This window comes from Proteiniphilum sp. (assembly GCF_040307845.1).
GTDB lineage: Bacteria > Bacteroidota > Bacteroidia > Bacteroidales > Dysgonomonadaceae > Proteiniphilum.
In genome coordinates this window covers 57,672-114,153 of record NZ_JAWRIS010000004.1, presented here as the reverse complement: position 1 = coordinate 114,153, position 56,482 = coordinate 57,672, and the positions used below count along the sequence as shown (strand labels likewise).

At 46.8% G+C, this 56,482-nt stretch carries 59 protein-coding genes, 1 tRNA gene and 3 pseudogenes (2 of these 63 only partly in view); 30 read left to right on the top strand and 33 right to left on the bottom strand.

Going from position 1 to position 56,482, the window contains the following annotated elements; all coding sequences use genetic code 11:
• The 8 genes from trpB to ABV001_RS00705 form a co-directional block, all read left to right on the top strand.
• A protein-coding gene (gene trpB / locus ABV001_RS00740; RefSeq protein WP_352421036.1) for a tryptophan synthase subunit beta crosses the window boundary here: on the top strand, positions 1-573 show its 3' end. The gene continues 624 nt to the left of window position 1, outside the view; only the last 573 of its 1,197 coding nucleotides appear in the window; the start codon falls outside the window, past its left edge; it ends in the stop codon at positions 571-573.
• 171 nt (positions 574-744) lie between these two features.
• Positions 745-2,151 carry an anthranilate synthase component I family protein gene (locus tag ABV001_RS00735; protein WP_352421035.1) on the top strand — a complete coding sequence of 469 codons (1,407 nt, stop codon included), beginning with the start codon at positions 745-747 and terminating at the stop codon, positions 2,149-2,151.
• A gap of 10 nt (positions 2,152-2,161) precedes the next feature.
• Positions 2,162-2,731 (top strand): anthranilate synthase component II, encoded by a 570-nt coding sequence (locus tag ABV001_RS00730; protein WP_352421034.1) that lies wholly within the window; start codon positions 2,162-2,164, stop codon positions 2,729-2,731.
• A gap of 333 nt (positions 2,732-3,064) precedes the next feature.
• Positions 3,065-4,060, top strand: coding sequence for an anthranilate phosphoribosyltransferase (gene trpD, locus ABV001_RS00725; RefSeq protein WP_352421033.1), 996 nt, complete (start codon positions 3,065-3,067; stop codon positions 4,058-4,060).
• Positions 4,061-4,156: 96 nt separating this feature from the next.
• Complete coding sequence (gene trpC / locus ABV001_RS00720) at positions 4,157-4,975, top strand: indole-3-glycerol phosphate synthase TrpC (protein ID WP_352421032.1); 819 nt, start codon at positions 4,157-4,159, stop codon at positions 4,973-4,975.
• 239 nt (positions 4,976-5,214) lie between these two features.
• Positions 5,215-5,826: a phosphoribosylanthranilate isomerase gene (locus tag ABV001_RS00715; protein WP_352421031.1), complete on the top strand. Its 612-nt coding sequence runs from the start codon at positions 5,215-5,217 to the stop codon at positions 5,824-5,826.
• A gap of 62 nt (positions 5,827-5,888) precedes the next feature.
• A complete protein-coding gene (gene trpA, locus ABV001_RS00710; protein WP_352421030.1) occupies positions 5,889-6,659 on the top strand; it encodes a tryptophan synthase subunit alpha in 771 nt (256 codons plus the stop codon).
• A 77-nt stretch (positions 6,660-6,736) separates the two neighbouring features.
• Positions 6,737-7,621, top strand: coding sequence for a DMT family transporter (locus ABV001_RS00705; protein WP_352421029.1), 885 nt, complete (start codon positions 6,737-6,739; stop codon positions 7,619-7,621).
• Positions 7,622-7,675: 54 nt separating this feature from the next.
• Here ABV001_RS00705 and ABV001_RS00700 read toward each other — a convergent pair whose 3' ends face one another.
• From ABV001_RS00700 to cysS, 11 genes and pseudogenes are all read right to left on the bottom strand, one after another.
• The gene (locus ABV001_RS00700; protein WP_352421065.1) at positions 7,676-7,846 is read right to left on the bottom strand and encodes a putative toxin-antitoxin system toxin component, PIN family; all 171 of its coding nucleotides are present in this window, start codon (positions 7,844-7,846) and stop codon (positions 7,676-7,678) included.
• 39 nt (positions 7,847-7,885) lie between these two features.
• Positions 7,886-8,098 (bottom strand): annotated as a pseudogene (gene vap15 / locus ABV001_RS00695) (type II toxin-antitoxin system VapB15 family antitoxin); the annotation flags it as partial.
• 318 nt (positions 8,099-8,416) lie between these two features.
• A complete protein-coding gene (locus tag ABV001_RS00690) occupies positions 8,417-9,478 on the bottom strand; it encodes an oxidoreductase (protein WP_352421027.1) in 1,062 nt (353 codons plus the stop codon).
• A gap of 39 nt (positions 9,479-9,517) precedes the next feature.
• Positions 9,518-10,099 (bottom strand): non-canonical purine NTP diphosphatase, encoded by a 582-nt coding sequence (locus tag ABV001_RS00685; RefSeq protein WP_352421026.1) that lies wholly within the window; start codon positions 10,097-10,099, stop codon positions 9,518-9,520.
• Complete coding sequence (locus ABV001_RS00680; RefSeq protein WP_352421025.1) at positions 10,096-12,195, bottom strand: tetratricopeptide repeat protein; 2,100 nt, start codon at positions 12,193-12,195, stop codon at positions 10,096-10,098. Before ABV001_RS00680 ends, ABV001_RS00685 begins: the two co-directional genes overlap by 4 nt.
• Before the next feature lie 231 nt (positions 12,196-12,426).
• Positions 12,427-12,606 (bottom strand): annotated as a pseudogene (locus ABV001_RS17265) (ATP-binding protein); the annotation flags it as partial.
• Between the two features lie 58 nt (positions 12,607-12,664).
• Positions 12,665-13,486: a metal ABC transporter permease gene (locus ABV001_RS00675; RefSeq protein ID WP_323425387.1), complete on the bottom strand. Its 822-nt coding sequence runs from the start codon at positions 13,484-13,486 to the stop codon at positions 12,665-12,667.
• A 13-nt stretch (positions 13,487-13,499) separates the two neighbouring features.
• The gene (locus ABV001_RS00670) at positions 13,500-13,934 is read right to left on the bottom strand and encodes a phospholipase (protein ID WP_352421024.1); all 435 of its coding nucleotides are present in this window, start codon (positions 13,932-13,934) and stop codon (positions 13,500-13,502) included.
• A gap of 5 nt (positions 13,935-13,939) precedes the next feature.
• Entirely contained in the window at positions 13,940-15,169 is a 1,230-nt protein-coding gene (gene aroA / locus ABV001_RS00665) for a 3-phosphoshikimate 1-carboxyvinyltransferase (RefSeq protein WP_352421023.1), read from the bottom strand.
• Between the two features lie 224 nt (positions 15,170-15,393).
• Complete coding sequence (locus ABV001_RS00660; RefSeq protein ID WP_352421022.1) at positions 15,394-16,728, bottom strand: sodium-dependent transporter; 1,335 nt, start codon at positions 16,726-16,728, stop codon at positions 15,394-15,396.
• Between the two features lies 1 nt (position 16,729).
• Positions 16,730-18,208 (bottom strand): cysteine--tRNA ligase, encoded by a 1,479-nt coding sequence (cysS, locus tag ABV001_RS00655; RefSeq protein WP_352421021.1) that lies wholly within the window; start codon positions 18,206-18,208, stop codon positions 16,730-16,732.
• A gap of 515 nt (positions 18,209-18,723) precedes the next feature.
• Here cysS and ABV001_RS00650 point away from each other — a divergent pair.
• From ABV001_RS00650 to ABV001_RS00615, 8 genes are all read left to right on the top strand, one after another.
• On the top strand, positions 18,724-19,449 hold the full coding sequence (locus ABV001_RS00650; RefSeq protein ID WP_352421020.1) for a DUF5020 family protein: 726 nt from the start codon (positions 18,724-18,726) through the stop codon (positions 19,447-19,449).
• An 18-nt stretch (positions 19,450-19,467) separates the two neighbouring features.
• Positions 19,468-20,778 carry an NCS2 family permease gene (locus ABV001_RS00645; RefSeq protein ID WP_352421019.1) on the top strand — a complete coding sequence of 437 codons (1,311 nt, stop codon included), beginning with the start codon at positions 19,468-19,470 and terminating at the stop codon, positions 20,776-20,778.
• An 89-nt stretch (positions 20,779-20,867) separates the two neighbouring features.
• Entirely contained in the window at positions 20,868-21,434 is a 567-nt protein-coding gene (gene efp / locus ABV001_RS00640) for an elongation factor P (protein ID WP_352421018.1), read from the top strand.
• A gap of 20 nt (positions 21,435-21,454) precedes the next feature.
• Positions 21,455-22,117 carry a DUF2461 domain-containing protein gene (locus ABV001_RS00635; RefSeq protein ID WP_352421017.1) on the top strand — a complete coding sequence of 221 codons (663 nt, stop codon included), beginning with the start codon at positions 21,455-21,457 and terminating at the stop codon, positions 22,115-22,117.
• Positions 22,118-22,257: 140 nt separating this feature from the next.
• Positions 22,258-23,019: a YaaA family protein gene (locus ABV001_RS00630; RefSeq protein WP_352421016.1), complete on the top strand. Its 762-nt coding sequence runs from the start codon at positions 22,258-22,260 to the stop codon at positions 23,017-23,019.
• Positions 23,020-23,081: 62 nt separating this feature from the next.
• Entirely contained in the window at positions 23,082-23,771 is a 690-nt protein-coding gene (radC, locus tag ABV001_RS00625) for a RadC family protein (RefSeq protein ID WP_352421015.1), read from the top strand.
• A gap of 49 nt (positions 23,772-23,820) precedes the next feature.
• Positions 23,821-24,138: a metal-sulfur cluster assembly factor gene (locus ABV001_RS00620; protein ID WP_352421014.1), complete on the top strand. Its 318-nt coding sequence runs from the start codon at positions 23,821-23,823 to the stop codon at positions 24,136-24,138.
• A 28-nt stretch (positions 24,139-24,166) separates the two neighbouring features.
• The gene (locus tag ABV001_RS00615; protein ID WP_352421013.1) at positions 24,167-24,949 is read left to right on the top strand and encodes a UDP-2,3-diacylglucosamine diphosphatase; all 783 of its coding nucleotides are present in this window, start codon (positions 24,167-24,169) and stop codon (positions 24,947-24,949) included.
• Here ABV001_RS00615 and ABV001_RS00610 read toward each other — a convergent pair.
• The 4 genes from ABV001_RS00610 to ABV001_RS00595 form a co-directional block, all read right to left on the bottom strand.
• Positions 24,852-25,424 carry an RNA methyltransferase gene (locus ABV001_RS00610; RefSeq protein ID WP_352421012.1) on the bottom strand — a complete coding sequence of 191 codons (573 nt, stop codon included), beginning with the start codon at positions 25,422-25,424 and terminating at the stop codon, positions 24,852-24,854. The genes ABV001_RS00615 and ABV001_RS00610 overlap by 98 nt on opposite strands.
• A 12-nt stretch (positions 25,425-25,436) precedes the next feature.
• A complete protein-coding gene (locus tag ABV001_RS00605; RefSeq protein WP_352421064.1) occupies positions 25,437-26,327 on the bottom strand; it encodes a glycosyltransferase family 2 protein in 891 nt (296 codons plus the stop codon).
• Positions 26,324-27,046: a class I SAM-dependent methyltransferase gene (locus tag ABV001_RS00600; RefSeq protein WP_352421011.1), complete on the bottom strand. Its 723-nt coding sequence runs from the start codon at positions 27,044-27,046 to the stop codon at positions 26,324-26,326. Before ABV001_RS00600 ends, ABV001_RS00605 begins: the two co-directional genes overlap by 4 nt.
• A 350-nt stretch (positions 27,047-27,396) precedes the next feature.
• Entirely contained in the window at positions 27,397-28,644 is a 1,248-nt protein-coding gene (locus ABV001_RS00595) for a glycosyltransferase family 4 protein (RefSeq protein ID WP_352421010.1), read from the bottom strand.
• Between the two features lie 357 nt (positions 28,645-29,001).
• Here ABV001_RS00595 and ABV001_RS00590 point away from each other — a divergent pair, with 357 nt between their 5' ends.
• Positions 29,002-29,919 (top strand): Rpn family recombination-promoting nuclease/putative transposase, encoded by a 918-nt coding sequence (locus tag ABV001_RS00590; protein ID WP_352421009.1) that lies wholly within the window; start codon positions 29,002-29,004, stop codon positions 29,917-29,919.
• Between the two features lie 171 nt (positions 29,920-30,090).
• Here the strand turns inward: ABV001_RS00590 and ABV001_RS00585 are convergent, their stop codons facing one another.
• Together ABV001_RS00585 and ABV001_RS00580 are read right to left on the bottom strand one after the other, a co-directional pair.
• Entirely contained in the window at positions 30,091-30,165 is a 75-nt protein-coding gene (locus ABV001_RS00585) for a hypothetical protein (protein WP_352421063.1), read from the bottom strand.
• A 402-nt stretch (positions 30,166-30,567) separates the two neighbouring features.
• Positions 30,568-30,900 (bottom strand): helix-turn-helix domain-containing protein, encoded by a 333-nt coding sequence (locus ABV001_RS00580; RefSeq protein WP_352421008.1) that lies wholly within the window; start codon positions 30,898-30,900, stop codon positions 30,568-30,570.
• A gap of 169 nt (positions 30,901-31,069) precedes the next feature.
• Here ABV001_RS00580 and ABV001_RS00575 point away from each other — a divergent pair, with 169 nt between their 5' ends.
• Positions 31,070-31,246: a hypothetical protein gene (locus tag ABV001_RS00575; RefSeq protein WP_352421007.1), complete on the top strand. Its 177-nt coding sequence runs from the start codon at positions 31,070-31,072 to the stop codon at positions 31,244-31,246.
• 178 nt (positions 31,247-31,424) lie between these two features.
• Positions 31,425-31,853 carry a hypothetical protein gene (locus ABV001_RS00570; RefSeq protein WP_352421006.1) on the top strand — a complete coding sequence of 143 codons (429 nt, stop codon included), beginning with the start codon at positions 31,425-31,427 and terminating at the stop codon, positions 31,851-31,853.
• On the opposite strand, the pseudogene ABV001_RS17260 reads toward ABV001_RS00570, so the two are convergent.
• Positions 31,850-32,048 (bottom strand): annotated as a pseudogene (locus tag ABV001_RS17260) (hypothetical protein); the annotation flags it as partial. The gene ABV001_RS00570 and the pseudogene ABV001_RS17260 overlap by 4 nt on opposite strands.
• Before the next feature lie 299 nt (positions 32,049-32,347).
• On the opposite strand from ABV001_RS17260, the gene ABV001_RS00565 reads away from it, so the two are divergent.
• On the top strand, positions 32,348-32,554 hold the full coding sequence (locus ABV001_RS00565) for a hypothetical protein (protein ID WP_352421005.1): 207 nt from the start codon (positions 32,348-32,350) through the stop codon (positions 32,552-32,554).
• 104 nt (positions 32,555-32,658) lie between these two features.
• Here the strand turns inward: ABV001_RS00565 and ABV001_RS00560 are convergent, their stop codons facing one another.
• On the bottom strand, positions 32,659-33,051 hold the full coding sequence (locus tag ABV001_RS00560; RefSeq protein ID WP_352421004.1) for a hypothetical protein: 393 nt from the start codon (positions 33,049-33,051) through the stop codon (positions 32,659-32,661).
• Between the two features lie 97 nt (positions 33,052-33,148).
• The gene (locus ABV001_RS00555) at positions 33,149-33,463 is read right to left on the bottom strand and encodes a hypothetical protein (RefSeq protein WP_352421003.1); all 315 of its coding nucleotides are present in this window, start codon (positions 33,461-33,463) and stop codon (positions 33,149-33,151) included.
• Here ABV001_RS00555 and ABV001_RS00550 point away from each other — a divergent pair.
• A complete protein-coding gene (locus tag ABV001_RS00550) occupies positions 33,462-33,779 on the top strand; it encodes a hypothetical protein (protein ID WP_352421002.1) in 318 nt (105 codons plus the stop codon). The two genes, ABV001_RS00555 and ABV001_RS00550, sit on opposite strands and share 2 nt — an antisense overlap.
• Before the next feature lie 186 nt (positions 33,780-33,965).
• On the opposite strand, the gene ABV001_RS00545 is transcribed toward ABV001_RS00550, so the two are convergent.
• The 9 genes from ABV001_RS00545 to ABV001_RS00505 all read right to left on the bottom strand — a co-directional run bounded on the left by ABV001_RS00545 (position 33,966) and on the right by ABV001_RS00505 (position 44,518).
• The gene (locus ABV001_RS00545) at positions 33,966-34,700 is read right to left on the bottom strand and encodes a DUF4469 domain-containing protein (protein ID WP_352421001.1); all 735 of its coding nucleotides are present in this window, start codon (positions 34,698-34,700) and stop codon (positions 33,966-33,968) included.
• Between the two features lie 411 nt (positions 34,701-35,111).
• Positions 35,112-35,627: an META domain-containing protein gene (locus ABV001_RS00540; RefSeq protein ID WP_352421000.1), complete on the bottom strand. Its 516-nt coding sequence runs from the start codon at positions 35,625-35,627 to the stop codon at positions 35,112-35,114.
• A gap of 189 nt (positions 35,628-35,816) precedes the next feature.
• Positions 35,817-37,025 (bottom strand): glycosyltransferase family 4 protein, encoded by a 1,209-nt coding sequence (locus ABV001_RS00535; protein ID WP_352420999.1) that lies wholly within the window; start codon positions 37,023-37,025, stop codon positions 35,817-35,819.
• 18 nt (positions 37,026-37,043) lie between these two features.
• Positions 37,044-37,709, bottom strand: coding sequence for a class I SAM-dependent methyltransferase (locus ABV001_RS00530; RefSeq protein ID WP_352420998.1), 666 nt, complete (start codon positions 37,707-37,709; stop codon positions 37,044-37,046).
• 38 nt (positions 37,710-37,747) lie between these two features.
• Positions 37,748-39,202: a lipopolysaccharide biosynthesis protein gene (locus ABV001_RS00525; protein ID WP_352420997.1), complete on the bottom strand. Its 1,455-nt coding sequence runs from the start codon at positions 39,200-39,202 to the stop codon at positions 37,748-37,750.
• Between the two features lie 29 nt (positions 39,203-39,231).
• Positions 39,232-40,437, bottom strand: a complete 1,206-nt coding sequence (locus ABV001_RS00520; RefSeq protein WP_352420996.1) for a glycosyltransferase family 4 protein — start codon at positions 40,435-40,437, stop codon at positions 39,232-39,234.
• A 13-nt stretch (positions 40,438-40,450) separates the two neighbouring features.
• On the bottom strand, positions 40,451-41,275 hold the full coding sequence (locus ABV001_RS00515) for an MBL fold metallo-hydrolase (protein WP_352420995.1): 825 nt from the start codon (positions 41,273-41,275) through the stop codon (positions 40,451-40,453).
• Between the two features lie 2 nt (positions 41,276-41,277).
• On the bottom strand, positions 41,278-43,494 hold the full coding sequence (locus ABV001_RS00510; RefSeq protein ID WP_352420994.1) for a S9 family peptidase: 2,217 nt from the start codon (positions 43,492-43,494) through the stop codon (positions 41,278-41,280).
• A 73-nt stretch (positions 43,495-43,567) separates the two neighbouring features.
• A complete protein-coding gene (locus ABV001_RS00505) occupies positions 43,568-44,518 on the bottom strand; it encodes an NAD(P)H-dependent flavin oxidoreductase (protein WP_352420993.1) in 951 nt (316 codons plus the stop codon).
• 328 nt (positions 44,519-44,846) lie between these two features.
• Between ABV001_RS00505 and purD the strand changes: the two genes are divergently transcribed.
• From purD to ABV001_RS00490, 3 genes are all read left to right on the top strand, one after another.
• The gene (gene purD, locus ABV001_RS00500) at positions 44,847-46,121 is read left to right on the top strand and encodes a phosphoribosylamine--glycine ligase (RefSeq protein ID WP_352420992.1); all 1,275 of its coding nucleotides are present in this window, start codon (positions 44,847-44,849) and stop codon (positions 46,119-46,121) included.
• Positions 46,122-46,154: 33 nt separating this feature from the next.
• On the top strand, positions 46,155-47,174 hold the full coding sequence (locus ABV001_RS00495) for a hypothetical protein (RefSeq protein ID WP_352420991.1): 1,020 nt from the start codon (positions 46,155-46,157) through the stop codon (positions 47,172-47,174).
• Positions 47,175-47,368: 194 nt separating this feature from the next.
• Positions 47,369-47,872 carry a DUF4251 domain-containing protein gene (locus ABV001_RS00490; protein ID WP_352420990.1) on the top strand — a complete coding sequence of 168 codons (504 nt, stop codon included), beginning with the start codon at positions 47,369-47,371 and terminating at the stop codon, positions 47,870-47,872.
• Between the two features lie 75 nt (positions 47,873-47,947).
• Here ABV001_RS00490 and ABV001_RS00485 read toward each other — a convergent pair whose 3' ends face one another.
• On the bottom strand, positions 47,948-49,576 hold the full coding sequence (locus tag ABV001_RS00485; RefSeq protein ID WP_352420989.1) for an alkaline phosphatase: 1,629 nt from the start codon (positions 49,574-49,576) through the stop codon (positions 47,948-47,950).
• 85 nt (positions 49,577-49,661) lie between these two features.
• Here ABV001_RS00485 and surE point away from each other — a divergent pair, with 85 nt between their 5' ends.
• The 3 genes from surE (at position 49,662) to ABV001_RS00470 (ending at position 52,926) form a co-directional block, all read left to right on the top strand.
• Positions 49,662-50,432 (top strand): 5'/3'-nucleotidase SurE, encoded by a 771-nt coding sequence (gene surE, locus ABV001_RS00480; RefSeq protein ID WP_352420988.1) that lies wholly within the window; start codon positions 49,662-49,664, stop codon positions 50,430-50,432.
• A 10-nt stretch (positions 50,433-50,442) separates the two neighbouring features.
• Entirely contained in the window at positions 50,443-51,579 is a 1,137-nt protein-coding gene (gene lpxB / locus ABV001_RS00475) for a lipid-A-disaccharide synthase (protein WP_352420987.1), read from the top strand.
• Between the two features lie 333 nt (positions 51,580-51,912).
• Positions 51,913-52,926, top strand: a complete 1,014-nt coding sequence (locus ABV001_RS00470; protein WP_352420986.1) for an ATP-dependent 6-phosphofructokinase — start codon at positions 51,913-51,915, stop codon at positions 52,924-52,926.
• 11 nt (positions 52,927-52,937) lie between these two features.
• Here ABV001_RS00470 and rnc read toward each other — a convergent pair whose 3' ends face one another.
• From rnc to ABV001_RS00455, 3 genes are read right to left on the bottom strand one after another with little or no spacing between them, the layout of a single operon-like run.
• On the bottom strand, positions 52,938-53,738 hold the full coding sequence (gene rnc, locus ABV001_RS00465; protein WP_352420985.1) for a ribonuclease III: 801 nt from the start codon (positions 53,736-53,738) through the stop codon (positions 52,938-52,940).
• 1 nt (position 53,739) lies between these two features.
• The gene (gene fabF, locus ABV001_RS00460; RefSeq protein WP_352420984.1) at positions 53,740-55,002 is read right to left on the bottom strand and encodes a beta-ketoacyl-ACP synthase II; all 1,263 of its coding nucleotides are present in this window, start codon (positions 55,000-55,002) and stop codon (positions 53,740-53,742) included.
• Between the two features lie 9 nt (positions 55,003-55,011).
• On the bottom strand, positions 55,012-55,248 hold the full coding sequence (locus ABV001_RS00455) for an acyl carrier protein (RefSeq protein WP_019539373.1): 237 nt from the start codon (positions 55,246-55,248) through the stop codon (positions 55,012-55,014).
• A gap of 100 nt (positions 55,249-55,348) precedes the next feature.
• On the opposite strand from ABV001_RS00455, the gene purN reads away from it, so the two are divergent.
• The 3 genes from purN to proA form a co-directional block, all read left to right on the top strand.
• On the top strand, positions 55,349-56,002 hold the full coding sequence (gene purN / locus ABV001_RS00450) for a phosphoribosylglycinamide formyltransferase (protein ID WP_352420983.1): 654 nt from the start codon (positions 55,349-55,351) through the stop codon (positions 56,000-56,002).
• 87 nt (positions 56,003-56,089) lie between these two features.
• Positions 56,090-56,171: transfer RNA gene (locus ABV001_RS00445), tRNA-Leu, on the top strand.
• Positions 56,172-56,323: 152 nt separating this feature from the next.
• Positions 56,324-56,482: the 5' portion of an anti-phage protein ProA gene (gene proA, locus ABV001_RS00440; RefSeq protein WP_352420982.1), read on the top strand. It continues 5,742 nt past the right edge of the window; 159 of the gene's 5,901 nt are visible here — the first part of the coding sequence; its start codon is at positions 56,324-56,326; its stop codon lies off the right edge, out of view.

The window sequence follows — 56,482 nt, the reverse complement described above, 5'->3', positions numbered from 1 at the left end:
TCCGTCATCAGCCGTGAGATAAAGGAACAACTCCTCCGGGAAGAAGGGCGCGACTATCCCGATTATCTCTTTGCTTGTGTAGGTGGAGGAAGCAACGCGGCAGGGACGATCTATCATTATCTGAATGATGAGCGGGTACGTATCGTATTGGCGGAAGCAGGCGGAAAAGGAATCGATAGTGGCGAATCGGCTGCTACCATCCATTTGGGTAGTGCGGGTATCATCCATGGATGCCGTACCCTCCTGATGCAGACCGAAGACGGGCAGATCACCGAACCTTATTCCATCTCGGCCGGATTGGATTATCCCGGGATTGGGCCGATCCACGCCTATCTGGCATCGGCCGGACGCGCGCAGGTATTGGCCGTCAATGATGATGAGGCCCTCAAGGCTGCTTTCGAACTTACCCGGAATGAAGGAATCATTCCCGCCCTGGAGTCTGCCCACGCTTTGGCGGCACTTGATAAAGTTACATTCTCTCCGAATGATATTGTGGTATTGACGCTTTCAGGAAGAGGTGATAAGGATCTGGAAACGTACTTTGCATATCAATTACCAATTACTGATTATTAATTACTAATTACCAATTACCAATTACCAATTACCAATTACTAATTATTAATTATTAATTACCAATTATTAATTGCCAATGGATCAATGGATAGATGGTTGAGTTTTTCACTCTACAATCTTCACTTTCAAAGGCCTTGTATCTTGATTCTTGGCTCTTGTGTCTATAAAATTATGAAACTACAATTCGAAACAAATAGTAAAAAGATAATGGGCGACCTGCATACGCCGGTCAGTATTTATCTGAAAGTAAGGGATGCCTATCCTCAATCGGCGCTTTTGGAGAGTTCCGATTTTCATGCCAACGAGAACAGTGTCTCTTATATCGCGCTGAAACCTATCGCAAGGGTGGAGGTGAACAGGGGGATATGTACATTCCTTTTACCGGGTGATAAAGAAGAACAAAAATCATTGTCGGATGATTTTACTATCTCTGACGCACTGGGTAGCTTTATTGACCGGTTTGAAGTGACAGGGGAAGATAAGGAACAATGCGGACTGTTCGGTTATACCACGTTCAACTGTGTGAAGTATACCGAGAATATCCCTATCCGTGAAAGTAAAGAGGTCAGGAATGATGCACCCGATATGCTGTATATTCTCTACAAATATTTGTTGGTGTTCAACCATTTTACCGACGAGATCACCCTGATAGAGTTACTGGAAGAAGGTGAGATCAGCAACCTCTTCAAGGTGGAGTCGCTGATCAATCAACGGAACTTCGCAACTTACAACTTCTTCACTGAAGGAGCGGAGCGGAGCACCATCACCGATGAGGAATACAAGCAGTATGTACGTAGTGGGGTGGAACATTGCCTACGGGGCGATATCTTCCAGATCGTGCTGTCGAGGAGATTTATACAGCCTTTTTCTGGCGACGATTTCAAAGTCTATCGGGCGCTCCGTTCCATCAATCCTTCTCCTTATCTTTTCTACTTCGATTTCGGGGGATTTCGTATTTTCGGATCATCACCCGAGACCCACTGCAAGATCAAGGGCCCGCATATCAGTATCGACCCGATTGCGGGAACTACAAAAAGAACCGGCAATTATCAGGAGGATATGAAATCGGTGGATTTCCTGTTGAACGACCCGAAAGAGAATGCCGAACATGTGATGCTGGTCGATCTGGCCCGTAATGATCTGAGCAGGAATGCCCGAGATGTAAAGGTTGATTTCTACAAGGAACCACAATTTTATTCACATGTGATTCATTTGGTATCCCGGGTGAGCGGCCAACTGAGTGAGGATGCCAACCCCATCAAGGCTTTTTTTGATACTTTCCCTGCCGGCACATTGTCTGGAGCACCTAAAGTACGGGCCATGCAACTCATCTCCGAAATTGAGTCGCATAACCGTGGCGCATACGGCGGATGTATCGGTTTTGTTGGGTTGAACGGTGATTTGAACCAGGCCATCACCATCCGTACTTTTGTCAGCAGAAATAACGAGCTGTGGTATCAGGCCGGTGCGGGAGTCGTTTCTCAGAGCAGTGATGAGTATGAGTTACGCGAAGTGAACAGTAAACTGGGAGCGCTCAAGAAAGCCATCGATATGGCCGTTACATTATATAACGCCTAAATTTTTTGCAATGAGTAAGATACTTATTCTCGATAATTACGATTCGTTCACCTACAACCTGCTTCATGCTGTAAAATCGTTGGGTTGTGACGAAGTGGATGTGATCCGCAATGATAAAATAGATCTCGCATCAGTAGCAGAGTATGATAAGATCATCCTCTCGCCCGGTCCCGGTATTCCCGAAGAGGCAGGCCTGATGCTGCCTTTGATCGAACAATATGCCGCTACGAAGAGCATTCTGGGTGTATGCCTCGGACATCAGGCCCTCGGAGTGGTTTTTGGTGCTACGCTCGAAAATATCCCGTTTGTCTTTCATGGTGTGCAGACAATAGCAAAGATTACAGGGAGCGATTACCTCTTTAACGGGTTGCCAAAAGAAATCCTGGTGGGACGATATCATTCCTGGATTGTGTCAGGAGAGAATTTTCCTTCGGAATTGGAGATTACCGCATTGGACGAGGTTGGCAGTATCATGGCGATGAAGCATAAAAGGTTTGACCTTCATGGCGTGCAATTCCATCCCGAATCAATACTCACCCCGGAAGGGATAGGGATAGTCAGGAATTTTGTTAAAGGTTGAGAAGTTGTAATGTAGTTCGGTGGTTATTCGGTGGTTATTCGGTAGTTATTCGGTTGTTATTCAGTGGTTATTCGATTGTTATTCAATTGTTATTCAGTGGTTATTCAGTAGTTATTCGATTGTTATTCAGTAGTAGTTCAGTTGTAGTTCAGTTGTAGTTCAGTTATAGTTTGGTAGGTATTCGATTGCAATTGAGTTATCCCGTAAAGCGGGAAATAACAGCGAAGCGAATAACGGCGAAGCCGAATAACTACAGAATTGGCGAAGCCGGATAACAATCAGTCTTGGTTCTAAAATCTTTATTCTTTACTCTTTGCTCTTTACTCTATAGATATGAAAGAAATACTGTATAAATTGTTCGATTACCAGTACCTCTCCCGCAATGAGGCTAAGGAGGTGTTGTTCTCTATTGTGAAAGGGGATGTGCCTGACACGCAAATCGCGGCGCTGATCACTTCTTTCCTGATGCGGAATATCTCGGTGGATGAAATTCTGGGGTTCCGTGATGCGCTGCTCGATATGCGGGTGGGCGTAGATCTATCTGATTATGATGCGCTTGATATCGTCGGTACCGGCGGGGATGGTAAGAATACATTCAATATCTCTACCGCGGCTTGTTTTGTGGTCGCCGGCGCGGGTTACAATGTAGTGAAGCATGGTAATTATGGTGCGACCGCTATCAGTGGAGCCAGTAATGTGATAGAACAACAGGGAGTTCAATTCTCCACAGATAGTGACAAGCTACGGAAAAGCCTTGACCACAGTGGAATTGCTTACCTGCATGCCCCGCTGTTCAGTCCGGCGCTGAAAGCGGTCGCCCCGGTGCGTAAGAGCCTGGGGGTGCGTACTTTCTTCAATGTATTGGGACCGTTGGTCAACCCCGTACAGCCGGAATTCCAGATGTTGGGGGTCTATAACCTCGCTATGTCGAGGTTATATGGTTACATCTATCAGGAGGAGAAGAAAAAATTCTGTATCGTACACAGTATGGATGGTTATGACGAGATTTCGCTAACCAGTCAATTCAAGGTAGTGACCAACAATGGTGAACAGCTTTATATCCCTGAAGAACTCGGTTATCAGCGGGTTGCACAGGAGGAACTCTATGGCGGTAATACATTGGAAGAAGCTTCGGATATTTTTAGGAATGTGCTGCATGTCCGTGCAACCGAGGCGCAGATGAATGCGGTGCTGGTCAACGCTGCCTTCGGTATCCAGACGATTGAGCAGGATAAACCGATCGGGGAATGCCTTGAGATGGCTAAAGGCTCATTGTATGGGAAAAAGGCGTTAAGGGCGCTGGAGAAGTTTGTGGAAATTAATAGTTGATCTGAATTACTAATTATCGATTACTAATTACTAATTACCGATGGAATTAGATTTCAGGTCTTGGCTCTTGGTTCTAAAAATCTTGGTTCTAAAGAAATGATAGATATATTAAGCGAGATTATTGCTCACAAAAGAAAAGAGGTTGCAACACAGAAAGGGCGGTTATCTTTATCTGAGTTGGAAAAGCGTTTGGCGACGGTAATGGAAACAGTTCCCTTTTACTCGATGAAAGCGGCTTTGGAAAGTTCACAGTCGGGTATTATAGCCGAATTCAAACGGCGTTCGCCGAGTAAAGGGTGGTTGTCCCACCCTGCTGATCCCGGGAAACCGGGACAAGATGTGCGCGAAGTAACCACAGCATATGCGTCGGCAGGAGCTTCGGTATTGTCGGTATTGACCGATGAGGAATATTTTGGAGGCACCATGGCCGACTTGCGGCAGGCGACCTCCGGAGTACAGATACCGGTGATGCGGAAAGAGTTTATCGTGGATGAATACCAGTTGTTCGAAGCCAAACTCGCCGGAGCGAGCGCGGTGCTACTGATTGCCGCGGCTATTACTCCGGAGGAATGTAAACGGTTTACGGAACAGGCGAACCAACTGGGACTGGAAGTGCTTTTGGAACTGCATGATGAGCGTGAAGTCGACTATATTGGTCCGCGCAATAAGCTTGTCGGAATCAACAACCGCAATTTGGGTAGTTTTGTGACCGACCTGCAAAAGTCGTTCCGGATGGCCGGACTTTTGCCCAAAGAGGCGGTATGGATTTCGGAGAGCGGCATATCAGATCCCGGAATCGTAAAAGAACTGCGGCAAGCCGGCTACCGGGGATTCCTGATCGGGGAACATTTTATGAAAAGTACCCATCCCGGACAAAGTCTGAAGGTATTTATTGATTCAATTGTTATTCAATAGTTATTCGGTTGTAATTCAGTTGTAATTCGGTTGTAATTCAGTTGTTATTCAATAGTTATTCAATAGTTATTCAGTGGTGGTTCAGTGGTAGTTTGGTAGGTATTCGATTGCAATTGAGTTATCCCGTAAAGCGGGAAATAACAGCGAAGCGAATAACGGCGAAGCCGAATAACAATAGAATCGGTGAAACCGGATAACAATAGAATCGGCGAAGCCGAATAACACGAAGTGAATGGAGTATGATTATCAAAGTATGCGGCATGCGTGAGGAAACGAACGTACGCGAGGTGGAGCAGTCAGGGACGGATTGGATGGGATTTATCTTCTATCCCAAGTCGCCGCGTTATGTGGGGGAAATGTTGCCTTATATCCCCGAAAACGTGAAGAGGGTAGGGGTGTTTGTCAATGAAGATACCGGCCGGTTGCTTGCACTGGCCGAAAAAAATAGGCTGGATATCCTTCAATTGCACGGCGATGAATCCCCCGACGATTGCAAGAGGTTACAAGAAAAAGGTTTATTTGTTATCAAGGCATTCGGGATTGCCACCGATAAACCATTCCCGGTTGAACTGGTAGAACAGTATGAAGACTGTTGTGATTATTTCCTTTTTGATACACGGACAGATCTCTATGGAGGCTCGGGTGAAAAATTTGGGTGGGGGATTCTTTCGAATTATCGGGGAGAAACTCCCTTTCTTTTAAGTGGCGGCATTTCGCCAAAAGATATGGAGGCCGTAAAAGGGTTTTCACATCCGAAATGTATTGGGATCGACTTAAACAGTGGTTTTGAGATCTCTCCTGCCGTGAAGGACGTACAATTATTACAAACATTTATCGGCGCATTCCGTTAGTATTTTGCATTCCGGAGAAGTATAAATAAAAGAGATAAATAAAAGAAAAAATCAGATAGATAATGAACAGAATAGATCGATTGTTTGAGGAAAAAAAAGACGGCATCCTGTCGGTATATTTTACGGCCGGATATCCCCGGCTTGATGATACCGTAAAGGTAATCAAGTCGCTTGAGAACAGGGGTGTAAGTCTGATAGAGATTGGTGTGCCGTTCAGCGACCCGATGGCTGACGGGCCGGTGATCCAGGCATCCGGTACCCGGGCGCTGCATAACGGCATGAGCGTGAGACACCTTTTCGGGCAACTGGACGGCATTCGTGAAGAGGTCTCCATCCCGCTTGTGCTGATGGGTTACCTCAACCCGATCATGCAGTTCGGATTCGAAAACTATTGTGCGGAAGCGGCGAAGTGCGGCATCGACGGGCTGATCATTCCCGACCTGCCGTTTACCGAATATATGGATGCTTTTAAACCTATTGCCGAAAAGCATGGTTTGCATATCATCATGCTGATCACTCCCGAGACATCGGAAGAGCGGATCAGGCTGATCGATGAACATACTTCGGGTTTTATCTATATGGTGTCGACTGCCTCGGTGACGGGTGCCAGAAATAGTTTCGACGACGAGAGCCTGGCCTATTTCCGCCGGGTGAACGCGATGCACCTGAAAAATCCCCGCCTTATCGGCTTTGGGATCTCCAATAAAGAGACGTTTGATGCTGCCTGCAGGGAAGCGTCGGGAGCCATTATCGGAAGTAAATTCATTTCGCTGCTCGGTAGTGAAGGGTCCATCGACAAAGCAGTGGAAAAATTAGTAGAAGCGATCCGTTAAGAAATTTTGCAATTATATCCGTTTGATTTACTTTTGTAGGCTGTTTGTCCCAATAAGGGGAACCGGCCTATTTCTCTATGCTTTTCCAATCGCATATTGGCGAACTGGCTTCATTGCTGACTGCCGTCTGCTGGACGTTGAGCGCCATCTTTTTCGAGAAAGCCGGCCGTCGTGTAGGCTCATTGTCGGTGAATATTCTTCGTCTTTTCCTGGGGATACTCTTTCTGGGAACTACCACTCTATTCACCCGCGGCATGTTTTTCCCGATGGATGCCACTCTTTACAACTGGGTATGGCTCGGTATTTCGGGGATCATCGGTTTTTTTCTGGGCGACCTCTTTCTCTTTAAATCCTATACCATCATCGGCTCCCGTACTTCCCAGCTTGTGATGAGCCTTGCCCCTATGATTACGGCAACGATTGGGTGGTTTTTCCTGGATGAGATCCTTGCGCCAAAAAGTATTCTGGGTATCGTGGTGAGCGTGTCGGGGATCATGATTGCCGTGGCGGGAAAGGGATTGAAGCTGAATGTGCCGTTGCGTGGGGTCCTCTATGCTCTGGGAGGAGCAGCCGGACAGGCTCTGGGATTGATCCTCAGTAAAAAGGGGATGGGAGACTATGATGCCGTGGCTGCTACCCAGATACGTGCTATCTTCGGATTTTTCTCTTTTGTTCTTCTGGTCACTTTCCTGAACCGCTGGCGCCGGGTTTTCCGGGCAGTACAGGATGGGACATCCCTAAAAGCCATTACCGTGGGTACTGTCTTCGGCCCTTTTATCGGTGTGGCTCTTTCACTCTATGCCGTGCAACATACCGAAACCGGGATCGCTTCCACTTTGATGGCATTGGTGCCTATCTTCATCATCATTCCCACCGCCTTGATGTTTAAAGAGAAGGTCACTGCCCGGCAGGTAATCGGTGCGGTGATCAGTATCGCGGGAGCAAGCATTTTCTTTTTATAAGAAGAGTAACCCGCCTCACTTCAAATAAGTTACTAACTTCTTGGAAGCTGTCTGTCAGGCGTTCGTCAATTTTTCAATTTCGTCCTCGAACTCGCTTGGATTTAAGATTTTTGCCGTTTTAAAAGGATTGTGTTCCAATAAGTCATTATCTCCTGTTACCAAATAATCCGCTTTCGAGTAATCAATCAAATCCAATAGAAAATTATCTTTCGGGTCTCGATTGATAAAATGAGTGGGTTCAAAAAACTAATCCAAACATTGGTATCAAAAATCACTTTGATCGGTTTGTTCTTCATAAATTTCTTGTCTAACGTCTTCGACTTCACTATCCATATCGCTTAATTCCAAATCATTCGCATTGAATGTTTTAAGGAGTTTCGTCAGTTTTGTATTTACAACATCTTTTTCTAACTCTTTTGTTAGTCTTATTTTATCTTTTTTCGGCAAGCGTCTTACCAAAGATAGAACTTGGTCAAAAGTTACTTCTAATTATTGCCGTTTTCATATGATTAATTTATTTATTTTCTATTTCAAAAGTACATGAAAATTAGTGCATTTCCAAGCGCGTGAAAATAAAAATCAAGGCCACTTGTACTTTTTCAGGCTTACCGTACCGCGCTCGAGACTGATCGACTTTGATACCCTTAAAGTAAATCTGACCGGGAGGTTGTAAACAATCAGAAAAAGAAACGGAATAAAAATTTCCAAAGCTATAGTAATTCTTTTAGGCTGGATATATTTTTTCTCCATCTTGAAAGTAATCAATATCGCTTTCTTCGAAAATAATTTCAGCAGTTATTCAATGGTGATTGTTCTCTTTTCATTACTGCTCCGGAACGCCAGTTCAATGATGCGCATTACGTTAAGGGCTTCTTCCGGCTTGACGGCAATGGCTGCTTTGCCGTTGATGGCATCACGCAGGTTGATGAAATAGTCGCGGTAATCACCCTGTTCGCTTTCCACTTTTCCCTGTATCTTCACTCCCTTGTATTCGGCATTGATAGTGCCCCATATGGATTCGGGTTCGCGTCCCCAATCTTTTCCTTCGGGTTTGGCACCGCCATCGAGTGTGGCTTCCTGCACGTCGAGGCCATATTTCACAAAAGAGCCATTGGTGCCGTGGAGCATGTAGGTGGCTCCCGGAATGCGGCAGATCATTCCTGATTTCAAGGTTGCGGTGAAGGTGGGATAGTGGAGGCGCACGTCGAAATGGTCGTCGGCTTTTGCCCAGGGGCGTTGATGATTGATTTCGGCCGTGACCGCTTGAGGCATACCGAAGAACCAGAGTGCCTGGTCGATCAGGTGGGACCCCAGGTCGTAGAAAATACCTGACCCCGGCAGGGGTTGTTCCCGCCATGCTCCGTTGGGTCGGGGATCGGTGCGATAACGGTCGAAGTGGGTTTCATAATCCACGATCTCACCAAGGAGTCCGCTCTCAAGCAGTTTTTTCACTGTTCTCGTATCGCTTGTGAAACGGCGGTTGTGATAGACGGTGAGGATTTTTTGCTGCCGCCTGGATATCTCGATCAGCTCGGCGGCTTCCTCCGCAGTTACCGTGAACGGCTTTTCCACTACCACGTGTTTGCCTGCCAGTAACGCTTCCCGTGCCGAACGGAAATGGTCGGTATTGCCCGAGGTGACAATGACGAGGTCGATCTCGGGGTCATCGATAATTCCTTTGCTGTCCGGAACGATTGCGGTAATCGGATACCGTTCCTCAATAAGCGCTTTTTTCTCAGGATCGGAGGTGCTGATTTTCGTAAGTTCGAATCCTTCCACTACATCGATAAAAGGAGCATGAAATACCCGGCCGGAAAGTCCGTAACCGATAATGCCTGTGCGAATGTTGGTTGACATAGATGATTAAATTAAAAGTGAAAAACTAAGAACTAAAAACTAAGAGTGAAAAACTAAAAAATTGACGAGTTTTTCCATCGCCAGCGCGCGGTGGCTGATACTGTTTTTTACTTCATTGCCCAGTTCGGCGAAGGTCTTGTCATATCCATCGGGCATGAAAATGGGATCGTATCCGAAACCGGTGCTGCCCCGCTTTTCTTCGATGATCTTTCCTTTGATCACGCCGTCGAAAAGGTATTCTTTACCGTTAAGAACCAGTGCGATTACAGTCCGGAATTGAGCTGTACGGTTTTCTATTCCCTGTAATGCAGCGAGTAATTTATCCATATTGTCTGTAAAGCTGCAACCTTCCCCCGCATACCGTGCCGAATAGACGCCGGGCGCACCTTTCAATGCGTCTACTTCCAGGCCGGTATCGTCTGCAAAGCAGTCATACCCATATTTCTCCTTGATAAATCTTGCCTTGATGAGCGCATTCTCCTCCAGTGTGTTGCCTGTTTCTTCGATCTCTTCGCGGCAGTCGATGTCGGCAAGACTGAGGATACGTAGCCGCCCTTCACCAATTTTCCGGATTTCGTCAAGCTTATGTGGGTTGTTAGTGGCAAAAACCATTTCTTTCATTTTTTTCCTTTTATTGTATGCGCCCTTTCCTTTTCGCGTTGTTTTAATTCCCTTTCACGTTGGCGTTGCCTCTTCTTTATTTCCTTTTCCCTTTGCCGGATTCTTTCTTTACGCTCCCGTTCCCGTTCTTTCGCCAACTGTTTTCTCTCTTTTGGAGATACCCTTTCCGGTTGTTGCTGTAACGCTTTGGCGGCATTCTCCTCAAGCCTCCGTTTCAGTGCTTCGGGTGTTTCCCGTTCTGACTTTTGGCGTTGCGCAGGTGCTATAGTTGCTGCAGGTGCGGCCGGGGTTGCCCTCTCGGCCTGTAACACTGGTTCCGGTATGGGTTGGATTTCCTTTTCCGTTTGCTGGACCGGTTCCGTCATAATTACCGATGGCGTTTCCAAAGATACAATCTTTTCTTGTTCCTGCTTGTTTTTTTCTTCAAATTCTGCCATCAACCGATCTCTTTTCCCTGTCCGGACCCGGATCTGTGGAGATCCTATATTCTCTGCATAAAAGATATTGTATTCATCCAATCCTCTCCCTGTGCGGATCAATTGCAGGTTCTCCTCGGAGATGATGACGGGTGTGATTCCTTCGGGAACGGTGGCAAGGAAAAGGGAGTCGGCATACATGATTTCCGTATACCTGCCTGCCTCTTCGAAGGAATGGAATGGTTCGATTTGAATGGCTTCCGATCCCGGGAGGGAGATAGGGGAGACGTTGAACCTGCGTAGCTTGAAATGGGAAAAATTGAAGTCGGCTGTAGTAAAGATAAGTTGGTTTTTAGCGGCTGAACCTGCATGAAAGGTAAGCAAAAGGGAATGTGAGCCGTTTTTGTCGGTACTGAACGGGATTACAGTAGAGGCCGATTCTGGTTGCCATAGTCCGTTTCGGGTTCGCCACTGCCTGTGTAAGGCTGCATTCTCTGCCAGGGTTCTTCCCTCCGACAACCGTTGCGGGGTACCTTGCGGAATTGTGGAGAGGCTGTCGGCGGAGTCGGTGGCGGCTGTCATGACAGCCGACCCTGCCTGCCTGCCTGTATCCGCCGACGAAGGCATAGAAGGCATAGAAGGCTTGAAGGCCAGTGCCAGCGAGTCGTTCCCTGCTTTCAGGTAGATCCGGTAACGGCGGTTGAGGAGTGTGGCTGAGTCAGCATCATTCACTTTTTGCTCCATTTTGTGTAACCGCTGCATGATTTTGCGTTGTTGTTCTCCCGATGTGAGGGCCGATTGCCAGAGAGTGGCGTTCAATGTAAGTTGGAAAGGTGTGCGTAGTCCTTTCACTTCCTCAAATGCCCGGTAAGCCATTTGTTTTTCCCCTGTGGTGGCGTAGAGTTGTCCGAGAAGGAATTGTAGTTTTTGTTTCCGGGGATGGTCGGTTTCTGTAGTGATGGTTTTACGCAAATGGGGGATTGCTTCCCTGTAATCTCTTTTCCGGATCAGGTAATAGGTGTAATGGTCGGCGTAAAGTTTCTGTAGATCCGGGGATAGATTCTTGTTCTTCAGCGCATAGATTGTTTTCTCCGCTTCGAACATTCTTCCCATCTCGGTGTATGTGCGCAGCATCCATATCTCGGTTTCGTCGACCAGATAATCGTCATGACTGAAGAGGCGTAACATCCCGGAGAATACGGAGAGTGCTTCGTTATAATCGCCATTTTGCAAAAAAGCTTTTCCCCGTAACAACCATACATTTTTCAGGAACGGGTTGAATTCCTCCTGCCGGAGCCATTGGCGGTATTCCTGTGATTGGGCTTTGGAAGGATCCCTCCGGGGTTTTGCCGTGATGGAGTGTTCCCGGATGGCTTTTTCGGTTTTTTCGATTACCGGATCGAAAGGACCGCCGGGTGTTAATTTTTCCGTTTCGGAAAGAGCAGGGTAGAAAGGCAGAAGTTCGGCATAATCCGTGTGCATATCGTCCGACCTGTCTTTCAGGATCTCATTGTAAGCCTCTTCGGCATTGAAATAGATATTGTAACGAGTGGTGAGTTCATGGTAAGCGCGTGTGCCGCCGGTATTTCTTTTGGCGGAACAGCCTGTAAAAAGAGTAATACAGCACAATACCCAAAGTATATACCCTGTTTTTCTTCCTGTTTTTTCTTTCAGCAACACCGATGCACTCCTTTTCCGGATAATTTTTCCTATCTGTTAACGCCTAAAAAGGGTTTTTATTGTCTTTATTGTGCTTCTGTGACCCTTCCGGTTAAAAATTAGGTTCGTCGGATTTAAAATAGATCATCAAGATTCCATGCCTGAATATGTTGTATCCCATTTCTTAGAGGCCTCTTGATTTCATCAAGAGAAACAATAACCTTCTCAAAACTGTCATTAATAGATTCAAGAGACAACCTGCCTTAATATGTAGCTTTTGCCAGAACGCCTCTGACCAACAAGCACCTTTACCAGTCGGTTACCAATATAACTGGTTATCTTATCAGTATATTCGCTCCTTTGATAACCCCGGTCGAGATTACCAGAACCCCATAAATTGTATTCTTTTAGTAAAGATATTTTTTCGTCCATAGCCGAATAATTTCCACAAATATAGTGTTTTTTCGTCGATAGCCGAATATTTCACATATTATTTTACGGTAATTGGGTGGTTTCTGCTCACCGCTTTAATCCCTCTCGCGATAAAGAACATAATGATCAGCACGAAGATGATGAATGCGCCGGACGGAACATTCAAATAATAGGAGAGTAACAATCCTGTTACACAACCTGCAAAACTCAGTACTACCGAGAGGAAGATGATCTTCGAGTAGTTTACTGTGAAGAGGTTGGCTGTCATTTGTGGCACTGTGATCAGGGACATCAGTAATACGATTCCCACTAACCGGATACTTAATACGATGGTGACCGCAATGAAAAGCATCATGGCATACTCGATGAACTGTGTGGGTAGACGGCGTGTCCGTGCAAATTCGGCATCAAACGATACGGAAACAATGGCGTGGTAGAACAGGATAAAGAAAAATAGCAGGATCAACGATAAAACCAGCAGGGCGATAATATCGCCGCGGGTGATGGTGAGGATGTTCCCGAAGAGATATTCCGACAAGTTGGGTGCATAGCCGGGTGTAAGGAAGGTGAGCACTATGCCGATGGCCATCCCCAGGGACCAGAAGACGGCGATGGCCGAGTCTTCGCGGACACCCTGTTTTTGTGATAACCATTGGATGCCGAATGCCGAGAATATGGAGAACACCATTGCCGACAAAATGGGAGAGAGGCTGAAGTAAAACCCGATCCCGAGACCTCCTAACGAGGCATGGGTGATGCCGCCACTAATGAATACCAATCTTTTAGTGACGACGTAGGTGCCGATGATGCCACAAGCGATGCTCGCGAAGAGGCTACCCAACAGCGCATTGCGAAAAAAAGCATAATCCAGGAGTTCGATGATATTCATCCGTTCAGCAGGCGTGCATTTTTTGCGCTCTTAACTCATTGACGAACAACAGTACTTCGTCTTTCAACTGATCGGGAAGGGAGATATCCCTCATCTGGAGGCTCCTGACCCAGCGTGGTTTTTCTTCATCGAGTACGGAGTAGAAGACTTCCCGGAACTCATCGATCTCATTGGCCGCATAGCCGTCAGAATTGCGCTGGGCATACCGGTCGAGTTCCTCATCATCGAAATATTCCGGTTTTTCCACAAAAGCAGCGATCAGGCTGTCCCGTTCACATATTTCATGTGCACCGCAACAACCGCTGTCTCCCAGATTTATGGAAGGGGGAGTTGCTTCCCGCTCTTTGTCGTTGCCTTTCCTGCGTTGCAGGTAGTTGGAAACGGTAAGGGCTACTACGAAAAAGAGTATAATACCTATAAAAAGAAGTAAGCTTTGCATAATAATTACCTTTCCTCAATTGAAAATCCTGCCTGTTTCAGGTCGTCCCAGAAATCAGGGTATGATTTGGATACTACTTCCGGATTATTGATGATGAGTGATCCGGTTACAATGGCACCCGGCGCCAACGACATGGCCATCCGGTGATCGTCGTAAGTGTCGAGGCCCGGTTCTTTTTCCGGCAAACACCTTTCTCCATCCCATTCGAGCATCCCGATCTCAGTTTCATTCAGCAGATAGCCTAACTTTTTCAATTCATTGATCAGTGCGGCTACCCGGTCAGTTTCTTTTATCTTCAGGCTTTGAATCCCCGAGAAAAGAAACGGCTTACCCATAAAACAACAAGTGGCGGCAAAAGTTTGGGCCAGATCGGGTTCGTTTACAAAATCGTGAAAAAATTTCTTGGTTCTCTTTTTTGTGTTCCGGATGATAATACCCTCCGGAACGAATTCTGTTGTAACGCCCAAATCGCCGAACAGGTTGGTAACATTGGAATCACCTTGAAGGCTGTTTTTTCCCAACCCTTTTAGGGTTACTTCCGCTCCGGGAATAAGGGATACCATCTCATACCAGTAAGAGGCGGCTGTCCAATCCGGTTCCACCACGAACTCCACGGCATTGTAAGCCTGTGGTTTTACGGTGATATCGTTGCCATCCCACTTGGCCTGTACGCCACATTTTTCCATCATGCTAAGCGTGAGGTGGATATAGGGTTTGGATACAATTTCATTTTCGATATGCATCACCAGGCCGTTTTCCATTATGGGGGCTATCATCAGCAGGGCAGAGATAAACTGGGAGCTGATACTTCCGGAGAGGTATACTTCACCCCCTTTCAGCCTTTTGCCCTTTATCTGCAGGGGGGGATATCCCTCTTTTTCCAGATAATTGATCTCTGCTCCCACAGCCTCCAGAGTCTCCACCAATGGATAGATGGGTCTTTCATGCATCCGCTTCGATCCCTTGATAATCCATTCTCCCTCCATTCCGGCTAAGAAAGCAGTGAGGAAACGCATGGCGGTACCGGCAGCCTTTATATCGAACTGGTTGGATTGGGAGTTAAAGACGTCTATGAGTACCTGGGTATCCTCACAGTCGGATAAATTCCTGATAGGATGAGGACTCATACTCAGGGCATTCAGGATAAGCGCCCTGTTACTCATGCTTTTGGATGCAGGAAGCTGAATCGTAGTACGAAGCGTACCGGGAGGAGTTATTATATATTGTAACGGCATTTCAATGCTATATTTTTAAGAGATGCGCCTCGGACAAAATCAAACGGCCATCATTCGTTTTATCGAGGTCGCATGACAATTGCAATCGTGATGCAAAAATAATATTTTAAACTGAAGGTTGAGCGGTTTATTCCTGCTTTTAGGTTGTTTTAATTGATTTAAACTTTTTTCTCGTTCCGGTGAAAGACTTTCTCTTTCAGTGATATGGATGCCGCGTCCCGGTATTATGCTCTCAACCCATAGATGAAAATGGCCAGCACGGCGGTAGGGACCACGTAGCGTAGCAGGAATATATAAACTCTCAGGAATCCTATCCCGAATTTCAATGTCCTCTCATTGGTGAGTTGCGCATATACCAGTTTACGGTCGAGATGCCATCCTACAAACAGGGAGATAAAGAATCCCCCGATGGGCAACATGAATTTGGCAGAGGCGACGTCGAGCAAATTGAAGAAAGAAGCGGAGAAAGAAGCGAATATGCCTAAAATTATGACTCCTGCCGTAACGATAAGCGTACTGTTTTTGCGTGAAACCCGGTACTCCTCATGGATATACAACGTCACTACTTCCATCAGGGAAATAGTGGAGGTGAGGGCCGCCAGCGCCAACAGGCAGAAGAAGAGGGTGCTCCAGATCATAGAGCCGGGCATCTGGTTGAACAATTCAGGCAGGGTGATGAACAGCAGCCCCGGGCCGCCGGCCACCAGCTCGCCGACAATGGTGCCGGGATTGGCCGTCAAGGCGAACGCCGCCGGGAAGATGACTACCCCGGAAAGGACAGCTACCAGGGTATCGAGCATGGAGACCTGTATGGCTGTTTTTACCAGGGGAGTCCTTTTATTGAAATAGGAACCGTAAGTGATCATACAGCCCATGCCAAGGGATAGGGAGAAGAACGCTTGTCCCATGGCGTCGAGGAACAGGGTCGGTTTCACATGCGACATATCCGGTTTGAAAAGGAATCTGATTCCCTCCGCGGCACCGTCGAGGGTAATGGAACGGATGGCCAGCACGATAAGCAACAGGAAGAGGAGCGGCATTAAAATTTTAGCAGACTGCTCAATTCCTTTCTTTACGCCCGAAAGGATAAAGAAGGCGGTGAGAAGCGTGAAAATGGTCATCCAGACAATTTGTTTTGCAGGGTTGGTTTGCAAATCTATAAAGTTGGATGAGAAGTCGGTGACCCCGGCGAGATGTCCCGAGATCGATTGAAAGATATAGATGAGCGTCCATCCGCAGACTACCATGTAAAATCCCATGATGACAAATCCGGTAAGTACCCCCAACCTGCCGACCCATTTCCACTGGGTGCCGGGTGCAAGCTTGTGATAAGCACCGGCGGTATTGGACCGTGAGGCCCTGCCCACCATGAACTCGCTCACCATGAGCGGTATGCCGAAAAACAAGATACAACCGATATATACCAGGATGAAGATGGCTCCTCCGCCATCAGCGGCCTGGCTGGGGAAACGCCAGATATTACCCAAGCCCACGGCCGAGCCGGCGGCTGCCGCCACCACCCCGATCTTAGAGGCGAATGTTACCCGTTTCTCAGACATGTCAAATTCTCCATTCAACACCCTCTTTGGTGTCCTTTATCTCCACGCCGATCGATTTCAGTTCATCCCTGATTTTATCGGATGTGGGCCAGTCCTTATTTTCCCGGGCCGATTTGCGGATGTCGATAATCAAATTCATCAATCCCTCTATCACATCGCTTCCGCCCATGCTCTTTGACTCGTCAACCAGCCCCATCACTTCGAAAATAAAGGTGTGCATGAGTTTTTTCAACGTCTCCAGATCGCCCGCGGCAAGTGTTTCCTTCTTGTCGTTCACCGAGTTGATGATGCGTACTCCATCGAACAGGTGTGCTATGAGCATAGGGCTATTGAAGTCATCGTTCATGGCAGCATAGCATTTTTCTTCCAGTGCGGCGATATCTACCGAAGACGCGGCGGAAGGCGGTAATTTCTCTAATACCGATAAACTTTCCATCAGCTTTTTATATCCTTTCTCGGCTGCCTGCAATGCTTCGTTGGAGAAGTCGAGGGTGCTCCTGTAATGCGATTGCGCCATGAAAAAGCGTACCGTCATGGGAGAATAGCCCCTGTCTAGTAGCGGGTGGTCTCCTGTGAACAGCTCTTTAGGCAAGAAGCCGTTACCGGCGGTTTTGGACATCCGTGCGCCATTTACGGTGAGCATATTGGTATGCATCCAGTATTTGGCGGGTGCCGTATGGTTGCAAGCTTCCGATTGGGCTATTTCGTTGGTGTGGTGGGTTGCCTGGAGATCCATGCCACCCCCGTGGATATCGAAAGTAGTGCCTAAATATTTTGTACTCATGGCTGAACATTCTATATGCCAGCCGGGAAATCCCCATCCCCAGGGCGAAGGCCACTGCATCAGGGTTTCCGGTTTTGCCTTGATCCAAAGGGCAAAATCCAGCCTTCCCCGCTTCTCATCCTGTCCGCCCAGCTCCCGCGTACCCTCCAGCAGGTCTTCCAATTTCCGGTTGGTAAGCCGGCCGTAATCATGTTCCCTGCTGTATTTCTCCACATCGAAATAGACCGAACCGTCGACCTCATAGGCGAATCCTCCGTCCAATATCCTTTTGATCATTTCTATCTGCTCAAGGATATGCCCGGTGGCGGTAGGTTCTATGCTGGGGGGGAGGGTGTTGAAGAGAGACAGTACTTCATGGAACCCGAGCGTGTATTTCTGTACGATTTCCATAGGCTCTAACTGTTCCAGCCTGGCTCTCTTGGCGAATTTGTCGTCGCCTTCATCCCGGTCGCCCTCCAGATGGCCTGCATCGGTGATATTACGCACATAGCGTACCTTGTATCCGAGGTGGAGCAGGTACCTGTATATCATATCGAAGGAGATGAAGGTGCGGCAATTTCCCAGATGTATGTCGCTATATACAGTCGGGCCACACACATACATGCCTACGAAAGGGGGATGCAACGGTTCAAAAGGTTCTTTCGTCCTGCTGAGTGTGTTGTAGATGGTTAATTTATTTTCTTTTTTTTCGCACATAATGGATGATAATTTTCATAAGACAGGCAAAAATACAAATTTCTTATAGAATAAAGGGCAAAGAACAAAGACTTTTAGGTGGAAACGTGGTTCGATGGTTATTCGGTGGTTATTCAGTTGTTATTCAGTTGTTATTCGGTGGTAATTCGATTGTTATTCAGTTGTTATTCAGTTGTTATTCGGTTGTTATTCGGTTGTTATTCGGTTGTAATTCAGTTGTTATTCGATTGTTATTCGGTTGTTATTCAGTTGTTATTGAATTATCCCGTAAAGCGGGAAATAACGCGAAGCGAATAACGGCGAAGCACAAATAACGCGAAGCGAATAACGGCGAAGCCGAATAACAGCGAAGCGAATAACAATAGAATTGTCTCTTGATGCTGAAAAAAGAATCGATTTTATGGCGCTTCTTTGTATAATTTTAATATTTTTGTCGCTTCTTTTGATCAACTGTATCGTTTTTCATGGATATAGTATAATTTTTGTCAACTTAATCATTAAAACAAAAAGTCTTTATGGTACGAAACATTCTTCTATCTGTTGCGATCCTATGCGCGACGGCGACTATCCAGGCGCAGAACCTTCAACTGCATTTCGATCCCCGTCATTCATTGTATGGAGATAAGGTTGCCCCGGTCAATTACCTGACCGCCACCTTCGAGATGTTTAAGCCCGACAAGTGGGGAAGCACTTTTATGTTTGTGGATTTCGATTTTAATTTCGACAAACGGAATCCGGGGCTTGCCTATGCCGAGATTGCCCGTGAGTTCAAGATCGGAGACTTCCCTTTACTGCCCCATATTGAATACAATGGCGGTTTGGGACTGGTGAGGGGGACAGATGGCAGCTTCTCCATCCCGAGTTCCTATCTGGGTGGTTTTGGTTATCCATTCCAATTGGGGAATTTCTTTATGAGTACCTACGTGGCCTATAAGCTGAACGCTTTCGAGAAGACAAGCCATGATGCGCAATGGACCGTCACATGGAATTCCACCCTCGCCGGCGGAAAGATTTCACTGGCAGGGTTCATGGATCTCTGGACGGAGGATAAATCTTTCACGGAAGGTGAAGATGCGTCCGGGAAGAAAGTGGTATTCCTGAGCGAACCCCAATTTTGGTATAACCTCACCTCCAACTTTGCACTGGGTACTGAAGTGGAACTGAGTTACAACTTTGTGAATAAGTTTAATGAAAGTAAATTTTATGCTATCCCCACGATAGCCACCAAATGGAATTTTTAATCTCAATCTCACAAGATCATGCTGGAAAAAATATTTAAACTGAAGCAAAATAAAACAACCGTACGGACAGAACTTGTAGCGGGCGTTATTACATTTCTCACCATGTCCTATATCTTAGTGGTAAATCCCAATATTCTGGGTGCCACGGGGATGGACCGGGATGCCCTCTTTACGGCGACGGCGCTTGCTACTGTATTGGGCACTCTCTTTATGGCTTTTATTCCCAACCTGCCGGTGGCCCAGGCGCCGGGGATGGGTTTGAACTCTTTTTTCGCCTTTTCGGTGGTGATAGGACTGGGTTACAGCTGGCAAATGGCATTGACCGCCGTTTTTATTGAGGGTATTATTTTTGTGCTTCTTACCCTGTTCAATGTCCGCGAACTCATTGTGAAGAGCATTCCGGTTGCTATTAAGAATGCTATCCCGGTGGGGATCGGCCTTTTTATCACTTTGCTCGGCCTGCAAAATGCAGGGTTGATAGTAAAGGATGAAAATACGATGGTTACGTTGGGTGCCATGTCCAATCATCATGTGTGGATAGCTTTGCTGGGACTTATCCTCACGGCAGTGCTTTACTATAAAAAAGTGCATGGGTCTTTCCTTATAGGGATTGCGGCGGCTACTATCTTTGCCATCACATTGGGGGAAGTGCATGTGCCGGAAGGAAGCCTGGTAGCTCTTCCTCCCGATATTACCCCCATCTTTATGCAGTTTGAATGGTCGAATATATTCACCCTTGACATGCTGATCGTGGTATTTACTTTCCTGTTCGTGAATTTGTTCGATACCATAGGCACATTGCTCGGGGTAGCATCAAAAGTGGGAATTACCGATGACAATGGGGATTTTCCACAACTTAAACGCGCGCTCTTTGCCGATGCACTCGGCACTACTTTTGGCGCTGTATTGGGAACCAGCACGGTTACCTCTTATGTGGAAAGCGCTTCGGGGGTAGCTGTGGGAGGCCGGACCGGACTCACTGCCCTCTCCACCGCGGCTATGTTCGCCCTGGCGCTGTTCTTCGCCCCGCTCTTCCTGATGGTGCCGGCTTCGGCTACTGCTCCCGCACTGATCATTGTAGGGCTGTTCATGATTACTTCGGTAGTGAAGATCAATTTCGACGATATGACCGAAGCGCTGCCCGCCTTCCTCACCATCGTGATGATGCCGTTCGCCTTCAGTATCGCCCAGGGGATTGTCTTCGGTATGCTTTCTTTTGTTTTGCTGAAAGCATTGAGCGGGAAGTTCAAACATATTTCGGTCACCATGTGGGTAATCTTCGTGTTGTTTATTGTGAAGATGATACTCGATGGCATGGGCGTAGTTTGAGGGGTTTGAACGGTATCGCTTGCATATGTCGGCTGAAATGACTACTTTTGCGGCCTCAACTAATATAAAATCATAACAATAGACAGCTTATGGCAACAACCGCTGATTTCAGGAACGGAATGTGCATTGATCTGGAAGGCCAATATTATTTTATCGTGGAGTTTCTCCATGTGAAACCGGGTAAAGGTGCTGCTTTTGTCCGCACCAAACTGAGAAATGTAACCACGGGCCGTATTCTTGAAAAAACATTCAACTCCGGAGTAAGAGTGGATGAGGTGCGTATTGAACGTCGCCCGTTCCAGTATCTTTACAAAGATGATATGGGATATAACTTCATGAATACCGAAACGTTCGAACAGATTCCTATTCCCGAAGAACAAATTGAAGGAGTAAAGTTCCTGAAAGAAGGAGATATCGTGGAAGTACAGATCCATGCCGAAAGTGGTACGATCCTCACTGCCGAAATGCCGACGCATGTGGTACTCGAGGTGACTTATACCGAACCGGGCATCAAGGGAGATACTGCCACCAACACCCTCAAACCCGCTACGGTGGAGACAGGTGCTGAAGTGCGCGTTCCCCTGTTCATCAACACTGGAGAAAAGATCAGGGTAGATACACGCGACGGCTCCTACGTTGAGCGTGTCAGAGGGTAATCACAAATAGCATTCAGGTTATGGACTTCTATTCTATATTCGATTTTCTTGTGCGGTTGCAGATGAATAACGACCGCAACTGGTTCCACGAACATAAATTGGAGTATGATGAAGTCCGGGCGGATTTTGAAAATTTTATTAACAGGCTCATTGTGCCGCTTGCGCAACTGGATCCCGGTCTCGGGACAGTAACGGCCAATGAGTCTGTTTTTCGTATTTACCGGGATATCCGGTTCTCGCATGATAAAACGCCTTACAAGACCCATTTCAGTGCCTTTATAGCCAATGGCGGCAAAAAAACACGGTTTGCCGGTTACTATATCCATGTGCAACCCGACGAATCGTTTTTTGCCGGCGGTATCTATAGCCCTGATCCGGCTACGTTGGAATCCGTCAGGAATGAAATTTACCACCATCCCGATGAGATAAGGAGCATCCTCGATAACCGGAAATTCAAAAAGACTTTCCCTGAATTATCCGATGAGGACAGGCTTAAAAAACCGCCTCTCGGTTATCCTAAAGATTTCAAGGAAATCGAACTGCTGAAAAACAAACACTTTATTACCCATTATCCGCTTGAAAATGAGTTTTTCCTTCAGGACGGGGTGATTGACCGTATCATGGAGCTCTGCAAAATACAATATCCTCTCAACGCATTTTTAAACCGGGCGGTGAAAGGTTGAATAGTCTTGAAACGCTCTCCTGTATTAGCTTTCTTCTTGTAACAAAGTTGTATGTGACAAAGTTGTATGTAGTTGTTTTTTGATTATCTTTAAGCTGTGGTTCAGGAAGAATGTAAGGAGGTTTTGAAAAAATTGGTAATATGCAAATAATTCTATCACCTGCCAAATTGATGGATTTTTCCGATAAGAAAGGAAATGTAAAGCCCTCTAAACCGTTGTTCCCGGAAAAGACCGAAGAACTGATGACAGTCTGCCGGCAACTGTCGGAAAGGGAGATCGCCACACAGATGAAGATCAATGCCAGAATGGCGCATGAGGTATATGAATATTTCCAGACATTTGATCTCAGGTCTACTCCCGGACAATCGGCTGCGATTACCTATAACGGGATTGCCTACAAGGGGCTGAACGCCCATGATTTCTCCGCGGAAGATTTTGATTTCGCGCAGCAGCACCTCAATATCATCTCGGGGTTATACGGTATTGTCCGGCCGTTGGATGCGATCAAACCCTACCGGTTGGAGATGCAGCGGAAAATTGTGCCGCAGGGATACAAGACCCTCTACGATTTCTGGGAGGACACGGTGAATGTGCATCTCTCGAAAAAACTCCGGAAAGGGGACAAGACCCTCATTAATGTGGCTTCCAAAGAGTATGCAAAAGTGGTACGGAAGGAGATGCTGCCGAAGGGTACGAAAATTATCGATATCCAATTCCTGCAACAGGAAAATGGCGACCTCAAGCAAATCGTGGTACATTCCAAGAAAGCACGCGGATTGATGTCGCGCTTTATCATCAAAAACAGGTTGGTCGACCCCGAAGAGGTGAAGGGGTTCGATTACGAAGGTTATTTCTTTTATCCCGCCCTTTCGAAAGAAGATGTCTGGGTGTTTGTGAGATGATAGGGCGGTTTTATTTTATTTTTTTGTATATTTGGGGAGTTTTATTCCTGAAATCGACCATTATGAGCAAGTTAAGCATCAAACAATGGGCGGAGGAAGACCGTCCCCGTGAGAAATTACTACTGAAAGGAGTTTCGGTACTTTCTGATTCGGAGCTCCTTGCCATCCTTATCGGCTCAGGTAATGATAAGCAAAGTGCGGTGGAATTGAGCCGGCATATCTTGTCGAAAGCCGATAACGACCTGAACAAATTGGCCCGGATGAGCGTCTCCGATCTGGTAAATAACTTCCGGGGCATCGGGCAAGCGAAAGGGGTTACCTTAATTGCCGCGCTGGAGCTGGGGCGAAGGAGGAAGTCCATCGAAACGCCCCAAAAGAGAAAGATCACCTCGTCGAGGGTCGCTTATGAGCACTTCTATCCCTTGATGTCCGACCTGAATCATGAGGAGACATGGGCGCTGCTCACCGACCGGTCGAACAAGGTGCTCAGTTCCATGCAGGTAAGCCGTGGCGGCATCTCGGGAACGGTAGTCGATATACGGTTGATTCTGAGGGAGGCCCTTAGCCTGTATGCCTCCGGGATCATTCTCGGGCATAACCACCCCTCCGGGCAATGCAGGCCCAGCCCGCAGGATACCCACCTGACCAGGAAATTGAAGGAGGCTGCCCAATGGATGGATATCTCCCTGCTCGACCATATTATCGTCTGTGGCGACAGTTATTTCAGTTTTGCGGATGAAGGAATCATCTGATACAATTAAACAATATGCCGGATAATCGGTTTAATGAGAAAATGAAATTATGAACGAAGGATTACAAGCTTTACAAGATAAAATAGTGGTCATGCTCCGTACGGTATATGACCCCGAAATCCCCGTGAATATCTATGATCTGGGAATGATCTACGATGTGGATATCGATGATGAAAACAATGTGACTATTGAGATGACATTCACTTCTCCCAGTTGTCCTGCTGCCGACTTCATCCTGATGGATGTACAGTTGAAGGTAGAATCCATTCCCGAAGTCAACAAGGTGGAACTCGACCTCACGTTCGATCCCCCTTGGGACCGGTCGATGATGAGCGAAGAAGCATTGTTGGAGCTGGGAATGATGTAATTAAGGGATAGAAGTCCGGTTGAATAAATTGATTGTGAGGAATAAAGTCTATTTTCTTGCCGATGCCCATTTGGGCTCCAAGTCGCATGCCGATTCCATTGAGACGGAGCGTAAATTATGCCGGTGGCTGGATAGCGTGAGGGATGATGCTGCCGTGATTTTTCTGATGGGAGACATCTTCGATTACTGGTATGAATACCGGTATGTTGTTCCCAAGGGTTTTACACGCCTGCTCGGCAAGTTGGGCGAGATGACCGATGCCGGGATAGAAATCCATTTCTTTGCGGGAAACCATGACCTTTGGCTGAGCGACTATCTTTCCAGGGAGTGCGGGTTGATACTGCATCTGGAGCCTTATATCACTGAAATGGGAGGCCGGAAGTTTTTCCTTGCCCATGGCGATGGATTGGGAGATGACTCCCGTTCGTTCCACTTTCTCCGGAAAGTGTTTCACAGTAAATTCCTGCGTAAATGTTTTTCGGCCATTCATCCGCGGTGGACGATACCATTGGCACATGCATGGTCGAACAGCAGCCGGGACAGCCGGGGGGTGGTGCCTTATATGGGAGAGGAGCGTGAGCATCTTGTCCGGTTCGCCAGGGAGAAGCTGGTGGAGATGCCCGATATCAATTACTTTATCTTTGGACACCGCCATGTTTTACTCGACCTGCCCATTGCGGCACGGAGCCGCGTGATTATATTGGGCGACTGGATCACTCTTTTTTCCTATGCGGAGTTCGACGGGGAGGACCTGCAGTTAAAGCAATATAAAAATCCCATATTACGATACCGGCCGTTACCGACACGTTGAGGGAATGTTTAGTGCCGTATTGCGGAATCTCGATACATCCGTATGATGCGTCGATCACCTCCTGGGCTACGCCATGGACTTCGTGGCCGAGAATCACCGCATATCTTTTCCTTTTATCCAATTCCAGCTCTTCCAGTGAGATGCTGTTTTCTGCCTGCTCGATCGAAAAGACAGTATATCCTTCCGCTTTCAATGTTTCCACGGCTGAAAGGGTCTCTTCGAAATAACGCCATCTCACCGAATCTTCCGCGCCGAGGGCAGTCTTGTGGATCTCCACGTCGGGTGGTGTGCCGGTAATGCCGCAGAGCAGCACTTCCTCTATACGGAAAGCATCTCCTGTACGGAATACCGACCCTATGTTATGCCGGCTGCGTACATTGTCGAGCACCACCGCCAGCGGTATCTTCTCCGCTTCCCGGAACTCATCGACCGAAATCCGGTTCAGTTCTTCAATCTTTAATTTTCGTCGTTGCATAAGCATAAATCTTTATTTCAACATTGCCCGGATTACAAACCAGATATGGTGGAGGACGGTGGAGGTGTGGCCGTAATATTTTGCCATGATGCGGTAGCGCTCTTTCAGTGAAGCTTTGCGGTTGGCGGTAGTCATGCCTTCGTTGAGGTAGTTGACCAGTGTAAGGCGGGTGTTGTGGATGGATGCGGTTTTCTTCATCATACGGATGCACCAGTCGAAGTCGGATGAGAAGCGGTAGGAGAGGTCGTAGGGCTCCGCCAGCTCCCTCTTCACGATAAAAGCCTGGTGGCAGACCACCATTCCCTGTTTGAAACTTTTCCATGAGAGTGTTCCGGGGGCTTTCAGCCGGCGCATGTGGAGGAAAGCCCCTTCCTCGTCCACGATGGCCGTCTCTCCATAGAGGATATCGGGCGGATTCTCCGGGTCGAATGTCTGCATCATCTTCTCCACCGTATCAAGTGAGAAAAAGGTGTCGCCCGCGTTCAGGAAGCAGAGATAATCGCCGGTTGCCATCCGGATGGCTTTGTTCATGGCGTCGTATAGACCACGGTCGGGTTCGCTGACCCACTTTAGTACTTTCCCCGAGTCGCCGAGTCGCCGAGTCTCCCCGTCCCCGAGTCCCCGAGTCTCCCCGCCGCCTAGTCTCCTTTCTACCTTTCCACCTTTCCACCTTTCGCTTTGCGCAATCTGCCGTCGCTCGGCAAAATTAAGTAAACTTACTTTGCCCTCACTTACTGGCAGATTTCCACTGTTCCGGATCAGTTCCACCGTTCCATCGGTTGATGCACCATCCACGATCAGGTGCTCCAGATCGGGGCAGGTCTGTTCCCGCACACTTTTGAGTGTCCGTTCCAGCGTTCTTTCAGCGTTAAAAGTGACAGTAATGACGGATAGTTTCATTATTTTCGGGCGTAGATAACAATATAGGGCGATAAGAACCTCCCTTTTACCGGGAATAATTTGGCGGCATAGCTCAGCATCTTCACCCACTTTCTCCTTTTCCGGTTTTCGGGCTTTGGTTCCAGCCAGACCATGGGTTTTCCGAGATAGTCCACAGAAACATCATACAGGTTGAAAGACTGCATGATCTCTTTCAGGTAGGATATTTTCATCGATTGCAGGTTGTGGGCATCCAGATTCTCCCTGTCATACTTTCGCTGGATCTCTCCGTTCAGACCCAGGAAGTTGGGAATGATGATCAACAACTGTCCTTTTTCAGAGAGCAGGTCCACATGCCGGGCGATTACATCCCGGGTATCTTCGAAATGTTCGATAAATCCGGAGGAAAAGACCACATCATATTTCTTTTCGGAAGAGAAGGCGAAGAAATCCTTGTCGATGCACTGTATGGTGCTTTCGGGCAAATCGTTGATCCTTTCAAAATTACGGACGATCTCCTTGTTGATATGGAAATCGAGTATGGTCACGTCGCGGATACCCCGTTGGTAGAAGTAAGCGGCATACACGCCGGGAAAGCCGCCGATCTCAATGAAGCTTATTCCTCTGGTGAGTTTCGGCATAAATTTCTCGAACACCACTTTTTGGGGAATCTTGTCGTATTGGTAATTGCGCCAATAGTTATCCCAGAATTCCTTGTCGGTTATGTTGTTGTTTTTGTTCATATTTTATAGAGCCAATTCTGTTGTTATTCGGCTTCGCCGTTATTCGCTTCGCGTTATTCGCTTCGCGTTATTCGCTTCGCTGTTATTCGGCTTCGCCGTTATTCGCTTCGCTGTTATTTCCCGCTTTACGGGATAACTCAATTGCAATCGAATACCTACCAAACTACCACTGAACTATTACCGAATTACTACTGAATAACTACTGAATAACTACTGAATAACTACTGAATAACTACTGAATAACAATTGAATAACAATTGAATAACAATTGAATAACAATTGAATAACAATTGAATAACAATTGAATAACAATTGAATAACAATTGAATAACAATTGAATAACAATTGAATTACAACCGAGCAGCAATTGAATATTCATACACTTTCTTATATTGTTGAGCGACTGTTTCCTGTGTGTAATGCTCCATCACTTTCCTGCGGGCGTTGGTGGAAAGCGTTCCGGCATCTGCCTCGAATAGTGTCCATCGCAATCCGTCTGCCAGATCCTTTGCATCCTGATAATTCGCCACATACCCATTTTGTAGGTGGTCGATCATCTCCGGGATGCCCCCGGTTCGAAAGCCGAGACAAGGCGTGCCGCACGCCATCGCCTCCATGATGGTGTTGGGCAGGTTATCCTGTAACGACGGCGTGACAAACAGGTCGGCTGCATTATAAAGGTCCGGCATATCACCTGGTGCCACAAAACCTGTACTTCGGGTCGGGAGGCTGAATCGGGCAGCGGTTTCATCGCCGTTTGTGCCGGCGACCAGAAAGAGCAAGTCATCCCTTTGTTGGGCGACCAGCCGGGACGCCTCTATCAGGTAGTCTATGCCTTTACGCTTGTCGGAAGCTTTCATTGCCGCGAAGAGCACGATCTTCCTGTCGGTGGGGAGCCCCATTTTCTCCCGGATCGCGTTCTTGTCTTTGGGCAGGTAAATTTCGGTGTCGATAGGGTTGGGGATGGAGACAACCCTGTGTCCCTGTGTGAGCGGACTTTGCTTCGCCAACTCCTCCAACCAGCGGCTACAGGCGGTAAATGTGATATTCCCTTTACGGTAAGCCAATTGCTTTTGATGATAAACGGAGGTTGAAAGGTCTTTCAGGGAAGGCCTCTTCAGGTAGCTGCAGTGGCTGCAGCCGAAGGTGAAAGCGTCGCAGTCGCCGGCATAGTGGCAGATCCCGGTAAAGGGCCACATGTCGTGCATGGTCCATACCACTTTTTTCCCGGAGGCGAGGATCTGTCCAATTTCTTTCACGGAGAGCATGCCCTGGTTTATCCAGTGGAGGTGGACCACATCTGCTTCCTTGAAAGCAGGTAGTTTTGTCACCGGCACTCCCGTATTGGCAATCGATACGTCGAACAGGTTTTCTCTTGAAAGTCGGTTGTGCAGGTAAATAACACCGCGTTCCCAATAAAACCGTGCCTTGTTCATCTTTTCATTTCCCGCCGGGAATACCTTGGCGTCATTTCCCAGTTTAGAACGTACTACCATCGACGCATCATATCCCGCCGCCTGCATGGCATGCAATAACCGGGTTGCGGCTATGGCCGCCCCTCCCTGTATGTCGTATGTGCTGATGAAAAGTACTTTCATTGCCGTATCTTCGATGTAAGATTACAAAAGTAACGATTTTGAATTTAACAGGATTGATTTCGATGAAAATAGAAGGATAAAAGATCTATGGGTTGAATTCAAGTGAAATTGGATTGTATTGCGCATAAATATGGGGATGTTGCCCCGGTACAAACCATTGGGGGAATCAGGTTATAGTATGGAAGGTATCTTTTATATCCTCGCTGCTTTTCCCGTGCTCAAAAAGAGGCATATAAGGATCGGGCAAATAACGGAACTTTCGGGTTCTGATAATTCATCCATTTGGGAATGTGAAGTTTTTCATTTACCTTTGTGGGGAAGCGATGAATTATTTGCAAGGTATTAAAAACAAGCGCCATGGCACGGTTTATCAACCCGTTTACCGATATCGGTTTCAAGAAGATATTCGGACAGGAGGTCAGCAAGGAACTGATCATCGACTTTTTGAACGACTTGCTCGAAGGAGAGAGAAGTGTCAGCGACATCCGTTTCTTGGACAAGGAATTGTTGCCCGAAGTAGGGGGCGACCGGGGAGCTATTTACGATATTTTTTGTATATCCGACACGGGTGAGTACTTTATCGTTGAGATGCAGAATATCCGGCAGGTCAATTTTGCCGGCCGGGCGTTGTATTACCTCTCCCGCGCCATTGTGCGCCAAGCCGAGAGGGGAGAACAATGGCAGTTTGACCTGAAAGCGGTTTACGGTGTGTTTTTTGTGAATTTCCGTTTGCACGACACACCTGGCAAGTTGCGTAGCGACATAGTTTTGGCCGACAGGGATACTCATGAACAATTCAGCGACAAGCTGCGTTTTATTTTTATTGAGCTTCCCTCTTTCACGAAAGAGGAGAGCGGGTGTGAGACAGATTTTGACAAATGGATTTATGTGTTGAAGAATATGGAAACATTGGAAAGAATCCCTTTCAAGAACCGCAAGGCGGTATTTGAAAAATTGGAACAGATGGCCTCAAAGGCCTCCATGACCAAGAAGGAGCGCGAGATATATGAAAACAGCCTCGATGTATACCGCGACAACCTGGCTACTGCCACCTATGTTGAACAAGCCGCGGAGCTGGCTATGACAAGAGGTCTGGCGGAAGGCATGGAGAAAGGCATGGAGAAAGGTATGGCGGAAGGCATGGAGAAAGGGCGGGAAGAAGGCGACAGAAACAGGCAGCTTACAATCGCCGGGAACCTGAAGGCAAGGGGTCTGCCGGTTGACTTGATAGCTGAAACCACCGGGCTTTCCGCCGAAGAGATCGAAAAGCTGTAAAACAGCGGATAAGGGTCCTCCGACAAGGCCTCTCCCTGCTTATCGCACGAAAAAAACGTGTACCCCGATATGCAAATACGGGGTGCACGTTTATTGTTTGCAACCGGTCGTTACTCCCGCCGGTCGTTACCTGAGGTATTCCGTATCGGAATAATAGAGGCGGAGGTATGTTTACCTCGTCCGCTGTTCTTTAAGGTCGAAAAAATTCGACCTTAAAGAACGCATTTCTTCATCCGTCAAAGTAATAATATATCCTTCAGGGAATTTATCGGGATTATTCTTTACGGCTTCATTGGGGTTTTCAGGTAAAATTTCATCTTTTCTTTCTGCTGGTCTAACAGTATTTGTTTGTAAATATTTATATCCATGGTTTACAGTGTTTTATTTATACACTCAGAGACATAAATATTCTATAAAACTGCACTATTTTTGTGTTTTTATGCTTTTAAACTGCACTATTGAATTTTAAGTTACAGTTTTATATAAGAGTCCACTCCGATAAGTCGTTTTCTTTAAAAACAACCCCTCCACAATACCCTGTAAGGTGGGTAAAATTGGCAAAATGGGGTTTTCGGGGGAGACTCATATAAAAAACCGCCCCGGAGAACCGGGACGGGAGGTCAGAACCATTTTAACGTCAATTAAAAACTAAAGCTTCACGACCTGTAATTCTTTCCCTAACTTATTAAAGGCTTCTGATATCTTTTTCGCCTGTTCTACACGCGGTTTTGTCTCCCCCGATGCATAACGCTGTAATTGGCGTTGATTGATACCTGTCATTCGCTCTAATGCCGAGTTAGTAAAAATACCCTTGTAATGTTGCAAAATACTTCCCGCATCGAATTTATAAACAAGTTCAAAATCGATGGTCAGTGTTCCAAGAGTAGTGTCCACTTTGTATTCTGCACGGAAAGTGTTGATTGAAGTAGTGCCGAAAGCATTTACGTTTGGTGGAAGGTATGGCAAATACTGACTCTTCATTGTGCGGCTTTTTAACTGTAAGTATGCTGTTGTACAGTATTTTATCCATAAGTGGACATTACCTGTAAAATGTAATAAATGAGAGATGAAAAATCACAAGGAAAATAGTAATAAGCTGTAAAATTCAGATAAATAACTATCTTTGCAATGGACAATAAAATTCAAAGTGATGAAAAAGGGAGATAAGGCAAAAGTTTCTCCGAAGCTTACAGGAGAACCGGAGTGGATAGAGGGCGAAATTATCGACATTGAAAAAAATCCATTCAAAGGTATTGTCATCGCCATTAAAGATCAGTTGGGTAGAATTTTTTTTGGTGAAGAAAGGTATTTTTTACCGGCATCATGATATTTATTAGAAAATAATATCAAATATGTATGCTATAGCTTTTGAATTCTATAATACGCAGGGAAGCGTTTATCTCACAGAGAAAAACGATATGGCCAACTTATTTGGATTTGCGCACCTTCTGCGATAGGACTAAGTATTGCAGCCCGTATGTGTTAAACTGATACGGTTTCAGCTTATGAATGAAAATAATATTATTTTAAAAAATGATGAAAATTGCGGGTTTCTCTATTCCCGCTTTTATGTGTCAGTAGGAGAATCAAATATTAAACTAAATTCTCATGATTTAAAAGCCATCCACATGAAGGAAGGAACTTATGAATTAAATGTAAGTGATGGTTTTTGGTATAAAACTAAGAAAAAAGTAACTTTAGAAAATGATGAAGTATTAAATATTAGTATAAAAAAATTGATCCCTAATGCTTATAATTTATCTTGTATCAGCATTGTTGTATTTATATTTATATTAAGTAATATACTTGAAATTATTCCGAGTAAAGTTTTTCCGATAACTATTATATTAGCTCTTATGCCAGTTCTTTTTTTGGCTATATTTTTGAAGAGTAACTTTATTAAAATACATACAAATAGCTATCATAAACATTAATTCGTATTCTTGTCATAACCAATATTATGTGGAGTAGATTGACGAGTGCTATTGACTTTATCCTTTTCCCATTCCCTATCTATCTTAGGTGGCATATTCTCGTAAGCTTTCTCAAGCGCCTCCCTTTTAGCCATAGAGTCAGCTCTTGCATACACATCTGTAGTGTATCGAAGCATGTCCAAGAAGATAACGGATATTATCCGAAATTTCGGATAATATCCGTTATTTCTTTGTATATGTGATATATAACGATATGAATTAAATATAATTAAGGGACATTAGTGATCACGTATATATTAATGCTTCACAAGTTTCCGGTTTTGAAGGTAGGGGAGAGAAACCGAGGCAGAATGGAGCTATGCCCAATCTTGAATAGGGAATCAAAAATATTTATTTTCGGAATTACTGCAAATCACCGGATAATTTGTTTGAGTAAAAGGAGAATATTACAGTTATACACTGTAATGCACGTTGAATCATTAAAGTTCATAACGATGAAAGTAATTAGTTCGGCGGAATTACGCAATAATATGAAAAAATATCTGGATACTGCCAGGACTGAAACGGTAATTATCCAAAGAGGAAGATCCGAAATGTTTGAACTGACAAGGCAGAATGATCTGCCGGAAGATTTCCACAGGGCCATTTCAATGGATGAGGCGATTGTCAGGGTTGAAAAAGGAATGAGGAAGATTATATAAAAGATAAGCAAGATTTTGTCGCTTATGGCGGGTTACAATGTTTTGGAACGACTTGCCAAAGGCATTTATAAAGGGAAATCCCGGCAGGGGTTTCCCTTTATGTATCATCGGGTACTTTTCAATTTCCGGCCTATCCTGTAGGCCAGGTACACCAGTAGCAATGCCGCTACCACATTCAAGATATGCAGCCTGGTTTGTTGCCATTTGGTGAGGTAATTCACCGGGACTTCCTTTTCAACGACGACCGGGATGCTGTCCACCCGTTGGTGGTATACCGTGTCACGTACAAACCGCTCGCGCCAGCGGACCACATCCTTGTAAACTGTATCCCCGCGCTGGAACATACTGATCGTGTCGCGGTAAAAAATGCTGTCGAGCCTCAGTCGGTCCTTGTATTCGGTGACGGTGCGCTCCACGGGCATATACACGGTGCGCGTCTTGCATCCGTGTAAAGTGATGCAGAGAATGATAAAAAGTAGCGCATATTGTGTTTTCATTTGCCACTCATTTGTTTGATCGTTATGATTATCCATTCGCCATGATTATCCATTCCACCGGTGGCTTGGGTTGTTTTCCGGAGGGTGTTGCCGTTTTTCATTCGAACAAATGTTTGTATTGTCGCGGTATCGACCTTTGCAACGCCTCCCGGATCTCCCACTTGTGGATGTCCAGATCCTTATTGATATCCAGTGCGGGATTCTGCCGGGCTACCTTGTCCGATGTGATCACATAATCGTCCGGCTTGCCTATGGCGGCGGGCCAGAACACTGCGCAGTAGACATCCAGCCAGTTTCCCATTTTCCCGCGGTAAGGGGCCAGGTACCGTCGCACCCAGTCCAGTTGTTCCACATTGCTCATCCGGCGCAGTTGCCCGGTAGTCGTACCCAGCGACCGCGCCGTGGCCGGCATGAACTGGATCAGCCCCGTCGCCCCCGATGTCTTGTTGACGATACGGTGGTCCAGTGTGCCGGCCGTCTCGAACCACATCACCAGCATCAGCCAGTCGGGATCGATGCCTAAGTATGCGCAGATCTCCTCCACTTTTTCAGTGAAAGCCTGCCTGTTTTCATTGATCAACTGTTCGAAAATCATGGTCAGGAAGTTTGGAATCGTGTTGGCGTTATCAGTAATCCATTATCAGCCGGTAGTTTTCAATATCCAAGACCCCTCTTCCGGGATAAACCCGCCGGAAAGGACGAATCCTGTTCCGGCAGGTTGGGATTAAAAGATATGGCGATATCAATGTTTCACTGGCAAGCTGGATTGTTTGATGCCGGAAAACCGATAGTCTAATCGAACAAATCGACCGCCTAATGTCGAACGATCCATAAGCCGGCTTATAGACAATCCGTAAGCCGGCATATAGACGATCCATAAGCCGGCTTATAGACAACCCATAAGCCTGATGAGATTATACGTTCAATGGGTATCCAAACTCGTATGAACGGGGTTCTTTCAATGGCGTTTTGACGCCTGAAAACTGCGTGGTCAGCACCAGTTGGTAATCCCCTTCGGGGAGATCGGCCGGCACAATGAACGTAACTCTTGATGGGTCGTTCGTCAGTATGGAAGTGGCGGGAATGGCTGTTTCCGCATCCGTTTCCATATTCACGAGCTTGAGCCCTACCGACGGGTTTTCGCCTTCGATCCTTATCCGTGTGCCTGTGAGGTTGACGCCGCCACCGGGCGTGAGTGTACCGTTCTCTTCGCCGGAAGCCACATCCGTTACCGAATTGATCACAGTGCCGGAGACGGCCAGCCCGCGTATGTTGACACCTGTTGTCTCAACGGCTTTCCGTAAATTCACGTTCGGTATAACCCTTACCCCAAGGCTGTGTTTTGTGCTGTCCCATTGGGCGTTGTCGCCCGTGAACACGCCGTTGACCTTCAGCCCGAAAAAGCCCAGGCCGAAAGCCACGGAGGCCCCGTTGCATACTTCTTCGATGGCTATTTGCTTGAGGATCTCGATGGATGCTTTGAGAGTAGTGGCGTTCAGGTCGGTACGGCGGGCTACCGCCGTCTTGATCAAGTCGTCTTCGTTGAGCGATTTGCTGGTCACAACGCGACCAAAACGGTCGTCTTTACGTTCCGTGATGGGTAGGTCGTACAACTCTACCATTACCTTGTTTTTTTCGGTTGTTGCCATAATAGTTTGATTTTTTTTATTAATGATACATATTCATCCTTAGTGCGGATGATCATTTTGGTTTATTATTTTCCGCAAGGGCGTTGACAATCCCTGAACTGGGTGGGTTCCCGGATAGTAGTTTGGTATTCAAGTTGTCTACCTCGGCTTTCAATTCTTTGAGGTTCTTTTTTTGTGTCAAACATATTCAGGAACACCTGAAAGGAGTTCCGCGCATGATTATAAATTGTTTGCAGGATTCGTATTAGATGTAACTCATTTATAACCTTTCAAAGATACTTTGTAATATATCGGTAACCGAGTGCAACGCATTACAAAGTCAAGGTGCCGTTCAGATTAAAAGCAAATGGGAAAATCATCCCTTTTTATTATACTACCTCCTTTCTTTCATATATAAATTAGTGTCATTATTTACAGCCATCCGGTTTCCCCGAAAAGCCCGGTGATTTTTTCCCGGAAAGAAGCGTTATCGCCCGCGGGACGGTATTGCAGGTATCCTTCCGGATGATATAATCGCAAGATATCGCCTTGCATTTCATAACGGTATATTTTCGACAGGCGTTCAATATATAACTGTCCGTCCGGTGTATCCAGCGCATAGGTCAGGACTTGCATGTCAATGCCGAGCGTCCGCTTTTCTTCGTCACACATGTATTTTCCCGCCATATGGTTGACGGAACTTTTGCCATAAGCATTGCCGCCGGACTCAAGTAACAACTGGTAGTTATATTCACTGACCGGCTGGGGGATGATTAGTGCGCTGGTATCCGGCGAACCGAAACCCTCCAGCTTCCACACCGTGCCCACGAGGGGTTGGTCGGGCGGCAGCAATTGTTCACTCCGGTCGCAATTGGCAATAAGGAATGGTAATGCTGCAATAATTAATTGCACCTTTAATACGTTGTGGTTAATATGGGTTGTTTTCATAGATTTCTCGTTTTTAGCCGGCCTCATACCATTGAGAACAATATTCTCTGTTTATTTTAGTTAATTAGGTGGCAATATTCATAACGACTCAAAATAAAGAAAAATTTCCCTATTTTGCAATAGTTATATGGTTAAATAAATGAAAATTAATTGATGTTTTGTGTATTTATAATTAACAAAGGTGTCAGGCTATTTTTTGATTCTTGTCATCAATCTTTTTATCGCTATAATCAGCTTATCCGGGAAAAAGTCTTTCCAATGGAAATTGGATAGTTTAAACCCGACCGGACTATATTCTCCGGATAACCTTTTTTCCTGTAATTCATGGATCAACTTCAGATAGTCATTCCCCATCCTTTCGACCGAAAAATCTGTTGCTGCTTTTTCTGCACACAATTTGCTCATTTTGATAAGATTATCCGGGTTACTGCCTAACTTGATGATGGCGTCGGCAAAAGCCTGTGTTTCTCCAACTCGGGGAAGAAAACCGTATACGCCATCTTTTACGCAATTGTCCGTAATGTTTTCCAAATACGAGGCAACCGGAACGCATCCGCACGACATGCTTTCGATTAAAGTAAGGGGTAAGCCTTCATAAAAAGAGGTCATCAGGAAAATATGATGTGACTGGTATAATTGATATACCTCTTCCCTTGCGATAGTACCCCGGAATGTGACCAAATTATCGACACCCTTTTCTTTCAAAAGCCTTATCAGTGTCTTTTTATCGGGGCCATCTCCCACAATGGTCAGTTCAAAAGGGAATGCAGCTTTCTTTCTGCACAATTCCAATATTTCCGGGATGAAATAAATACCTTTTTGTGCGTGGTTTAGTCTGCCGACAAAGATTATCTTGATGGTTCGAAAGTTATTGCGGGTTAAGGAACCCATGTGCATACCCGGTAGCTCAATGCCATTGGGGATGCAGTAAAGTTTTTGTATATCAATGTATTGACGGGATCCTTCGTAAGCGGCCATACTCACACATGAAACGCCGTCTATATTATTCATATTCCGGCTTGCGACCAGGTAAACACCATAATTGTCATTGTGGACAACAGATAGTATGATGCTTTTTTCGTTGAACTTGTGGGCAGAAAGTTGGGCAAAAAGACTGTGATTTAGTATGATTACATCATATTGCCCCCGCCTAAGTAATTTTCCAATCATGGATGAATAGATAAATTTACCGAAAGGAAACCATTCCATCTCTCCTATATTCATATAATCGGATTGTAATCCTGACCGGGCGATTTCAGAATACCATACGCCTTGTGATTGTTCGGTGATGATGGTAACGTCATGTCCCAATGAGGAAAAATATTTCCCCAAGCTCAGGACAAACGTGCTGACTCCGCCGCCGGCACTCAGGCTGTATGTCACGATACCTATTTTCATCGACAATAATTCACTTTTTTATTTTTTCTTGCAAACAATCACATTATCAATAAAAATATCGCTGCGTTGTTTACTGATAGCATATCTGATGGCTCCCACTATATTATTATAGAACAATAAAAAACCATGATAATATTTTGAGATCCGGTTTCTTTTTATGTTCTCTTTGGTGAAGATAAAGAAGTTCTTTAACTGGTATATGGCACGAATATCCTGGAGGGTTTTACATTGCTCCAATACCTCAAATCCGGTCTGTTCCAGAAGGTGTTTCAGCCCGAAAGAAGTATAACGGGTGTAATCATGTGGTTTTTCGTGTTCACCCCATATAAAAGGGACAGACAAAAGAAGTATCCCTTCGTTTTTTAGCACCCTATGGATTTCTTTTACCAGGTTGTTGGGATCATTCACATGTTCGAGCGTTTGAGTACATACAACACTGTCAAAATCATTATCCCTGAATGGAAAATTCTTTCCATCATAAAACAAGTCGATATCCTCGTTCGAATGGTCATGTGCCCCTTCAAAATCAATTCCAATATACTCGCTGTAATTAAACAGGTTTTTGTAGGGTTTGTTGCCGCAACCCACATCCAACGTCTTGCCGTTTATGTAATGTGCATAGTTCTTTATGGCTTTTAATAATTCATTTCGGGCGTAATAAGACCCATTCTTTAAGTGGAACATTGTATTTGTAATTTTGTATTGTTGTTAATTGGAATCATTTACCTTGTGAAAGAGTTCTTCATCCTATCTTTTACCAGTTGAACCACATCCTGTTGGATGGTAGAATGCAATGCCTTGTTTACCGTGAAATAGAATAATCCCCCGACGCCGATCTGTGTGCCAAGCATTAAAAAATCATTCTTAATGATCATTGGAAACACCATAAGGAGACAGCACATAGCAGTGCTGATAACCATATACGGTAAAATATCCAGTAATTGGCGTTTTACGTCGTATCCGGTGCCCCGGGCTGTAACAAAAATACCGATAAAGTATTGTATGATTGCTGCCACTGCTTGCCCTATCACCAGTGCGGGAATGCTAATGCCGACCGTCACGAAAATAGCGATCAGGATAATGGCATTTTTCACCAATTCGATGTAAAATACGATTCTTGTCTTTCCTCGTGCGATGAGGTAGTTGTTTTGTAGCGTGACCAGCACGAAAAATATTCCTTTGACCAGTAAAATCTGAAACAGAGGAATGGAAGAATCCCATTTTGTCCCGAAAAAGATATGGAATATGGGCTCCGCAGCTACGATTAGTGCAGCAAAGAAAGGGATGATAAAATAAGCAGCCATTCGGTTTGTTTTGCCGAAGACGCGCTTCATCCGCTCTTTGTCATCTTGAATGGAAGACAAAGAAGGCAGAAGAAACTGTCCGAATGCTTGTAGCAATGAAATATATCCCATTCTTGACCATTTGTCGGCCTGTGCATAATAACCCAGTTGATGGAGGCTGTATCTTGATCCGATAATTAACGGATACAGACTTTGAAAGATTGTATTGGTGAAGGAGGTCAGGAATATGTTTTTTCCGGTGGTGTACATTTTTTTTAATGATGCCCAGTCAAATATAAATGTAGGGCGCCATGAGTTCTGTATCCAGAGAAAAAGGGTGCGGGTTGAAGCCAGTACCAACGCTTGTATCACCAATGTCCATATACCCAAGCCGATCAGTGCCAACACGATAGCAGTGCCTCCTGAGATGAGTAAAGGGATCATATTTGCCAAAGCCACTGCTTTCATCTTCATCTCCCGCATAAGGATGCTGCTTTGTACTAAACCGAAAGCTTGGATAATAACAGTGAGAAACATTACCCGGGAAAGAGGAATCAACCGTATGTCGTCGTAATAATGGCTGATGGCGGGAGCCAAAAAAAAGAGTAAAGTGTATAATAAGATACTGATGGCCAGATTGAAAGAGAAAACGCTCTGGTAATCCCTGTCGGTAGTCTCCTTGTGCTGGATGAGTGCGACGTTGAATCCACTATCAACGAAAATAGTGATGAAAGCGGAGAAGACGGTAATAATCATTATCACGCCAAAATCCTCAGGAAAGAGTTTATTCGCCAGGATGATCCCGGAGATTGCGTAAGTAATCTGGCAGAACACCTTGTCGAAGGTGCTCCAGATAAGTGCGCTTATGCTTTTTTCCTTGAGTGTTTTTGCCATGTCGCGAAATTTGTCATCTACAAAGATAATTATGCCAGGATATTTTTATAAGCATTGATGTAACGATCACTGACCGTGTCGAGGTTGACCTTGTCGCGGATGATCTTCCAGGATTCCTCTCCCATCCTTGAGGCCAGGGAGGGATCTTTTAGGAGTATAAGCAATTTGTCCGCAAGGCCATCCACATCGTTTTCTTCAAAGAAAAACCCGTTTTTGTTGGGAACGACCAAGTCGTGTTCCGTGCCATCACAAACCGAGCAGATGACCGGCAGACCGAAGGTCATCGCGTCATTGATGGACAATCCCCCCATGCCTGCCAAAACATAGATGGCCGAAGCAGAGAGGTAGAAGGCAATGGTTTCATTGTCATGAATGGCTCCGGTGAAAACAACCTTTTCACCGAGATGCAACCCGACAGCCTGTTCTTTTAGATTTTCCATTTCCGGGCCACCCCCTATTACTACCAATTCTGCCCGGGGAAAGGAAGGGGCGATTTTGGAAAAGGCATCGATAAGCAGATCGACCCGTTTCCATTTTACCAGACGTCCCACATGGACGATCCGGTAATCACTCTTTTTTAATATGTTATTTTTTTGTGACAGCTCTCTTTTCATGCTAAACATAGCATCTGTATTATTCGAGTTGTATGTCACAAATACTTTCTCGGGTGCGATGCCATAGGTGGGCATCAATTCTTTTCCAAGGGAGGCATAAGCGAGCGCACCATCCGCCCTTTTGTAACAATACCTCCGTATTTGCATGGTTATCCATTGCCGCAAAATGAAACCGGCACCTTTGTTGAGCAATTTCATGTCTTCGTCGAAGAAGCGGTGCTTTTTGAAATAAGAGAACACCTTGCCATAAGGAGGCACCCTGAAAGGGATTTCGCGGATGACAAACCTGGTATGCGTGGATTTTAATACTTTTCGCAAAGCCGGTTGGAAAAAAAATTGCAGGAAATATGGCCAGACGGTCACTAAGATATCGGGTTTTTCTGTACGGATGATATCGGGTAAGTGGGGAAAGTAGGGTTTCCTGAAAACAGATAATTCCTCATCTGTTTGAATCGTTTGATAGGTGCTGTTTCGGGAATCGATTACCTTTACACCTTTACCGAGCACCGGGCTTTTTCCCTTGGGGATTACCACCACCGTGTCCACTCCCTTTTGTACCAATTTGTTCAACTGGGCATCGAAGTAGGGAGGAATACCACCAAAAGTGTAGAGAATCTTCATAAACAGGGCGGATTTAAAAATCGGTTTTAGAGGATAATATATTCCGCCGTAGTACCTGTAGCGATACCTGTTTGCCCACCTTTATACCTTTTTGTGTGAGCTGTTCCTCTACCGTCCGGTAAGCCAGCTCGGGATTGTTATTATCGCCGCTGAGGTGGCATAGCCAGATATTCCGGAGGTCCGGCGAGTAGTTATTGGCCAGGAACTCGGCAGTCTGCCGGTTGCTCAGGTGTCCCGATCCGGAACAGATACGTTGTTTCAAATGATAGGGATAACGGCCGTTGTTGAGCATTTCTTCATCGTAATTGGTCTCGATGACGAGGTGATTGGCTTTGCAGATATAATAGGCCACTTCGTCGGTAATGCTGCCCACATCGGTGGCCAGGGTAAACTTATGGTCGCCGAACCGGATAAAGAAGCCGGAATTGTCCACACTATCGTGGGGTACGTCGAAAGCGGTGATCTGGAAATCTTCAATCTGAAACGGTTTTCCTTTCTCGATATATTGGGTTGATCCGTTGAGGCTGTTGCGGACAAGGGGGTGGTTTATGATTGCCCTGTGTACCTCGCGGGTGGCATAGACCGGGATATGCAGCTTTTCCCCGAGGTAACCCACCGATTTAATATGATCGTAATGGTCGTGTGTGACCAGGATCGCCAAGATCGATGAGAGTTCGATCCCATAATGTGCAAGCCGCTTCTTGATGACGCGCGGCCCTATGCCGGCATCGATTAGGATACCCCAATGGGAATTCCCCAGATAGTAGCTATTGCCGCAACTGCCGCTGCTCAGGCTGAAGAAAGAGATTTGTTCCGATGGAAAAAGTTCGTACTGCATGGCTAATCGATAAAATCTTCAAAGTAACGGGTTATATGCGCATGTAGATGCACCCGGTCAGGTCCCATCATATTGTGTCCGTGGCCGGGGTAGATAAAGAAATCGGGGTGTGTGCCCGCCTTGATACATGCCTTCAGGAATTGCAGGCTGTGCTGCATCACCACAGTGGGATCTTCGTCGCCATGGATGATGAGCAGACGGTCTTTCAATTGACCGGCTTTGGGTAAGAGGCTGCTTTCGGCATACCCTTCCGGATTTTCATCCGGTTCATCCATATAGCGTTCGCCATACATCACCTCATAATATTTCCAGTCGATCACCGGTCCTCCGGCAACACCCACCCTGAAGAGGCCGGGATAGCGGAGCAACAGGTTGATGGTCATGAAACCGCCATAGCTCCAGCCGTGTATTCCCATCCTTTCCTTGTCCACATAGGGGAGGGAGTGAAGGTATTCCACCCCTTTCCTCTGGTCTTTGGCCTCTTCCACGCCCAGTTGGCGGTGCGTTACCTGCTCAAAGGCAGCGCCCCTGTAAGAAGTGCCGCGGTTATCCATTACGAACACCAGGTATCCTTTTTGCGCCATGTAGGTCTCCCATCCGCCGGAGCCATATCGCCAGCGATTGCTTACCATCTGGGAATGGGGTCCTCCATATACATAGACCGCCACGGGATATTTTTTAGAAGCATCGAAACCGGCCGGCTTCACCAACCGGTAGTAGAGGTCGGTACTGCCGTCCGCCGCCTTGATGGTGCCCGATTCCACCGGAGGCATCTCAATGCCTTCATAGGGGTTGTCTGCCGCCGCCAGGAGGGTGGATTTTCCTTTGCGGATGTCTATGAGCCGGATCTCTCCCGGGTTATCGTGCGCCGAGAACCGGTCGGTGAAGTATCTTCCCGAGTGGCTTATGGCTCCCGAATGGATGCCCGGTTGAGTGCTGAGATGCGTGGTCTTGCCGTTCTTCAGCTCCACGCTGTAGAGATGCCGTTCCATCGGCGTGGGGTCGGTCGATACAAAATAGAGGTTTTCTCCTTTCTTGTCGATGCCGATGATATCGGTCACTTCCCAATCTCCCCGGGTGAGTTGACGGTTCAGTTTTCCCGACCGGTCGTAGAGATAGAGGTGGTTAAAGCCGTCCCTCCTGCTCTGCCAGATGAATTGGTCTCCCTTGCTGTCGGTAAAGAGCACGGGGTGTTCCGGTTCCACATACCAGGGATTGATCTCTTCGAACAATGTCCGGTCGAAATCGCCGGAGGCAGCATGGTAGCGGTTCAGCTTCATCCGGTTTTGTCCGCGGTTCAGCTCGGCAACGTATATCGACGATGCATCGGGGTTCCATGCAATGTTGGTGAGATAATGCTCATCGGGCGTGCCCGTTTTCAGATAAATAGTCTCACCGGTAGCGGTGTCATGGATGCCGATGGTCACATGGTGGCTTTTCATGCCCGCCATCGGATATTTGACAGGTTTCGCTTCGGCCACCCGTGTTGAAATATCCACCAGTGGATAGTCGGTCACCATGGTCTCATCCATACGGTAGAAAGCCAGTTTCTTGCCATCGGGCGACCAGAATATGCCGCCGTCGATGCCGAATTCGTTGCGGTGTACTGCCTGGCCGCACACAATACCCGGGTTTTCTTCCCGGGTGACGGCTCTCTCTTCACCATCCCGGTTCCTGATGAAGAGATTGTTTCCGATGGTGTAGGCCAGATGGTGGTTGTCCGGGGAGAGCAGATGGTTTTCGCTGCTGTCGGGAAAACTGAAAAAAGCCTCCATGGCCATTTTCTCCGTATCAAACAGTCCGGTGCCGTTGGCCATAACCACTTGTATCAACGGATTGCCGTCGGCAGGGAAGGAGAGGCGTATAACCTGCCCGGATTGTTTGGATTGTTTGGATTGCCCGGATTGTTTGGATTGTTCGAACTCTTTTGACTGTCCGGATTGTCCGGTTGAATCCTCTTCAAATCCAATTTTGTCAAATGTAAGGAACAATTGCTTATCAGCCGGGTTTGTGAGGTCTTTCACAATCCATACGGAGTCGTTGCGGAGCGCCATCAGCCGGTCGCCATGCCACTGGAACTGTGTCGGAATCCGGGGAGTGAAACGGGTGTACTCCTTACCCCCCGGTATGAGTTCCTCCAGGGTAAATTGCCTGGTCTGCTGCGCGGCAAGCGTTGTGGCGAAAAGATATGTCAGGATGAATAAAAAATGTCTATGCATGTTGTGTAAGTCGAGGTGACTACTCTCTAATATAATGCCTGTCTTGTATAATGCCTGTCTTGACAAGAGGGATCTACAGCCCTGTTTCAGAGAGTCTTTTCGCTGTCTGGTGAAACCCCTCCATTATCTGCTGTACTACTTCTCCTGCCGGAATAATCTCTTTAATATGGGAAGCGATCTGCCCGATTTCGAGCTCTCCCTCCGATAGGTCTCCTTCGAAGATACCTCTTTTGGAGCGGCCTTTGCCCAAGAGTTCACGCAGTTCTTCAGGCGTGGCGCCGCGGTCTTCCAGTTGCTGTACCTGTTGGTAGAACTCATTTTTTACCAGTCGCGTGGGACTCACCTTCTTGAGGGATAATACCGTGTCTCCTTCATTCAGGGAGATGCACCGTTGCTTGAAGGCCTCGCTGGCAGAGCTCTCCCGGGTCAGCGCGAACCGGGTACCTACCTGCACACCCTCGGCTCCCAGTGCAAATGCTGCGGCCATTCCCTCGCCCGAAGCGATACCCCCGGCGGCGATCAGGGGTAAATCGATTGCTTTTCTCACCTGCGGTATCAATGTGAAAGTGGTGGTTTCTTCACGGCCGTTATGGCCTCCGGCTTCGAAGCCCTCGGCAACGACAGCGTCAACGCCTGCTTCGGCGCATTTGACGGCGAAACGGGAGCTGGATACCACATGGGCCACCTTAATCCCTTCCGCCTTAAGCGTTGAGGTCCATGTTTTAGGATTGCCTGCCGAAGTGAAGACGACCGGTACTTTCTCTTCGAGGATGATTTGCATGATCTCCTCGATCTGCGGGTACATCAACGGTACGTTTACCCCGAACGGCTTTCCGGTGGCCGCCTTACATTTACAGATATGTTCCCTTAATGTGTCGGGATGCATTGATCCCGCTCCAATCAGTCCCAGCCCTCCGGCGTTGCTCACAGCCGCAGCCAATTTCCAGCCGCTGCACCATACCATTCCTGCCTGGATGATAGGGTAGCGAATACCAAAGAGGGCCGATATTCGGTTTGTATTCATGTTTGAACTATTTGTTGCTTGAACTTACAAAGATAATAACCTCCTGATGATTTTCCCTCATTGTCGTGGAACAAAGTCATTTTTTTAGTAGCTTTGCGGTTTAAAGTGGGCAAGTGGTTAGGTGCCTAAGTGGGCAAGTGGTTAGGTGCCTAAGTGAGTAAGTGGTTAGGAGCCTAAGTGGGTAAGTGGTTAGGTGCCTAGGTGGAAAGGTGGGAAAGTGACAGGGGAGAGAGGGAGACTTGGCGACTGGGGAGACGCACTGTATGCTGATAGTGCACTTCGCGCGATAATTGGTAATTGGTAATTAGTAATTGGTAATTTAAAATATATGAACGTCCTTCTTCTTGGTTCCGGCGGGCGCGAGCATGCGTTAGCATGGAAAATTCGAAAGAGCAGATTCTTGAATAATCTCTATATCGCTCCCGGTAATGCCGGTACGGCATCGTTGGGTGTGAATGTCGACATTGGGGTGACTGATTTCGGTGCGATGAAACGGTTTTCACTCGACCATGATATCGATATGATCGTGGTTGGGCCGGAAGTGCCCTTGGTAGAGGGGGTCTATGATTACTTTCATGAAGATGAGGATGCCTGCCATATTGCTATTATCGGGCCATCGAGGAAAGGGGCGCAATTGGAGGGGAGCAAGGATTTCGCCAAACGATTTATGTCCACCCACAATATTCCTACCGCACGGTTTAAAACCGTTACTCTCGACAGCGTAATGGAGGGAAATGACTTTCTCGATTCGCTTCCGCCGCCTTATGTGCTGAAAGCAGACGGGTTGGCTGCCGGAAAAGGGGTATTGATCGTAGAGGATCTCAATGAAGCCAAGCGGTTACTCTGGGAGATGCTCAACGGGAAGTTCGGAACTGCCAGCAACAGGGTGGTGATAGAGGAATTCCTGTCGGGTATCGAGTGCTCGGTTTTTGTGCTGACGGATGGCAAATCATATAAGATCCTGCCGGTGGCGAAAGACTACAAGCGGATTGGCGAGGGGGATACCGGATTGAATACCGGGGGAATGGGGGCAGTGTCACCCGTGCCTTTTGCGGATGAGCTGTTTATGGAAAAAGTGCGTAGCCGGATTGTGGAGCCGACTGTCGGAGGATTGCAAAAAGAAAAGATAGATTACAAAGGGTTTATTTTTATTGGGTTGATCAATGTGGAAGGCGAGCCGAAAGTGATTGAATACAATGTACGTTTGGGTGATCCGGAGACGGAAGTGGTAGTGCCCCTGATCAAGTCGGATCTCCTGGAATTATTCACGGCCGTGACTATGGAAACCCTGGATGAGAAAGAACTTGAGTATGACAACCGTTATGCCGTAACGGTGATGATGGTCGCCGGAGGATATCCTGGAACATATGAAAATGGGAAGACCATCGAGGGCCTGGACGACATACAGGATAGCCTCGTTTTCCATGCCGGCACGAAAAATGTGGAAGGAAAAGTGGTATCGTCAGGAGGACGGGTGCTTTCGGTCACCTCCTATGGGAAGACTATGGATGAAGCATTGGAGACATCCTATAAGAATATCGCCAAGGTCCGTTTCAACAACAGCTATTTCAGGAGAGATATAGGTTTCGATCTCGGTATATAATAATATAATCGGTATATATAATATAAGTTGTCCATGCATCCTGTCGTCAGATCATTCCGTGCAGCTTTCGTGGAGGGGCGTTTTGTTCCCCTGCTTGCCGCTTTTGGAATGACCGGCATGCGGCTTGCCCTATTCTACACGGGGGGCATGCCCCTGATTGCTTCCATTGGAGACAATTATGTGTGGGAACCGGTAGCCCATCTTTTTAACCGTCCGCAGGTTTCACTGGCCGCTTCCACGCTGTCCGTCTTTCTTATAGCATGGATACTTTCCCTGTTAAACAATAGGTTCAACCTTATCCGTTCACGGTCTCACCTCCCCTTTACCGCACCGTTATTCTTATTAAGCCTTCACCCCTATTTTTTGGTGATGTCGGGCGATTATATGGCTGTTATTTTTGTCCTTCTGGCCTTCTTCCCGTTTCTGGAGTCGTACCAGAAGCCGGACGCTTACCTTTGTTCCTTTCGGGCTTCGATACTGGTCGCGGTGGCTTCACTCTTCCAGATATATGCGCTTATGTTGCTGCCTTTGTGGTGGGTCGGGGAGCGGTCGATGAGGGGATCCCAGTCCCGCTCGTTTGCCTCATCCCTGTTTGGTCTCTTCCTTGTGTATGTGACGCTGTTCTCCATCTATTGGCTGCTCGATGATATTCCCCGTTTTGTCAGGCCGTTTCTGCAGTTTGTTTCCTTTTCAGCACCCGAAATTCCCCGATTTTCCGTGCTGGAGTGGGGGGGAGTATTCTTCGTGGCATTGTTTTTTATATCCAATATGGTTCTCAGCACCAAAATATATAGCCGTGATAAGGCGCTCACCCTCTCGTTGATGCAGTTCATGGTTTTCCTGATTGTTTTTCTATTGCTCCTCCAGATAGTTTACTGGAAGGAGACTTTTTTCTTCTTGTTGCTTTCCCTCACCCTGGCTTCCTATCTGAATGCCTATTTCTACTCAAGGACGATCTTGAGGAACCATATTTATGTGGGGTATGGCATGTTGTCGTTGATGTTACTGCTCTATCTATCCCACCTTCTCCCTTCAATGGTTTCCCTTCTATAAAACAAAAAGCCATTTTCCTCTGTTTATTATATGGTTGGGTCTGCCCCGATAAGTCATTTCCTGAAAAATAACCCGCCTCACGATACCCTCTAGGGTAGGGGAAAGTGGGATTTTCGGAGGAGACGCATGGTTACGTTCCTGGGAACAGGATGATTCGTGGTATGTAAGTTTCTTAATTGAAGGAGGAGGATATAATGAAAAAGAACCCATTATTTGGATTGGCAGCGCTTCTGGGGATATTGTTCCTTTATGCCTGTGGAAGCGCGCAAACAGCGGTTGAAAAAGAAAAGCTGGCAACCGATGTGAGGAATGCGGTGGAAATACCCGATTTTACGTTTAAAGCCACCTATGCTTATCCCACCGGGTACAAGTCGGTTTACCTTTCACCCTATTATGATGTGAAGGTGTCGCCTGATACGGTGGCAGCTTATCTGCCTTATTACGGCCGTGCCTATCGGGCGCCCATGAACCCGAGTGAAGGAGGATACCGTTTTACGAGCACGGATTTTGAATATCGTGTGGATAAGGGGAAGAAAAAAGACAATTGGGACGTGGAGATTACCCTGCGTGATGTGGGACGTCCCGTGACTTTCCGCTTCGATATTTGGGAGAATGGCACGGCGCGCCTCATGGTGGACGATGTCGACAGGCAGTCGATATCTTTCCAGGGTGATGTGGTCGTTAAGAAAAAAGAGTGATCGCAACAGGTTAGGACTAAAAACAAAAATCCACTTTCCAGGTGGATTTTTGTTTTATGGTGATTGAACGATAATCTATAATTTCCCGGCGAGAGCTGCCGGCAAATAAAAAGTATCGTTCTTGTCGATATAGACAGTCACGGACCCTATCTCTAATGGTTTCCCGTTCAGTTGGGCCACGGATGAGAATGCTTTCACTTCAAGCGTGTTCTTTCCCTTTTTCACCCGAAGTACCGGGAAGTCAGGATCCTTTTTGTCTATTGAATAGTTCATCCCGGCGAAGACCTGGTCATGTTTGACAAAAATCCGGTCGGATAATTCCTGTAGGGATGACTCCAGCCCTGTTACCTTTTGCAGGTATTGGTTCAGGTCGGTATTCTTCACATGTCCCCTGAGCGCGTCACCTTGCGGGTGGTAACAAGCGAGAAGCACTTCTTCACCGGTATGCCCACCGGTAGTGAACCCGAAGCAGGTTCTCGAATTCAGTATGTTCACGATGTTATGCGCCAGGTTATTGCTTGTGGCGACTTTCATGTAGTCCGCTTCTTTGTAGTTCTTGGAGGCAAGCAATGTTTCCAGTTCCTCATCGGTGATATCGATATCGGTATATTCTTTGAATACTGCTTTTATATCTTCGGGTTTGGTGTCGACCAATATCGATTCCAGTCCGTTGGCGCTTAGCCGGTAATTGGAGACCGTGCCGAAAAGCTGCTCAATGGAGAGTTTGTCGTATCCCGGGCAGCTTCTCGAACCGATGGTGAAGCCGCTATTGCCGTGGTCTGCGGCGACTACTACAACGGTATTCCCGTCTTTTTCGGCAAATGCCATCGCTACCCCTACCGCTTCGTCAAAAGCAAGGTATTCGTCGATCATCGTCGCCGCGTCATTGGCGTGTGCCGCCCAGTCCACCTGGCTCCCTTCCACCATCATGAAGAAACCGTTTTCGTTCTTCGACAGTACTTCCAATGCTTTTTGAGTCATCTCACCCAGTGAAGGTACCTTGTCGGGATTCCTGTCGATATTATAGGGCAACGCTTTTTCGCCGAACAGCGCCCATACTTTTCCGTCACCCCGGTAATTGAGCAACGCCTCTTTATCGTCCTGGATGAGGGTGGTTCCATTGTTTGTGAGATGCCTTTTAATGTCGTCGGTAAGGATGCCATTGCCCCCGGCGAACACCACATCCATGTTCTGATAGGCTATTTGCGGTGCAAGTGCCTTGTAGTTGCCCCTGTTGTAATGATGGGCGGAGAAGTCGGACGGCGTGGCGTGCGGAAACTCGCAGGTGACGACCAGTCCTACCGCTTTCTTTTTCTCGATCTTTGATGCTTCCAGGATGGTGGCGGCGGGTTGATAAGTACGGGACGCATCCACCGGAAACAGGTCATTTTCCGAAACTTCCGGATGGATGGCCACGTTCCCTGTCTGTTGCAATACCCCGGTGGCGTAACATGAACCGGTGGGGGCGGAATCGCCGATCGGCGCGTTCGATGAGAAAGTGGTGACGGTACCCGTGAAGTAGGGATCTATATTGAGTCTGTCCTCCATGCCGTGGTAGTACTTGAACCACCGCGCGGCAGAATAAACTCCCACGGAAGTGCCGTCGGGGATCATCATGATCACATTTTTTACAGGTTTCACTTCCTGGGCGATAATTGCCACGGAAGCGATGAGTAAACAAAAAATTATGTTTAATTTTTTCATTGGAATGATATTTTGTTGTTGAATGGATATTCAAAGGTACAAAAATAACACTATATTTGTCATTGTTATAAAAGATATATACAGAATGATGAATAGAAAACCCCTGATACTTGTTACCAATGACGATGGGTATCAGGCGAAAGGGATCGTTTCGTTGACCGAAGCGATGAGAGATGTAGGAGAAGTGATTGTATTTGCGCCAGACTCGCACCGTTCGGGCATGTCGAGCGCTATTTCTACCAGCAATCCTCTTCGGGCAAGATTACACCGGAAAGAGGAAAACCTGACCGTATATACCTGCAACGGTACGCCGGTCGATTGTGTAAAACTGGCATTGAACGAATTCGTGGACCGTAAGCCCGACCTGTTGGTCTCGGGGATCAATCATGGCTCCAATGCGGGGATCAGTGTCATCTATTCCGGTACTATGGGTGCCGCAATCGAAGGATGTATTTTCGATATACCCTCTATCGGTTTCTCGTTGTGCGACTTCACCCCCGATGCCGATTTCTCCTTCACCATGGAGATCGCCCGCAAACTGGCTGAAAAAGTGATTGTGGAGGGGCTTCCCAGAGGGATCTGCCTGAATGTGAATGTCCCTGCCGGAGAAGTGAAGGAGATCAGGATGACCACACAGACGCATGGCAAGTGGGTGAATGAGTATCACCGATCCAAAGACGGTTCAGGCAGGGATGTCTTCTGGATGACCGGTAATTTCGAAAACCGGGAAGAGGAGAATGATAACAGCGATGAATGGGCTTTGGTAAACGGATATGCTGCTATTGTACCGGTGAAGATCGATATGACAGCTCATGACTTCCTGCCCCAGTTGAAAGAGTGGAAGATTACTCTTTAGTCTCATTAAAATGAAATACTATCTTATAGCAGGAGAAGCTTCGGGCGACTTGCATGCGTCCAATCTGATGCAGTCGTTGCGTGATCTGGACAAGGAGGCCGATTTCCGCTTCTTTGGAGGGGATTTGATGCAGACTGCCGGCGGAACGCTGGTAAGGCATTACCGCGACATGGCCTTTATGGGTATTATGCCGGTACTGTTGAATGCGCGTACGATCCTTCGGAATCTTGCCTTCTGTAAAGAGGATATTGCCGCATACCGGCCCGACGCGGTAATCCTGGTCGATTATCCCGGCTTTAACCTGAAGATTGCCAAATATGTAAAGACTCAACTGGGTATTCCCGTTTACTATTATATATCTCCCAAAGTATGGGCATGGAAAGAGTACCGGGTGAAATCATTCAAGAAATATGTGGATGAAATGCTCTCCATTTTGCCGTTTGAAGTCGATTTCTTCAAAAAACACCAATACAATATACATTATGTGGGAAATCCCACGGTGGATGCCATTGCCCAACGTGACCATAAAGAGGAGACTTTTTCCCAATTCATAGAGGCGAACGGGTTGGAGAATAAACCCATGATAGCCCTCCTGGCGGGGAGTCGCAAGCAGGAGATCGCTGCCAACCTGCCCTCCATGCTGGAAGCGATGAGAGAATATTCGGAGGGATACCAGTTGGTTGTGGCGGGAGCACCGGGTATCGATCCCTCTTTTTATGACGATTTCACTGGCTCCTTTCCTCCTGCAAAGGTACTTTTCAACCAGACCTACCGTATCCTGGCGCAGTCGGATGCCGCTTTAGTGACTTCGGGTACCGCCACATTGGAGACGGCACTGCTCAATGTGCCCCAGGTGGTCTGCTATAAGACGCCCACGCCGAAGCTCACCTATTGGGTTTTCAAACATCTCCTTCATACACCTTATATATCACTGGTAAACCTGATCTGTGGGCGCGAGGTGGTAAAAGAGTTATTCGCGCGCTTTTTCACCGTGGATAATATCCGTAAAGAGTTAAAACAGATACTCCATGTACAGAGCTACCGGCAGAATATGCTCGATAACTACGAAGAGATGCGGCAGATACTGGGGGGACCCGGTGCATCACAAAGGGCGGCAGCGGTCGTTTATGCCAAACTCCAGGATTGATTGGGCTTGGTCCATTCATCTTCGGTCATTAGCCATTAAGAATTAAGAGTTAAGAATTAAGAGTTAAGAATTAAGAATTAAGAGTTAAGAACCAAAAGCCAAGAACTAAGAGCCAAGACTCTGGTGATTGATAATTAGTCATTAGTCATTAGTCATTAGTAATTGGTTAAGAGTTAAGAATTAAGAATTAAGAGTTAAGAACCAAAAGCCAAGAACTAAGAGCCAAGACTCTGGTGATTGATAATTAGTCATTGGTCATTGGTAATTGGTCATTAGTAATTGGTAATTAGTAATTAGTAATTTGTAACTGGTAATTAAAAATTTATAAATCATATGAAAGTAGGTATTCTTACTTCCGGCGGTGATGCACCCGGAATTAACGCGACCATACGTGGCGTGGGAAAAACGGCCATTAATGATTATGGCATGCAGGTAATCGGTATCCGGAACGGTTTTTCGGGATTATTGTATAAGGACATCGTGGAACTCACTGATCCGTCCTTGTCGGGAATCCTGAATATGGGAGGCACAATCCTGGGCACGGCACGGGAGAAAGTATTCCGTAAAATGATCACCTCCCCCGACGAGAAAGACAGGGAGCAGATCAAGAATGCTTATCATGAGCTGGACCTGGATTGTCTGGTTTGTATCGGGGGAAACGGCACGCAACGTACCACCTGGATGCTTGCCGAGTTGGGACTGAATGTGATAGGAATACCCAAGACTATCGATAATGATGTATATGGGACCGATGTAACCTTCGGGTTCGACACGGCGGTGAACATTGCTACCGAGGCGATCGACAGGCTCCACTCTACCGCCAGTTCGCACCGCCGGGTGATGGTGATCGAGCTGATGGGACATCATGCCGGATGGATCACGCTTCATGCCGGAATGGCCGGAGGTGCCGATATTATTCTCTTGCCGGAATTAGGGTATAACATGAAGGTGGTCATCGATAAGATCAATCAACGGATGGAGATGGGAAAAGCCTACTCAATTGTCGCTGTGGCAGAAGGTATTGAATTGCCGACCCAGGAGCATACCGCTACCTATTTTGCCCGTGAGATCCAGCAGCAGACCGGTTATGAAACACGTGAGACGGTGCTCGGTTACATTCAACGCGGTGGATCCCCGTCTCCTTATGACCGGAATCTGGGTACATTGCTGGGTGGGCATGCGGCCGAACTGATCCATGAAGGGAAATTCGGGCAAATGGTCGCCAAAATTGGATCGGAAATTGCAAGTGTTCCCCTTTCGGAAGTGGCCGGTAAGTTGAAGTTGGTCACCCCCGATAATCAGCTTGTAGCCCAAGGTAAGCGGATGGGGATTTCATTCGGTATCTGAAAGAGAGGAGGTCACTCGTCATCCGTAGAAGGTGCGGGTGGCTCATTTCTTGTCGTTTCTACGAGTGCTTCCTGCAGTTCATTGCTTTCTCGTAGTTTTTTTATCGCTACTTTTGCCGCCATCTGGTGGGATTCCTTTTTAGAGTATCCTTTCCCGGAACCTATTTCTTTGCCGCCTACCCTTACGCAGGAGAAGAATACCGGGTTATTTTGCGCATCATAGGTGGAATCGGTTACCTCGAAGTGCACGTCAACCCTGTTTTTCTGTCCCCATTCAATCAATCTGGATTTAAAATCGACTTCACTCTTCAACACCTTGTCGATATTCAGGTGTTGCTTGATCATCGTTTCAAATACGAATTGCTTCGCTACCCGGTACCCCTGGTCGAGGTAGATGGCACCGATAAGGGCTTCCAGGGCATCACCGTATATATTGGTATTGTGGGCCAGGTTGCGGGTAGATGAAACAATAAGCTTGTCGAGCCCGAGGTCCACCGCCAGTTTGTTGAGCGTTTCCCTCTGTACGATACGCGATCGCGTACTGGTAAGAAAGCCCTCCTTTTTATGTTCGAAATCTTTATAGAGGATATCGGCGACAATGGCATCGAGAATGGCGTCTCCCAAAAATTCGAGACGCTCATTATTCACCCATCGTCCTTTCTCCGACCGGATGGACGAAGAACGGTGAGTCATGGCTTCTTTATAGAGATCTATCCTGTCGGGATAGAATCCCAAGATATTATAAAACGAGAGGTAAGGCTCTTTTCCCCTGTGCGGGAGAGCCTTGATCCTCTTTACGAGTCTTCTTAACACACTATTTGTTGAATTGCTTGAGAATTACACTAGCGTTGTGCCCCCCAAAGCCAAAAGTATTAGATAACGCAGCTCTTATCTTCCTTTTTTGAGCTTTGTTGAATGTGAAATTCAGATTGTAATCAATTTCCGGATCATTATCCCCTTCCTCATGGTTGATGGTCGGGGGTACTATCTGGTCCCTTATCGCCAGGATAGAGAACATCGCCTCGATCGCGCCGGCTCCTCCCAAAAGGTGTCCGGTCATCGATTTGGTGGAGCTGATATTCAGGTTGTAGGCGTGTGCGCCAAATACATCGAGAATAGCCTTTACCTCCGAGATGTCACCTACAGGAGTGGATGTGCCGTGCACGTTGATGTAATCGATCTCATCCGGATTCATTTCAGCATCTTCCAATGCGTTCCGCATCACCAGCTTGGCGCCTAGCCCTTCGGGATGGGAAGCCGTGATATGGTGCGCGTCGGCCGACATGCCTCCGCCTACTACCTCCGCATAGATCTTTGCCCCACGTGCCAAGGCATGTTCCAATTCCTCGAGGATGAGGCCTGTGCCGCCTTCCCCGATCACGAACCCGTCGCGGCTGGCGCTGAAAGGACGTGATGCCGTTTGTGGTGAGTCGTTGCGGGTGGATAGCGCGTGCATGGCGTTGAATCCTCCCACTGCCGAGGGACTGATCGTCGCTTCCGCACCACCTGTAACAATAGCATTGGCTTTACCCAGACGAATAAGATTGAATGCGTCGACAATGGCATTGGTAGAGGAAGCGCAAGCCGATACGGTTGCGTAGTTGGGACCTCTCAGTCCATAAATCATAGAGATATGCCCGGCGGCAATATCCGCTATCATTTTCGGAATGAAAAAGGGATTGAATCGGGGCCCTTTGTCCATGTTGGTATAATAGCTACCCACTTCCTCTTCGAATGTCCTGATTCCTCCGATTCCGGCAGAAAAAATAACCCCGATACGGTCCACGTTCTCTTTTTCGAGATCGAACCCCGAGTCTTCCATCGCTTCTTTGGCTGCATGGACGGCAAGCTGGGCATATCGGTCGTATTTTCTGGCCTCTTTGCGATCGAACAGATCGCCCGGATCGAAATCTTTTACTTCGCAGGCAAACTGCGTTTTAAAAAGCGATGCATCAAAATGAGTAATAGGCCCGGCTCCACTCTTACCCGCCAAGGCGTTTTCCCACGTGGTCTTCACGTCGTTTCCAAGGGGGGTAATCGCTCCCAGGCCTGTTACTACTACTCTTTTTAACTCCATAAAAATGGATTATTTTGCGTGTTGTTCTACGTAAGAAATGGCGTCACCAACCGTAGAGATTTTTTCTGCCTGATCGTCAGGAATTGAGATGTTGAATTCTTTTTCGAATTCCATGATCAATTCAACCGTATCAAGTGAGTCAGCTCCCAAATCATTGGTGAAGCTTGCAGTTTCAGTAACTTCAACTTCTTCAACACCCAATTTATCGACGATAATCGATTTTACTCTTTGTGCTACTTCAGACATAACTTTCGATATTAATTAATAAATAAAAAATTTTATTCTTAAATTTGCGCTGCAAAGTAACACAATTTTTCTCTAACTGTGCAAACTTTTGCCTATTAAAATGAAGAAAAGTGCACAAATTACATTATTTTGTGCAAAAAATAACCCTTTTATGACTCGAATTGTCCTGTTTGCATCCGGTAGTGGAACCAATGCGGAGAATATTGCCCGCTATTTCTCCGGAAATGAAGAGATATCGATCCCGTTTATCATCTCCAATAAAAAAGATGCGTATGTACATGAACGCGCAAGGCGGTTGGGAATCCCTTCCTTTACTTTCAGCAAGGCTGAGTTTGATGAGGGATCGCCGGTGTTGGCGCTTCTTTCCGCTTCCGGGATCGATTATATTGTATTGGCAGGTTTTCTGCTGAAAGTATCCCAGCCGTTGCTGGATGCCTATACCGGCAGGATCATCAATATCCATCCGGCTTTGTTGCCCAAATTCGGTGGAAAGGGGATGTATGGCGACCGGGTGCACCGGGCGGTTGTGGAGGCCGGCGAGAAAGAGTCGGGTATCACCATCCATCTTATTGATGAGAATTATGACGAAGGGGATATTATTTTTCAGGCAACCTGCCCGGTTTTGCCGGAAGATGTCCCCGAAGCGGTGGCAGCAAAAGTACATGCGTTGGAATATGCTTATTTTCCGAAGGTGATTGAAGCGGTGGTGAAAGGGGAGAATCCGGAGAACCTCATTCCTGCCACAATAAAATAGGAATTTCATGGCTGTCCGTGAAAAAATGAAGCGTGAAAAAAGGCAGATAGCAAAATAAATCGTATCTTTGCACTTCATTTCACGCATGCGGCTGTGGCGTAATTGGTAGCCGCGCCAGACTTAGGATCTGGTGCCGCGAGGCGTGGGGGTTCGAGTCCCTTCAGCCGCACAAGCAAATGAAGATTTGTAGGAAGTCCCTGAAAGTAAAACTGCTTTCGGGGATTTTTTTCTCGTTTTACCTGTCTATCCAATTGAAATTGTTACCTTTGAGAGTCAATTAAAATAGAACAAAGAGCGATATACTCTTATCCCAAAAGCAATATGAGTGAAGTATCTGAATTGATTAAGGTGGAATTTGCCCCTCTTCCCGTCATTAATTTCGCATTTCAACAGAATCGTGTGTCTGTCATCCGTGCTTTCTCCATTGAAAATATCTCAGGAGAGTCGTTGAATAATGTGCGTGTGGATCTGGCTGCGGAA

What these genes read in the sequence shown, in the direction of transcription:
- trpA (WP_352421030.1), top strand. Translation starts at nt 5,889, where the DNA reads ATGAACAGAATAGATCGATTGTTTGAGGAAAAAAAAGACGGCATCCTG.
- purN (WP_352420983.1), top strand. Translation starts at nt 55,349, where the DNA reads ATGAAGAAAAGTGCACAAATTACATTATTTTGTGCAAAAAATAACCCT.
- ABV001_RS00545 (WP_352421001.1), bottom strand. Translation starts at nt 34,700, where the DNA reads ATGGCAACAACCGAAAAAAACAAGGTAATGGTAGAGTTGTACGACCTA.
- ABV001_RS00580 (WP_352421008.1), bottom strand. Translation starts at nt 30,900, where the DNA reads ATGAAGAGTCAGTATTTGCCATACCTTCCACCAAACGTAAATGCTTTC.
- ABV001_RS00715 (WP_352421031.1), top strand. Translation starts at nt 5,215, where the DNA reads ATGATTATCAAAGTATGCGGCATGCGTGAGGAAACGAACGTACGCGAG.
- cysS (WP_352421021.1), bottom strand. Translation starts at nt 18,208, where the DNA reads ATGTGCGAAAAAAAAGAAAATAAATTAACCATCTACAACACACTCAGC.
- trpD (WP_352421033.1), top strand. Translation starts at nt 3,065, where the DNA reads ATGAAAGAAATACTGTATAAATTGTTCGATTACCAGTACCTCTCCCGC.
- ABV001_RS00560 (WP_352421004.1), bottom strand. Translation starts at nt 33,051, where the DNA reads ATGAAAACACAATATGCGCTACTTTTTATCATTCTCTGCATCACTTTA.
- ABV001_RS00540 (WP_352421000.1), bottom strand. Translation starts at nt 35,627, where the DNA reads ATGAAAACAACCCATATTAACCACAACGTATTAAAGGTGCAATTAATT.
- ABV001_RS00515 (WP_352420995.1), bottom strand. Translation starts at nt 41,275, where the DNA reads ATGCAGTACGAACTTTTTCCATCGGAACAAATCTCTTTCTTCAGCCTG.
- ABV001_RS00550 (WP_352421002.1), top strand. Translation starts at nt 33,462, where the DNA reads ATGAACTGGATCAGCCCCGTCGCCCCCGATGTCTTGTTGACGATACGG.
- ABV001_RS00620 (WP_352421014.1), top strand. Translation starts at nt 23,821, where the DNA reads ATGAACGAAGGATTACAAGCTTTACAAGATAAAATAGTGGTCATGCTC.
- ABV001_RS00505 (WP_352420993.1), bottom strand. Translation starts at nt 44,518, where the DNA reads ATGAATACAAACCGAATATCGGCCCTCTTTGGTATTCGCTACCCTATC.
- purD (WP_352420992.1), top strand. Translation starts at nt 44,847, where the DNA reads ATGAACGTCCTTCTTCTTGGTTCCGGCGGGCGCGAGCATGCGTTAGCA.
- trpC (WP_352421032.1), top strand. Translation starts at nt 4,157, where the DNA reads ATGATAGATATATTAAGCGAGATTATTGCTCACAAAAGAAAAGAGGTT.
- ABV001_RS00520 (WP_352420996.1), bottom strand. Translation starts at nt 40,437, where the DNA reads ATGAAGATTCTCTACACTTTTGGTGGTATTCCTCCCTACTTCGATGCC.
- ABV001_RS00490 (WP_352420990.1), top strand. Translation starts at nt 47,369, where the DNA reads ATGAAAAAGAACCCATTATTTGGATTGGCAGCGCTTCTGGGGATATTG.
- ABV001_RS00690 (WP_352421027.1), bottom strand. Translation starts at nt 9,478, where the DNA reads ATGTCAACCAACATTCGCACAGGCATTATCGGTTACGGACTTTCCGGC.
- ABV001_RS00630 (WP_352421016.1), top strand. Translation starts at nt 22,258, where the DNA reads ATGCAAATAATTCTATCACCTGCCAAATTGATGGATTTTTCCGATAAG.
- ABV001_RS00650 (WP_352421020.1), top strand. Translation starts at nt 18,724, where the DNA reads ATGGTACGAAACATTCTTCTATCTGTTGCGATCCTATGCGCGACGGCG.
- ABV001_RS00735 (WP_352421035.1), top strand. Translation starts at nt 745, where the DNA reads ATGAAACTACAATTCGAAACAAATAGTAAAAAGATAATGGGCGACCTG.
- ABV001_RS00670 (WP_352421024.1), bottom strand. Translation starts at nt 13,934, where the DNA reads ATGCAAAGCTTACTTCTTTTTATAGGTATTATACTCTTTTTCGTAGTA.
- ABV001_RS00470 (WP_352420986.1), top strand. Translation starts at nt 51,913, where the DNA reads ATGAAAGTAGGTATTCTTACTTCCGGCGGTGATGCACCCGGAATTAAC.
- ABV001_RS00570 (WP_352421006.1), top strand. Translation starts at nt 31,425, where the DNA reads ATGAATGAAAATAATATTATTTTAAAAAATGATGAAAATTGCGGGTTT.
- ABV001_RS00660 (WP_352421022.1), bottom strand. Translation starts at nt 16,728, where the DNA reads ATGTCTGAGAAACGGGTAACATTCGCCTCTAAGATCGGGGTGGTGGCG.
- ABV001_RS00730 (WP_352421034.1), top strand. Translation starts at nt 2,162, where the DNA reads ATGAGTAAGATACTTATTCTCGATAATTACGATTCGTTCACCTACAAC.
- ABV001_RS00590 (WP_352421009.1), top strand. Translation starts at nt 29,002, where the DNA reads ATGGCACGGTTTATCAACCCGTTTACCGATATCGGTTTCAAGAAGATA.
- ABV001_RS00575 (WP_352421007.1), top strand. Translation starts at nt 31,070, where the DNA reads ATGAAAAAGGGAGATAAGGCAAAAGTTTCTCCGAAGCTTACAGGAGAA.
- lpxB (WP_352420987.1), top strand. Translation starts at nt 50,443, where the DNA reads ATGAAATACTATCTTATAGCAGGAGAAGCTTCGGGCGACTTGCATGCG.
- ABV001_RS00555 (WP_352421003.1), bottom strand. Translation starts at nt 33,463, where the DNA reads ATGCCGGCCACGGCGCGGTCGCTGGGTACGACTACCGGGCAACTGCGC.
- ABV001_RS00455 (WP_019539373.1), bottom strand. Translation starts at nt 55,248, where the DNA reads ATGTCTGAAGTAGCACAAAGAGTAAAATCGATTATCGTCGATAAATTG.
- ABV001_RS00510 (WP_352420994.1), bottom strand. Translation starts at nt 43,494, where the DNA reads ATGCATAGACATTTTTTATTCATCCTGACATATCTTTTCGCCACAACG.
- ABV001_RS00565 (WP_352421005.1), top strand. Translation starts at nt 32,348, where the DNA reads ATGAAAGTAATTAGTTCGGCGGAATTACGCAATAATATGAAAAAATAT.
- ABV001_RS00610 (WP_352421012.1), bottom strand. Translation starts at nt 25,424, where the DNA reads ATGCAACGACGAAAATTAAAGATTGAAGAACTGAACCGGATTTCGGTC.
- ABV001_RS00645 (WP_352421019.1), top strand. Translation starts at nt 19,468, where the DNA reads ATGCTGGAAAAAATATTTAAACTGAAGCAAAATAAAACAACCGTACGG.
- ABV001_RS00600 (WP_352421011.1), bottom strand. Translation starts at nt 27,046, where the DNA reads ATGAACAAAAACAACAACATAACCGACAAGGAATTCTGGGATAACTAT.
- fabF (WP_352420984.1), bottom strand. Translation starts at nt 55,002, where the DNA reads ATGGAGTTAAAAAGAGTAGTAGTAACAGGCCTGGGAGCGATTACCCCC.
- ABV001_RS00595 (WP_352421010.1), bottom strand. Translation starts at nt 28,644, where the DNA reads ATGAAAGTACTTTTCATCAGCACATACGACATACAGGGAGGGGCGGCC.
- radC (WP_352421015.1), top strand. Translation starts at nt 23,082, where the DNA reads ATGAGCAAGTTAAGCATCAAACAATGGGCGGAGGAAGACCGTCCCCGT.
- surE (WP_352420988.1), top strand. Translation starts at nt 49,662, where the DNA reads ATGATGAATAGAAAACCCCTGATACTTGTTACCAATGACGATGGGTAT.
- ABV001_RS00685 (WP_352421026.1), bottom strand. Translation starts at nt 10,099, where the DNA reads ATGAAAGAAATGGTTTTTGCCACTAACAACCCACATAAGCTTGACGAA.
- efp (WP_352421018.1), top strand. Translation starts at nt 20,868, where the DNA reads ATGGCAACAACCGCTGATTTCAGGAACGGAATGTGCATTGATCTGGAA.
- ABV001_RS00635 (WP_352421017.1), top strand. Translation starts at nt 21,455, where the DNA reads ATGGACTTCTATTCTATATTCGATTTTCTTGTGCGGTTGCAGATGAAT.
- ABV001_RS00485 (WP_352420989.1), bottom strand. Translation starts at nt 49,576, where the DNA reads ATGAAAAAATTAAACATAATTTTTTGTTTACTCATCGCTTCCGTGGCA.
- aroA (WP_352421023.1), bottom strand. Translation starts at nt 15,169, where the DNA reads ATGCCGTTACAATATATAATAACTCCTCCCGGTACGCTTCGTACTACG.
- ABV001_RS00530 (WP_352420998.1), bottom strand. Translation starts at nt 37,709, where the DNA reads ATGTTCCACTTAAAGAATGGGTCTTATTACGCCCGAAATGAATTATTA.
- ABV001_RS00495 (WP_352420991.1), top strand. Translation starts at nt 46,155, where the DNA reads ATGCATCCTGTCGTCAGATCATTCCGTGCAGCTTTCGTGGAGGGGCGT.
- ABV001_RS00525 (WP_352420997.1), bottom strand. Translation starts at nt 39,202, where the DNA reads ATGGCAAAAACACTCAAGGAAAAAAGCATAAGCGCACTTATCTGGAGC.
- ABV001_RS00535 (WP_352420999.1), bottom strand. Translation starts at nt 37,025, where the DNA reads ATGAAAATAGGTATCGTGACATACAGCCTGAGTGCCGGCGGCGGAGTC.
- ABV001_RS00705 (WP_352421029.1), top strand. Translation starts at nt 6,737, where the DNA reads ATGCTTTTCCAATCGCATATTGGCGAACTGGCTTCATTGCTGACTGCC.